The sequence below is a fragment of the Burkholderia sp. BCC0322 genome, assembly GCF_902833045.1.
GTDB lineage: Bacteria > Pseudomonadota > Gammaproteobacteria > Burkholderiales > Burkholderiaceae > Burkholderia.
Genome location: NZ_CADFDU010000010.1, coordinates 1 through 56850 on the forward strand (window position 1 = coordinate 1; position 56850 = coordinate 56850).

Annotated in this window: 50 protein-coding genes, 3 pseudogenes and 1 riboswitch (1 of these 54 only partly in view); of the genes and pseudogenes, 22 read left to right on the forward strand and 31 right to left on the reverse strand. The window is 67.5% G+C overall.

Annotated elements, in window-relative coordinates:
* Positions 1-238 precede the first annotated feature (238 nt).
* Positions 239-1024, forward strand: a complete 786-nt coding sequence (locus tag HWX39_RS24660) for a hypothetical protein (protein ID WP_175970424.1) — start codon at positions 239-241, stop codon at positions 1022-1024.
* Between the two features lie 196 nt (positions 1025-1220).
* Entirely contained in the window at positions 1221-1625 is a 405-nt protein-coding gene (locus HWX39_RS24665; RefSeq protein ID WP_175970425.1) for a hypothetical protein, read from the forward strand.
* Positions 1626-1806: 181 nt separating this feature from the next.
* Here the strand turns inward: HWX39_RS24665 and HWX39_RS24670 are convergent, their stop codons facing one another.
* From HWX39_RS24670 to HWX39_RS24685, 4 genes and pseudogenes are all read right to left on the reverse strand, one after another.
* A complete protein-coding gene (locus HWX39_RS24670; protein ID WP_175970426.1) occupies positions 1807-3735 on the reverse strand; it encodes a TonB-dependent receptor in 1929 nt (642 codons plus the stop codon).
* 83 nt (positions 3736-3818) lie between these two features.
* Positions 3819-3986: a hypothetical protein gene (locus tag HWX39_RS24675; RefSeq protein ID WP_175970427.1), complete on the reverse strand. Its 168-nt coding sequence runs from the start codon at positions 3984-3986 to the stop codon at positions 3819-3821.
* Positions 3987-4074: 88 nt separating this feature from the next.
* Positions 4075-4268, reverse strand: a riboswitch (cobalamin riboswitch).
* Positions 4269-4377: 109 nt separating this feature from the next.
* Positions 4378-4992, reverse strand: a pseudogene (locus tag HWX39_RS24680) (helix-turn-helix domain-containing protein); the annotation flags it as partial.
* Between the two features lie 35 nt (positions 4993-5027).
* Positions 5028-5249, reverse strand: a complete 222-nt coding sequence (locus tag HWX39_RS24685; protein ID WP_175970423.1) for a hypothetical protein — start codon at positions 5247-5249, stop codon at positions 5028-5030.
* Here HWX39_RS24685 and HWX39_RS24690 point away from each other — a divergent pair.
* Together HWX39_RS24690 and HWX39_RS24695 are read left to right on the forward strand one after the other, a co-directional pair.
* A pseudogene (locus tag HWX39_RS24690) lies at positions 5215-5352 on the forward strand (SDR family NAD(P)-dependent oxidoreductase); the annotation flags it as partial. The gene HWX39_RS24685 and the pseudogene HWX39_RS24690 sit on opposite strands and share 35 nt — an antisense overlap.
* Before the next feature lie 94 nt (positions 5353-5446).
* Positions 5447-6271 carry an SDR family NAD(P)-dependent oxidoreductase gene (locus tag HWX39_RS24695; protein WP_175970428.1) on the forward strand — a complete coding sequence of 275 codons (825 nt, stop codon included), beginning with the start codon at positions 5447-5449 and terminating at the stop codon, positions 6269-6271.
* Positions 6272-6305: 34 nt separating this feature from the next.
* On the opposite strand, the gene HWX39_RS24700 is transcribed toward HWX39_RS24695, so the two are convergent.
* From HWX39_RS24700 to HWX39_RS24715, 4 genes are all read right to left on the reverse strand, one after another.
* Positions 6306-6554, reverse strand: a complete 249-nt coding sequence (locus tag HWX39_RS24700; protein ID WP_175970429.1) for a hypothetical protein — start codon at positions 6552-6554, stop codon at positions 6306-6308.
* A gap of 117 nt (positions 6555-6671) precedes the next feature.
* Positions 6672-7646 carry a threo-3-hydroxy-L-aspartate ammonia-lyase gene (locus HWX39_RS24705; RefSeq protein WP_175970430.1) on the reverse strand — a complete coding sequence of 325 codons (975 nt, stop codon included), beginning with the start codon at positions 7644-7646 and terminating at the stop codon, positions 6672-6674.
* Positions 7647-7707: 61 nt separating this feature from the next.
* On the reverse strand, positions 7708-8346 hold the full coding sequence (locus HWX39_RS24710) for a helix-turn-helix transcriptional regulator (protein WP_175970431.1): 639 nt from the start codon (positions 8344-8346) through the stop codon (positions 7708-7710).
* Between the two features lie 63 nt (positions 8347-8409).
* Positions 8410-8913, reverse strand: coding sequence for a YbaK/prolyl-tRNA synthetase associated domain-containing protein (locus tag HWX39_RS24715; RefSeq protein WP_175970432.1), 504 nt, complete (start codon positions 8911-8913; stop codon positions 8410-8412).
* A gap of 254 nt (positions 8914-9167) precedes the next feature.
* On the opposite strand from HWX39_RS24715, the gene HWX39_RS24720 reads away from it, so the two are divergent.
* The 3 genes from HWX39_RS24720 (at position 9168) to HWX39_RS24730 (ending at position 11556) form a co-directional block, all read left to right on the forward strand.
* Positions 9168-10034, forward strand: a complete 867-nt coding sequence (locus HWX39_RS24720) for a hypothetical protein (RefSeq protein WP_175970433.1) — start codon at positions 9168-9170, stop codon at positions 10032-10034.
* A gap of 88 nt (positions 10035-10122) precedes the next feature.
* The gene (locus tag HWX39_RS24725) at positions 10123-11070 is read left to right on the forward strand and encodes an alpha/beta fold hydrolase (RefSeq protein WP_175970434.1); all 948 of its coding nucleotides are present in this window, start codon (positions 10123-10125) and stop codon (positions 11068-11070) included.
* 120 nt (positions 11071-11190) lie between these two features.
* Entirely contained in the window at positions 11191-11556 is a 366-nt protein-coding gene (locus tag HWX39_RS24730) for a hypothetical protein (RefSeq protein WP_175970435.1), read from the forward strand.
* On the opposite strand, the gene HWX39_RS24735 is transcribed toward HWX39_RS24730, so the two are convergent.
* Together HWX39_RS24735 and HWX39_RS24740 are read right to left on the reverse strand one after the other, a co-directional pair.
* Complete coding sequence (locus tag HWX39_RS24735; RefSeq protein ID WP_244135093.1) at positions 11522-12301, reverse strand: EthD domain-containing protein; 780 nt, start codon at positions 12299-12301, stop codon at positions 11522-11524. The two genes, HWX39_RS24730 and HWX39_RS24735, sit on opposite strands and share 35 nt — an antisense overlap.
* 50 nt (positions 12302-12351) lie before the next feature.
* Positions 12352-12864 (reverse strand): nuclear transport factor 2 family protein, encoded by a 513-nt coding sequence (locus tag HWX39_RS24740; RefSeq protein ID WP_175970436.1) that lies wholly within the window; start codon positions 12862-12864, stop codon positions 12352-12354.
* A gap of 211 nt (positions 12865-13075) precedes the next feature.
* Between HWX39_RS24740 and HWX39_RS24745 the strand changes: the two genes are divergently transcribed.
* The 5 genes from HWX39_RS24745 to HWX39_RS24765 all read left to right on the forward strand — a co-directional run bounded on the left by HWX39_RS24745 (position 13076) and on the right by HWX39_RS24765 (position 18535).
* Positions 13076-13576: a nuclear transport factor 2 family protein gene (locus HWX39_RS24745; protein WP_175970437.1), complete on the forward strand. Its 501-nt coding sequence runs from the start codon at positions 13076-13078 to the stop codon at positions 13574-13576.
* A 50-nt stretch (positions 13577-13626) separates the two neighbouring features.
* On the forward strand, positions 13627-14493 hold the full coding sequence (locus HWX39_RS24750) for an SDR family NAD(P)-dependent oxidoreductase (protein ID WP_175970438.1): 867 nt from the start codon (positions 13627-13629) through the stop codon (positions 14491-14493).
* A 9-nt stretch (positions 14494-14502) separates the two neighbouring features.
* Entirely contained in the window at positions 14503-15258 is a 756-nt protein-coding gene (locus HWX39_RS24755; protein ID WP_175970439.1) for an SDR family oxidoreductase, read from the forward strand.
* A 109-nt stretch (positions 15259-15367) separates the two neighbouring features.
* A complete protein-coding gene (locus HWX39_RS24760) occupies positions 15368-16144 on the forward strand; it encodes a glucose 1-dehydrogenase (protein WP_175970440.1) in 777 nt (258 codons plus the stop codon).
* Positions 16145-16669: 525 nt separating this feature from the next.
* On the forward strand, positions 16670-18535 hold the full coding sequence (locus HWX39_RS24765; protein ID WP_175970441.1) for a phosphoenolpyruvate carboxykinase (GTP): 1866 nt from the start codon (positions 16670-16672) through the stop codon (positions 18533-18535).
* A gap of 96 nt (positions 18536-18631) precedes the next feature.
* On the opposite strand, the gene HWX39_RS24770 is transcribed toward HWX39_RS24765, so the two are convergent.
* The 4 genes from HWX39_RS24770 to HWX39_RS24785 all read right to left on the reverse strand — a co-directional run bounded on the left by HWX39_RS24770 (position 18632) and on the right by HWX39_RS24785 (position 21727).
* Complete coding sequence (locus tag HWX39_RS24770) at positions 18632-19540, reverse strand: NAD-dependent epimerase/dehydratase family protein (protein ID WP_175970442.1); 909 nt, start codon at positions 19538-19540, stop codon at positions 18632-18634.
* 57 nt (positions 19541-19597) lie between these two features.
* Entirely contained in the window at positions 19598-20434 is an 837-nt protein-coding gene (locus tag HWX39_RS24775; RefSeq protein WP_175970443.1) for an SDR family NAD(P)-dependent oxidoreductase, read from the reverse strand.
* Positions 20435-20471: 37 nt separating this feature from the next.
* Entirely contained in the window at positions 20472-21230 is a 759-nt protein-coding gene (locus tag HWX39_RS24780) for an SDR family oxidoreductase (protein ID WP_175970444.1), read from the reverse strand.
* Between the two features lie 80 nt (positions 21231-21310).
* Entirely contained in the window at positions 21311-21727 is a 417-nt protein-coding gene (locus HWX39_RS24785) for a nuclear transport factor 2 family protein (RefSeq protein WP_175970445.1), read from the reverse strand.
* A 457-nt stretch (positions 21728-22184) separates the two neighbouring features.
* Here HWX39_RS24785 and HWX39_RS24790 point away from each other — a divergent pair, with 457 nt between their 5' ends.
* Together HWX39_RS24790 and HWX39_RS24795 are read left to right on the forward strand one after the other, a co-directional pair.
* The gene (locus HWX39_RS24790; RefSeq protein ID WP_175970446.1) at positions 22185-22394 is read left to right on the forward strand and encodes a hypothetical protein; all 210 of its coding nucleotides are present in this window, start codon (positions 22185-22187) and stop codon (positions 22392-22394) included.
* A 277-nt stretch (positions 22395-22671) separates the two neighbouring features.
* Positions 22672-24183 (forward strand): FAD-dependent oxidoreductase, encoded by a 1512-nt coding sequence (locus HWX39_RS24795; RefSeq protein WP_175970447.1) that lies wholly within the window; start codon positions 22672-22674, stop codon positions 24181-24183.
* A 98-nt stretch (positions 24184-24281) separates the two neighbouring features.
* Here HWX39_RS24795 and HWX39_RS24800 read toward each other — a convergent pair whose 3' ends face one another.
* On the reverse strand, positions 24282-25946 hold the full coding sequence (locus HWX39_RS24800) for an acid phosphatase (protein ID WP_175970448.1): 1665 nt from the start codon (positions 25944-25946) through the stop codon (positions 24282-24284).
* 480 nt (positions 25947-26426) lie between these two features.
* Here HWX39_RS24800 and ftsH point away from each other — a divergent pair, with 480 nt between their 5' ends.
* Complete coding sequence (gene ftsH / locus HWX39_RS24805) at positions 26427-28403, forward strand: ATP-dependent zinc metalloprotease FtsH (RefSeq protein ID WP_175970449.1); 1977 nt, start codon at positions 26427-26429, stop codon at positions 28401-28403.
* A gap of 83 nt (positions 28404-28486) precedes the next feature.
* Positions 28487-28954 (forward strand): OsmC family protein, encoded by a 468-nt coding sequence (locus tag HWX39_RS24810; protein WP_175970450.1) that lies wholly within the window; start codon positions 28487-28489, stop codon positions 28952-28954.
* A 7-nt stretch (positions 28955-28961) separates the two neighbouring features.
* Here HWX39_RS24810 and otsA read toward each other — a convergent pair whose 3' ends face one another.
* The 3 genes from otsA to HWX39_RS24825 form a co-directional block, all read right to left on the reverse strand.
* On the reverse strand, positions 28962-30368 hold the full coding sequence (otsA, locus tag HWX39_RS24815; RefSeq protein ID WP_175970451.1) for an alpha,alpha-trehalose-phosphate synthase (UDP-forming): 1407 nt from the start codon (positions 30366-30368) through the stop codon (positions 28962-28964).
* Between the two features lie 616 nt (positions 30369-30984).
* On the reverse strand, positions 30985-32604 hold the full coding sequence (locus HWX39_RS24820) for a methyl-accepting chemotaxis protein (RefSeq protein ID WP_175970452.1): 1620 nt from the start codon (positions 32602-32604) through the stop codon (positions 30985-30987).
* A 467-nt stretch (positions 32605-33071) separates the two neighbouring features.
* Positions 33072-35099, reverse strand: a complete 2028-nt coding sequence (locus tag HWX39_RS24825; protein WP_175970453.1) for a TonB-dependent receptor — start codon at positions 35097-35099, stop codon at positions 33072-33074.
* 625 nt (positions 35100-35724) lie between these two features.
* On the opposite strand from HWX39_RS24825, the gene adhP reads away from it, so the two are divergent.
* The gene (adhP, locus tag HWX39_RS24830; RefSeq protein ID WP_175970454.1) at positions 35725-36753 is read left to right on the forward strand and encodes an alcohol dehydrogenase AdhP; all 1029 of its coding nucleotides are present in this window, start codon (positions 35725-35727) and stop codon (positions 36751-36753) included.
* 49 nt (positions 36754-36802) lie between these two features.
* Here the strand turns inward: adhP and HWX39_RS24835 are convergent, their stop codons facing one another.
* Both HWX39_RS24835 and HWX39_RS24840 read right to left on the reverse strand, forming a co-directional pair.
* Positions 36803-37234: a MarR family transcriptional regulator gene (locus tag HWX39_RS24835; protein WP_175970455.1), complete on the reverse strand. Its 432-nt coding sequence runs from the start codon at positions 37232-37234 to the stop codon at positions 36803-36805.
* A complete protein-coding gene (locus tag HWX39_RS24840; RefSeq protein WP_175970456.1) occupies positions 37231-38148 on the reverse strand; it encodes an alpha/beta hydrolase in 918 nt (305 codons plus the stop codon). The genes HWX39_RS24835 and HWX39_RS24840 overlap by 4 nt, the downstream gene beginning before the upstream one ends.
* 300 nt (positions 38149-38448) lie before the next feature.
* Between HWX39_RS24840 and HWX39_RS24845 the strand changes: the two genes are divergently transcribed.
* Together HWX39_RS24845 and HWX39_RS24850 are read left to right on the forward strand one after the other, a co-directional pair.
* The gene (locus HWX39_RS24845) at positions 38449-39414 is read left to right on the forward strand and encodes an ABC transporter substrate-binding protein (RefSeq protein ID WP_175970457.1); all 966 of its coding nucleotides are present in this window, start codon (positions 38449-38451) and stop codon (positions 39412-39414) included.
* A gap of 49 nt (positions 39415-39463) precedes the next feature.
* Complete coding sequence (locus HWX39_RS24850) at positions 39464-40558, forward strand: LLM class flavin-dependent oxidoreductase (RefSeq protein WP_175970458.1); 1095 nt, start codon at positions 39464-39466, stop codon at positions 40556-40558.
* Positions 40559-40657: 99 nt separating this feature from the next.
* Here HWX39_RS24850 and HWX39_RS24855 read toward each other — a convergent pair whose 3' ends face one another.
* The 10 genes and pseudogenes from HWX39_RS24855 to HWX39_RS24900 form a co-directional block, all read right to left on the reverse strand.
* Positions 40658-41590 (reverse strand): ABC transporter substrate-binding protein, encoded by a 933-nt coding sequence (locus HWX39_RS24855; protein ID WP_175970459.1) that lies wholly within the window; start codon positions 41588-41590, stop codon positions 40658-40660.
* A 34-nt stretch (positions 41591-41624) separates the two neighbouring features.
* Entirely contained in the window at positions 41625-43415 is a 1791-nt protein-coding gene (locus HWX39_RS24860) for an amino acid ABC transporter permease/ATP-binding protein (protein WP_175970460.1), read from the reverse strand.
* A 64-nt stretch (positions 43416-43479) separates the two neighbouring features.
* Complete coding sequence (locus HWX39_RS24865; protein WP_175970461.1) at positions 43480-44832, reverse strand: LLM class flavin-dependent oxidoreductase; 1353 nt, start codon at positions 44830-44832, stop codon at positions 43480-43482.
* A 7-nt stretch (positions 44833-44839) separates the two neighbouring features.
* A complete protein-coding gene (locus HWX39_RS24870; RefSeq protein WP_175970462.1) occupies positions 44840-45889 on the reverse strand; it encodes an LLM class flavin-dependent oxidoreductase in 1050 nt (349 codons plus the stop codon).
* A 63-nt stretch (positions 45890-45952) separates the two neighbouring features.
* Positions 45953-46900, reverse strand: coding sequence for an ABC transporter substrate-binding protein (locus HWX39_RS24875; protein WP_175970463.1), 948 nt, complete (start codon positions 46898-46900; stop codon positions 45953-45955).
* Positions 46901-46955: 55 nt separating this feature from the next.
* Positions 46956-47516, reverse strand: a complete 561-nt coding sequence (locus HWX39_RS24880; RefSeq protein WP_175970464.1) for a GNAT family N-acetyltransferase — start codon at positions 47514-47516, stop codon at positions 46956-46958.
* A gap of 308 nt (positions 47517-47824) precedes the next feature.
* Positions 47825-48082: pseudogene (locus HWX39_RS24885) on the reverse strand (type II TA system antitoxin MqsA family protein); the annotation flags it as partial.
* A 25-nt stretch (positions 48083-48107) separates the two neighbouring features.
* On the reverse strand, positions 48108-49142 hold the full coding sequence (locus HWX39_RS24890; protein ID WP_175970465.1) for a succinylglutamate desuccinylase/aspartoacylase family protein: 1035 nt from the start codon (positions 49140-49142) through the stop codon (positions 48108-48110).
* A gap of 252 nt (positions 49143-49394) precedes the next feature.
* Entirely contained in the window at positions 49395-49670 is a 276-nt protein-coding gene (locus HWX39_RS24895; RefSeq protein WP_175953733.1) for a hypothetical protein, read from the reverse strand.
* A gap of 257 nt (positions 49671-49927) precedes the next feature.
* Positions 49928-51478, reverse strand: coding sequence for a sensor domain-containing diguanylate cyclase (locus tag HWX39_RS24900; RefSeq protein WP_175970466.1), 1551 nt, complete (start codon positions 51476-51478; stop codon positions 49928-49930).
* 473 nt (positions 51479-51951) lie between these two features.
* Between HWX39_RS24900 and HWX39_RS24905 the strand changes: the two genes are divergently transcribed.
* From HWX39_RS24905 to HWX39_RS24915, 3 genes are read left to right on the forward strand one after another with little or no spacing between them, the layout of a single operon-like run.
* Positions 51952-54828 carry a molybdopterin cofactor-binding domain-containing protein gene (locus HWX39_RS24905; protein WP_175970467.1) on the forward strand — a complete coding sequence of 959 codons (2877 nt, stop codon included), beginning with the start codon at positions 51952-51954 and terminating at the stop codon, positions 54826-54828.
* Entirely contained in the window at positions 54825-55466 is a 642-nt protein-coding gene (locus tag HWX39_RS24910) for a (2Fe-2S)-binding protein (RefSeq protein WP_175970468.1), read from the forward strand. The genes HWX39_RS24905 and HWX39_RS24910 overlap by 4 nt, the downstream gene beginning before the upstream one ends.
* Positions 55463-56722: a cytochrome c gene (locus tag HWX39_RS24915; protein ID WP_175970469.1), complete on the forward strand. Its 1260-nt coding sequence runs from the start codon at positions 55463-55465 to the stop codon at positions 56720-56722. Before HWX39_RS24910 ends, HWX39_RS24915 begins: the two co-directional genes overlap by 4 nt.
* 84 nt (positions 56723-56806) lie before the next feature.
* Here the strand turns inward: HWX39_RS24915 and HWX39_RS24920 are convergent, their stop codons facing one another.
* Positions 56807-56850, reverse strand: partial view of a hypothetical protein gene (locus tag HWX39_RS24920; protein ID WP_175970470.1) — the 3' end only. The gene runs 118 nt beyond the window's last position; the window shows 44 of its 162 coding nt (coding positions 119-162); its start codon lies off the right edge, out of view; its stop codon occupies positions 56807-56809.

A 56850-nucleotide genomic window follows, 5' to 3' on the forward strand; every position in this document is an offset into this window, starting at 1 on the left:
GGCGTCTCAACGAGCGTCCGCGTAAGACGCTAAACTTTGACACACCCGCCCAGCGGTTCCATCAATCTGTTGCATCGACCGGTTGAATCCGCAGCCAGTAGCGGTCAGTCGGCGGTACCGCTCAAATCGTCGATAATTGCGTCCTCAGGATTGAAACTAGCCGTTGATATGCCTAAATCCGTTTCGAAAAAAAACGGTATTTCTACCACGCCGGACGCTACACGAAGGGGGGGGAAGAATGCATCGTGCCAAGTTTTCGCTTACTTTTGTCTGTCTGTATTTCGGTTTTATTGCCAGCGTCCTCGCGGATCAGTTTGATGGCTACATTCAGGCAAGCCAGCAGTTCGACGAGTGGGTCGAGAAAAACGGCACCTTGCCCCGCCTAACAGATGAACGAGCCGCTGCGATGCTCGCGACGCTATCTGATAATCGGCGCTTTCTCGACGGCATTACGTTCGACGACGCACAGCTACCAGCTTTGATGGACGTATGTGACAAAGCGAACCGAAAAGTCATGAGTTATATACTCTTCGATCTACGTAGCCATGTTGACAAGAGCATGCCCGCTGAAACTGTTCAGCAGGCAGTGCTCCGACTTGAGCAGCGGAACGTGCTGACTTACCAAGACGAATTGTCTGAACTGCAACCGTTTGAGATTCGCTGCATGGCGCGGCAAACACCACTGCTTGCGCGGTTTATCGAACGTCTGAAGCCAGATGAAATTACGCCTGTGCGGCTAAGGGGTCTCGAGCAGGGTCGGAAGGGAATCGATGGTTTTTTTCTTGGAACTTTAATCTCGGCGAATGACATTTCACTGAGCGAGCACTATCGGGTTAGCATGCTTAAAGCACTTGCTGAGACCGCTTCGCAATTCGCTCCGATCATGAAACAAGACGAGCGAAAGAAGCTAGAGCTGACGGCAAGAACTGCAAGCAATAGTGCACCAGAAGGTCTGAAGGGCTACATCGAGGCAATTGCGAAAAATCTAGCGCAATCAACCTGTGAAGGATTGTGTAGGTTCTGATTCGATTCGAAGGTCCGCTGTCGGGTAGCATCATATGATCGCTCCGGGTCGATCTGCGCCGGTCGCGCGTTGCACGGAAGCGGCCGGCCGCGTTCGGCCAGAAGCAGTCATTCGACGCCGTCGTCGAAATCGTCGACAATCGACCGCGCTCTTGTCACGATAGCGACAGATACCCAACACACAGGTCCGCGGCACAATGGCAAAACCTATCTTGGTCGTATTGCTAAAAAATCCATTTCCGGAAGCTTTTCGTTACGTCGAGACTTTGCTCAAACCGCTCGGATTTCTGCTTGCCAATCCTGGTAGCGAACAGATCACTCACTGGACCGATGATGGCCTGCAGATGGTGGTATCCCGAGCCGAGATTTTCGATGAAGGATCGACAGGTGGAATAAAGAACGTTCAGTTTTGGCTGTCCGACAGCGATGATCTATTGGTGTCCTGGATCGGTGCGGTGCCGGGATGGGAGTTTTCTTTTCATCTCAATGGTGTCACGCCAGAACTAAAGATCGCGCTGGCGACTGCTCTGTCTAGTGCGGTCCTTGTGGATTTGAAGCTGCAATACGTAGACGAGACTGCCTTGAGGATCGCTTTCGACTAACATTCCAGTCGAGAGTCCGATCCAGATCCTCTGGCTGGATCTAGCGACCGCTTCGAGAACATTCGAGTGGCTGTTCCGGGTCGAAATCACCCGTTCCACCAACCCGATAACCCAGGCCCCGAATGCCGCATTGCCCCCCAGGCCTTGCCGCACACCGCGCCAAGGCCTCCCGATCAACGTGTCAGAACGTGTAGCTGATCTTCCCGAACGCCGTCCGCCCAAGCGTGTTGTACCCGTACGCGGTCATATACTGCCGATCGAACAGATTCGACACCGTCGCCGACACGGTCAGGTGCGAATTGATCCGGTACGACGCGCGCAGCCCCACCGTCAGATACGAAGGCAGATAGGTCGAGTTCGCCGGATCGTCGAACGTCGTGCCGCCGTAAAGCAGCGACGCTCCGGTGCTCAACGCATGGAGGTGCAGTTCGTCCCACGTGTGATCGATGTTGAGGCTGACCGTCTGGCGCGGCCGGCGGTTGAGCCACGAGTCGTTGGTCTCGTCCTGCGGATTCAGGATCCCGACCGCGAGGCTTACCGGCGTCGAGCGGCCGATCGTCCCCTTGTACGACAGGTCGATCCCGCGGATATGCGCGCGGCCGATGTTGATCGGCGAGAACGTCGCAGGGTTGTACGCGATCAGGTTGCTGACGCGCGTGTCGTAGATCGCGGCCGTGAACGTGCCGTACGACGTGTTCGCATCGACCGCGGCCTCGACCGACGTGTTGCGTTCCGGGCTGAGATTCGGATTGCCGTAGCCGGGGTAGTACAGGTCGTTGAACGTCGGCAGCCGGAACGCATTGCCGTACGACACGCGCGCCGTGTACACCGGCGTGATCGCCCACGACAGCGCCGCATTGCCCGTATTCACCGATTGCCCGGCGATGATTTCATGACGTCCCGCTAGGAACATCGTCACGCTGCCGAGCGTCGCCGACTGATGCAGCGAGAACGCCGAATCGTTGCGCGTCGGCACGCCGTTCGGAATGTCGGTCGGCAGGAATGCCTGCTCACGCGTGAAGTCGTACGCGAGCTTGGTTTCGCCCGACAGCGGCAGCCCGAACAGATGGAACCCGCGCTCCTGATGCGTCAGCGACGTCGACGTGCTGATGCGCTGCGAATTGATCTGGTCGGTCGGGATGGTCGGATCGTTTGCGTAGATGAACCCGCGATCGTTCGAATACCCGAACGACTGGTCGAACTGCGTGTCCGGCGTGATGTCGAGATGGAACGCGATACCGGTCGTCAACTGATGATCGAGCTGGCGGTTGCCACCGCCGAGATTATCGAACGACAGATCGGACCGGTGATACAGCGCGAACGTCGAGATCGACCAGTTGTCGCGCGCGTAGCCGAGGCGCGCATCGAGATCCTGCGCGTGGTACGGGTTGCGGCCGTCCTCATGCCCGTACGCGAAAGGCCGCGTCGAGTCGATGCCGGCCGTGTTGTACGAGTGCAGGCCGAGCGAGTACGTGAGCCCGCCGAGCGCGGCGAGCGGCCCGGTCGACGGCACCGTGCCCGACGTGCGCAGCTGCGTGTCGAACGTCTTGTTCGACCCGCCGCCGAACGACACGGTGGTCTGGTTCGGCTGGTTGGCCGCGCGGCGGGTGAAGAGCTGCACGACGCCGCCCATGGCATTGGCGCCGAACGAAGCGGCGGCCGGCCCCGAGATCACTTCCACGCGTTCGAACGCTTCGGTCGGCAGATCCGCCCACGGCGCGATGCCGGTGGTCGACGAGCCGATCCGGATGCCGTCGATGAACACGGCGACCTGGCTGGCCGACGAGCCGCGGATGCTGACCGACGCGGATGAACCGGGCCCGCCGTTCTGCGAGACCGTCACGCCGGGCAGCGTTGCGAGCGCCTGCGTGATGCCCGGATCGCTCGGCGACAGCCGGTCGAGATCGGTGCGCGTGAGCACCTGGGTCGTCGCATAGCGCTGGTCGAACGACTCGGGCAGCCGACGCGTGTCGGTCACGTTGATCGTCGGCAGGTCGGCGCCTTCGGCGGCCGGGGGCGGTTGCGAGACCGCGGCGTCGCCGGCTGCGTGGGCGAGGGGCGAGAGGAGCGCGGTCGCGGCGGACGTGGCTAGGAGGTGTCGAATCTTCATCAGGCTGTGGCTGTTGTCGGGCTGCGCACGCGTCGATCGTGGGCGGACGGCGGGCAGCACCGGTTTTGTTATCGGTGATCGGGTTATCGCGCGACCGGGCCGGGCAGGCCGTTGTCGCGGGCATCGGCGCGGCACATGCCGGCGGACGCGATCGAGCGGGAACGGCGCGCGCGAGCAGGCGGGCCGTGCATGCCGGCGGCGTGCCGGTGCGACGCTTCCGGAGCGGAAGCGGATGCGGTAACGGTGGACATCGGGCGGATCCTGAGGTCGGGCCGTCCATGCAACGGGCACCGCCAAAGGCGGTGCTGGCGCATCGGGACACCCCGCCCGGTGCGGCTGCTTGGACCTCGGGTCGATGGCAGGTCTCCTGGCTCGCGGGTCCTGATTCGTGCCAGCCTTCCCGGTTTCCCAGTGGCATGCGGTGGCACGGATTCGCCGCTCACAGTTGCGGGGGCAGCCGCAGATTCGAGGCACGGCCTCTCCTGCGTTCCCTTTTGATCCCGTCTCCGGGAACCATCAGCGCGCAAGGGTAATGGCGTGCGCTCCGGTGCGTCAATTGCCCGGCCGCGCGGGGATGCGAAAAAACGTCACGACCGCGCAAAAATTTTCGAAATCCTTTCTTTTATGCGTCGGCGCCGTGATTCATGTCTGACGAAATGGGGGCGCTGCCATGCTGTCGCGCCTGAACCGGCTAGGCGCGACACCCGTCCACCTGACGAACGCGCGGCGAAACGCCTTCTCGCCGCCGAACCCGAGATGCGCGGCGATCCGCGCGACCGGCCAGTCCGACTCGCGCAGAAACCGTTGGGCGGCCTCGGCGAGGCATCGCTCCCGCAACGCGTGATAACCGGTGTGCTCGGCCACCAGCCGCCGCCGCAACGTTGCCTCGCTCACACCCAGCCACGCGGCCAGTTCGGCGAGTGCCGGCAACGCCTGCTCGTGTGCAAGCGCCGCATCGATCAGACGAAACGGAAAATCGACCAGAAACGCGTCGAGCTCGGCCGGCTGCCGGATCACGCGGCATTCGAGCCGCGCCGCGTCGAATGCGAAGCCGTAGGTCTTGCGGCCGACCTCGACCGGCGCATTGAACAGCCCGAGCAGCGGCATCGCGTCGGCCAGCGTAGCGCCGCTCAGCAGGCAGCGGCACATCAGGTCGACTTCGCACTTGCGCATCGGCGGGTGCCCGTTGCCGCGCGCGACCTGCGCCTCGAGGCGTTCGGTCGCGTCGCGGTACAGCGCGACGAAATCGCCCGGCGTCGTCGCCGGTTGCGGCGGCTGCGCACCGCGATGACCTATAGCCGGATGCCGAGCGACTCGGAAAGCGCGCGCTGTAGGTGCCGCGTTTCGAGCGTTTTCCGCTCGAACAGGCGGCCCGCGCGCTCGATCTCGTTCAAACGGGCGAGGCAAAAACCACGCGGGTCCTTCATGTTGCGGATATCGCCGGCTGAGCGGCCCGCGCGCCCATCACGGGAGACAACGATGACCGAAACCCGAGCCGGCGTACTGGCCGGCAAGTGCGCGCTCGTGACGGGCGCAAGCCGCGGCGTTGGCCGTGCGATTGCGCAGCGACTCGCATCCGAGGGCGCGACGGTCGTCGTGACGGCGCGCAGCAACGCGCGGTGCGTTCGCTCGACGGCCGCACGGTGCCGCCGCCGCCGGTAATTCCCGCGTATGCGCATCCCCACCTCGACCCGACAGGACTTTGATTGACATGACAAACTCGATTCGCTTCGACGGCGGCACGGCCGTGATCACCGGCGCGGCCAGCGGCATCGGCAGCGGGCTCGCACGCCACGCCGCCGGGCTCGGCATGCGCGTCGTGCTGGCCGATCTCGACCCGGCGAAGCTCGACGCATTCGCCGCGACGCTCGACACCGACGTCTTGTGCGTGCCGACCGACGTCAGCCGGCCGGAAGCCGTCGACGCGTTGGCGCAGGCCGCCTGGCAGCGCTTCGGCGGTGTCGACCTGCTGTTCAACAACGCTGGCGTGATGGCGACCGGTTTCACCTGGGAAATCACGCCGGAACGCTTCGAGCGCAGCTTCGCGATCAACGTTCACGGCGTGCTGAACGGGATCCGCAGCTTCGTGCCGCGGATGCTCGAGCGCAACGTGCCGGCGTGGGTCGTGAATACCGCGTCGGTCGGCGGGTTCCTGCCGAGCCCGCTGATGTCGCCTTACTCGGCGACGAAATTCGCGGTGGTCGCACTGACGGAATCGCTGTATGGAGAACTGAAGATGTTGGGCGCACCGGTCGGCGTGTCGTTGCTCGCGCCGGGCCCCGTGCAGTCGGGCATCTTCAACGACCCGTTCGGCGCGGCGCACGACCGGCCCGAAGTGCGCGGCTTCGTCGATACGATGCGCTCGATGCTGAACGCGCACGGGCTCACGCCCGACGCGTTCGCCGAGCGGGTGTTCGACGGTATTCGTGAAGGGCGCTACTGGCTGATTCCGCAACCGGAGACGATCGACGGCGCGCTGCAGCGGCGCACCGACGACATTCTCGCTTCACGCGATCCGTCGCTGCCGTCGTTCTGAGGGCCGGGCGCGGCAGCCGCGCCCGGCGCCCGCCTCACATGTGCGTGCCGGAATGCGTGCGGCCGCTCGGGTCGCCGCCGCGATCGGGCGGCGTATTGTTCTGATCGATTTTCGTGAGCACGAAGCCGGCGTGCGGCAACGCGGCGGGCGAGCGGTGCGTCGCCTGCGCAACGGCGTCGTGCGGCGACGCGGCGGGGAAACCGGATGACGTCACGCCCGGTTGAGCGAACGCCGAAAGGGAGGCAGCCGCGAGGGCGGCGGCGACGATCGCATGCGATTTCATGGTGGCTCCTTCACGACTGACTACGGGACAACCTAATCAGTCTAGGGCGCGAAACTTAACGCGGCGTGAAGGCGTGATGCGGCGCGCATGACGGGATGTTCATGCGCGCCGCGACGCTCATGCCGGCGCCGACACCAATGCGCAGAAGTTCTCGAGATCGACGTTGCCGCCGCTGATCACCACGCCCACGCGCTTGCCCTGCAGCGCGTCCTTCATCCGTCGCACCGCGGCGAACGACAGGCAGCCGGTCGGCTCGACCACAATCTTCATACGAGTGGCGAAGAAGCGCATGCAGTCGACCAGTTCCGCATCCGTCGCGGTCAGGATGTCGTCGACGTCGCGTCGGATGATCGGGAACGTCAGGTTGCCGAGGTGCTGCGTCTGCGCGCCGTCGGCAATCGTGTGCGGCGTGTCGATATGCACGATCGCGCCGGACCGGAACGATTGCTGGCCGTCGTTGCCGGCTTCCGGCTCGACGCCGTACAGCGCCGCGTGCGGCGACAGCGCGCGTGTGGCGAGCGCGGTGCCCGACAGCAGCCCGCCGCCGCCGAGCGGCACGAATACCGCATCGAGCGGGCCGACTTCGTCGAACAGTTCCTTGGCCGCCGTGCCCTGGCCGGCGATCACGTCCGGGTGGTCGTAGGGCGGGATCAGCGTGAGTCCGTGCTGCGCGGCGAGATCGCGCCCGATCTGTTCGCGATCCTCGGTATAGCGGTCGTAGGTCACGACCTTGCCGCCGTAGCCGCGCGTCGCGGCCATCTTCGCGGCCGGCGCATCCTGCGGCATCACGATCGTCGCGGGAATGCCGAGCATGCGCGCCGACAGCGCGATCGCCTGCGCATGGTTGCCGGACGAGAAGGCGACGACGCCGTTGCGGCGCTGCTCCGCGTCGAAACGCGACAGCGCGTTGAACGCGCCGCGGAACTTGAATGCGCCCATGCGCTGCAGGTTCTCGCACTTGAAGAACACCTGCGCGCCGAGCGCCTCGTCGATCGTCCGCGACGTCATCACCGGCGTGCGGTGCGCATGGCCTTCGAGCCGGGCCGCGGCGGCGGCAACGTCGTCGTAGGTGGGGAGAGTCGGAGAGTTCATGGAGTGCCCGGTGGTCGTAGGAATCGGTCAGCAGGAAAGCCGCGCGGGTATCGCGCGTGGGTCATTTCGCATCGTTGTAGACGGTCGCGCGCGAGACGCCGAGATGCTGCGACACGATCTCCATCGCGCGGCGTACCTCGAGGAAACCGTCGGCCTTCAGTGTCTGCATCAGCTCGCGGCGCTGGTCGGTCTTCAGTTCGCGCGGCGTCGTCGCGAGACGCATCGCGAATGCGTCGATGCGTTGCCGGATCGCATCCGCACCGGCGGGGTCCAGCGTTTCCGCAACCGCTTCGCCGTCGGTGCTGCAGAACTGGTTCAGCATGCCCTGGAAACCGCGGAACAGCGTGACGTCGGCATTCAGGCACAGCGCGGCCACGTAGCGGCCGGTCGAATCCTTGATGCCGATCGACGTGCTTTTCGCGGTGCGGCCGTCGGCGAAGCGGTTCGGGTAGTTCGCGAGCACCGGCGGGAAATCTTCGTCCGCGATGCGGGCGAGGCCGAGCTCGGTCGCGGGATCGCCGATTGCGCGCCCCGACAGGTTGTTGTGGATCGCGAGGATCGCGTGCTTCGGCGTGCGCAGGTCGTGAACCACGACCTCGGTGAACGGCGCGAACATCGCGCCGAGCCCTTCGGCAATGCGCTGCACCTGTTCGATCAGCGATGCCTGCTCGGACGGCACGCGTTTCCGGGTGGAGGTCATGATGGTTTCGCGGTCAAGGTTTCGGATCGATGCGACGGCTTCGGGAAAGGCACAACCGGCGTGCTATTCGCCTTCCGTGGCTTCCGGCCGCGTGATGTCGGCGAGCAGCGGCTGCGCGATCCGCACATAGTCGGCCGCGTCGAGCACGACGGAGCGGTCGAGGCGGCCGGCGTTGAAAGCGATCTCGGTGTTGCGTTCGACCAGTGCGGGATCGACGACGAGCGTCACGCCGGGGGCGAACACGAACGGCGGCACGGCGCCCATCACGCAGCGCGTGACGGCGGCCGCGAGGTCAGGCGACGCGAGTGTTGCCTTGCGGCGGCCGACCGCATCGGCGACCTTGCGGAAATCGATCTTCAGGTGGCCGGGAATGACCGCGAGCGCGGTGGCGTCGCCGCCATCCTTGAATGCGCACAGCATCGCCTTCGCGCCCTGTTCGGGGCGTGTGCCGCGCAGCGCGGCGATCGCGTCGGATTTCCCTTCGGCCGGATGCTCCAGCACACGGAACCGCGCGCCGGACGTGTTCAGCAGATCGCAAAGCGTGTCGAAAACGGAGTAGTCGCTCATGTCGTTCCAGGCAGGTGGGGCCGGGGGATCGCGGCGCGCCGGGGCGGGGGCTTCGGCGAGTCGGTCGATGGAATGTCCAAGTATAGACGTTTTGTCATGACGCGGTAAAGAGAGGCGCGGAGAGAGACGGTCATCAACGGTCAGTCGACGTCGCCGCACAGGTCGTCGACAATGGCGATCGGCCAGATCCGCGGCCCGGACGAGGCTGGCTTGAAACCGGTTGGAAAGATGGATCGACGAGGAATACGCGAACAATGTTGACCAACATGCAGGAAAAATGCCGAGACGATTCATTCTCGGGGCAGCGATATCCAGGCGTCAGAAGCAGGAAGAAACGTCACTTTTACGGACAGGCGATGCTGGCGCTCATACTGGCATTTTTTGCCAATTGCACATTCGCCGCGGGCGATGTGAGCGACCTGGACCAGCAAGCTGCGTTGCGTACGCTGATGGGCAACGATCCCGCGCCGGCCGACAGCATCAAGGGTGTCGCGCTGTCGCCATGGGCGCATGGGCCGGCGGCTGCAGGGCCGCTGTGGGTCGTGGCCGCCTTGGTCCAGCGCTCGACCGACGACGTCGACGCGGCGCTGTGGACAGGTGTCCTGACTCGCGACGGGCAAGGTTTCCACCTGCTCGCGAGCGATCGAAGCGAGCGCGTCGATACGTCACCGATGTTGTGGAGCGCGTTCCTGACGATGGACGTGATTCCCTACCGAATCAGCGCGCAGGAAACCGCGTTTGGCGTTCGTTTCAACAACAACTACACATCGACCTCGCATAGCGACACGAACGAGATACTGAGCCTGTATCGCTATGCCGATGCTCGCGTGACGCCCATCTTCACTGCGTTGACCGACTGGTGGACCTATGACAAGGACGGGGCGGCGGAGTGCGTCGCGGCGAAGGCCGGGAAAGGCAAGGATCAGGGCGACGCAGCGCAGGAGGCGTGTGATGCGGAAAACACGCAGCAGGTTCATTACGTGCTGTCGTTCAGCCCTCACATGACCAACGGGCATTACGACCTCGTCGTGCGTCCGAAGGGCAAGGCCGCGTCGGGCAAGTCCGCGCGGTTTACCTGGAACGAGAAGACGTATCGGCCGCGTCGATTCGCCGGCGACTGACACTGAAGGTCGGCTGCGCGTGGGCCCGGTATCGACGGTCTCATGCACTTTGGCAATGGTTTTTCATCAGCGAGATCCCCTACAAACCATGCAGACGGAAATCGAAGCGCCGGGCCCCGCTGGCCCGCTGAAAGGCACGCTGTTGTCCCCGGATACCGGCGACGCCCCGGTGGTGCTGATCGTGCCGGGCTCGGGCCCGACCGACAGGAACGGCAACGCGCCGAACTGGGTCCAGGCGTCGACCTACCGGTTGCTCGCGGAAGGATTGCTCGAGGCAGGCATCGCGTCGGTTCGAATCGACAAGCGCGGCATGTACGGCAGCGCGTCGGCGGTACCGGATGCCGATGACGTCACGATCGACGACTACGCGGCCGACGTCCGTGCGTGGGTAGCGGCCATCCGGGCGCGGACGGGGGCGCCCGGCGTATGGGTGTTGGGGCATAGCGAGGGCGGGTTGGCGGCATTGCTGGCTGCTCGGCAATCGGCCGACATCACCGGCCTGATCCTGGTTTCCACGGCGGGGCGGCCGCTCGTGCACGTACTGCGGCAACAACTGCAATCGAACCCGGCCAATGCGCCGATCCTGGAAAATGCACGATCGATCCTCGCATCCCTGGAAGCCGGGAAACGCGTGGACGCGACCCGCATCGATCCAGCACTCATGCCGTTGTTCAGGCCGCAAGTCCAGCGTTTCCTGATGAGTGAATTGACCGTCGATCCGGCGGCCGTGCTGGCGGATTACACGAAGCCGGTGCTCATCGTGCAGGGCGCGCGGGATATCCAGGTTGCCGTGCAGGACGCGGAACGTCTGAAGCAGGCCAATCCACGAGCCGAAATGGCGCTGATCGCCGACGCCAATCACGCCCTCAAGACGGTCCGCACCGCGGATCTGCACGAAAACCTCGCTGCGTACTCGAACCCGGATCTGCCACTCGCGGATGGCGTGGTGGCTGCGGTTTCAACGTTTGTGACCGGATCGACCGTGACTCGGCGCCGGGATTCGTGCGAAACCGGTTTGTCCGGCGAGGCGGCCTGACAGTGCCGGATGACGTCGAACGTCCATCGTCCGTAACGGTGGGTGGATGCATGAGTCAACTCCGGGCGGCGGCGGGCCATGGGCGCTCGCTCGGCCGTGGATGAAAGCGGGAGAACGAGCATGACAAACCTGATTCGATTCCGTATCCGGCCAGTCTTCCACGGCAGCGATCTTCTGGTCGAGATCCTGGACGACCATCGCGCTGCCGATTTTCCGAATGTCGCGGCGATTCTGCGGGATGCCCTGCAAGCCGTCAGGGTTGCGCATCCGGACGGCCTCGACGAACCCGCAGTCACCTTGTCCCAGGACCGCTTTTTCAGCTATTGGACCTATGCACGGGGCGCGTACGAAATAGACGACGATCTCTGGGGGCTGTTCGTGACCGCGACGCTCGACAATGTGTTGATCGTCGCGGACATCGAAAACGCACTTCTGTCGACGGGAAAGTTCGTCAAGGAAGACGTGGATTTCGGCAAGTTCGCGTGAACCGACCGCGCCACGCGATTGCCCGAACCCACCCTCGAACAGCCTTCACCACATACTGACTCGTCGGTACGACGTCGATCTTGTCGAAATCGATGAAGCGCCCGCAACTGTCCATCATCTCCGCCACATTCCGCTGGAATTTCTCGTCATCGCCGACCGCGTCGAAGAACGTGTGCGGATCGGTCATCGCCGCAGCGGGAAAGCATTCCTCGACGATCGCGTCGTAGCCGGGTGCCGCATGCGTGAGCGCGCGCACGACCACGTTCTGCACGTACAAGAAATTGTCCTGCGTATCGATCGCGACGCGCGTGTGATGCCCGTGCCACACGTCGAGCCACGCTTCGTGCGTCAGCCGCGGCGGCCGCTTCAGGAACGCGAGCTGCGAAAAGCCCGTCGTGCGCTCGCCGGGCCGCGCCGGAAAGCGTGTATTCGGAATCGGCTGCGACTCGGTGACGAGATACGCGGCCATGTGCGGGACCACCGCGCGCACCGCATCGTCGAACCGCTGGCGGAACATCGCGTTCGCGCTATCGATCCACACCGCGACGATCCCGTCGATGCCCGGGTGCGTGTTGGTCTGTTTCAGGCCGGCAGCCGGCGCCACATCGGCATCGGCGACGTTCACCTGCACGCCTTGCGCGCCGAGCGACAACAGCGTGTCGGCGAGTTGCGCACGCACCGTGCGGCTCCACTGATCGGGCGCGGCCTGCGCGTCGCGCCACAACACGTAAATGACTTTCTCCATTGCTTCGGCTCCAGGGGGAATGACGGGATCGGCGGCGGTGCCGCCGGGGTTCAGGAAGCGGTGGCGATCGCGCCAGGCGCACCATGTGAATCCGGCGCAAACCGGTTCGCGGTCAGTGTGAACGACGGCGGGATCGGCGACGTGACGGTTTCGAACAGGCGCTCGTGGCGCGTCGCGTGAATGCGCCATCCGTCAGCGCGTTTCACGTACTGGTCGTCGTAAAACGCGGTGCCGTGCAGCAAGTAGTCATCCTCGAGATTGATCGCATGATCCTCGAGAAACCACACGCCGCACGCGTGATCGGCCGAGACCAGCGTGAGCTCCGGATGGTGGCCGTGATGCATCGTCAGGAAGGTCGGCTTGCCGATCAGCGCGCGCAGGCTCGACACGAACGCGTCGCGGCCGTCGTACGCATAGCGGCCACCGTACAGCCGCGCCTCGCAGTCTTCGGTCAGGCAATCGGCGAGCAGCGCCCAGTCGTGCGTGTCGACCGCGCGGAAATACCGGTACTTCAACTGTCGGATCTGCTCGTACTCATGGAGCGTGCGGGTCGTGTCGTCCATCGCCGGGTCTCGTGGTGGTGTCGTTCGATGGTAGGAACGAAGCCGCTTGCATCACATCGTCTGTTCGGACGAACGCCGTTGCCGCACCTGAACGGCGCTGCCGAAACGAATCACGGATTTCGTCCGAACGGGTGATGGCCGGTGCATCGCACGGCGGTAACGTGGCATCGACGCGGCGTTCGAACCGCGCGGCACCGAACAAGGAGACAGGATGACCCTCATCGAATCGCTGGAAGCGCGTGTGCGCCGGCTCGAGGACGCCGACGCGATCCGCCGGCTGAAGGCGCGCTACTTCACGTGCTGCGATCGCAAGGATCCGCAAGGGATGCGCGATTGCTTCGCGCCGGGCCCCGTGCATATCGACTACGGCCGGATCGGCACGTTCGACACACGCGACGCGCTCGTCGACGTGTTCGTGCAACTCGGCTGCCATCCGCACATCGTCGAGATGCATCACGGCGTCAATCCCGAGATCGACGTGCTCGACGCGACACATGCACGCGGCACGTGGGGCCTGCACTACCAGATGATCGACACGAACGCGCGCACGCTCACGCAGCTCGGCGCGTACTACGACGATGCATACAGGAAGGTCGACGGCGAATGGCGGATCGCGGGCACGCGCTGCGTCGTCACGTCGACGCTGTCGGCCCGTTACGAAGGCGATGCGCCCGGCGTGCTGTTCGCCGGCGCGCAGCCGCCGGCCGCCTGACGCACGTCAGCGCCACGCAGGTGGCGCACATTCCACAGGAGACATCGAACATGACACAGAACCACGATGCGCCGGTTGCCGTCGTGACGGGCGCATCGCGCGGCGCGGGCAAGGGCATCGCGCGTGCGCTTGGCGCGGCCGGCATGACCGTCTATGTAACGGGCCGCTCGCAGAACGAAGGCGACGCGCCGCTGCCCGGCACGATTCACGAGACCGCACGCGAGATCGATGCGCTCGGCGGTCGCGGGATCGCGGTGGCCTGCGACCACGCGGACGACGCGCAGGTGAAGGCGCTGTTCGAGCGTGTCGAACGCGACAGCGGGCGGCTCGACATTCTCGTCAACAACGCGACTTGCCTGCACGATCAGCTGATCCTGCCGGGCCCGTTCTGGGAAAAGTCGCTCGACCTCGTCAACATCCTCGATGTCGGGCTGCGCTCGGCCTATGTCGCGAGCTGGCACGCGGCGCGGCTGATGGCGCAACGCCGCAGCGGGCTGATCGCGTTCACGTCGTCGTTCGGTGCGAGCTGCTACATGCACGGCGCGGCTTACGGCGCCCAGAAGTCCGGCGTCGACAAGTTCGCGAAGGACATGGCCGTCGACCTGAAGCCGTTCGACGTCGCGGCCGTGTCGATCTGGATGGGTCCGCTGCGCACCGAGCGCACGACGCGCGTGTGGGAGGCACACCCGGATCTGTACAAGGAATTCTCGCTCGTCGCGGAAAGCCCCGAGTTCACGGGCCGCGTGATTCACGCGATTCACGGCGATCCGCAGCGCATGGCGCTGTCGGGGCAGGTGCTCGTCGGCGCGGAAGCCGCGCTGCGGTACGGCATCGCCGATCTCGACGGCAAGCAGCCGCCGTCGTACCGCGAACTGCTCGGCGGGCCCGTGCAGGCGCATCCGGCGATCGTCGCCTGAGGCGCGCGCATGGACATCCTGAAAGGCAAGGTCGCGCTCGTGACGGGCGCGGGGCAGGGCGTCGGCCAGGGCGTCGCGCAGGCGCTCGCAGCGGAAGGCGCGCAGGTCGCGGTGGTCGGTCGTACCCGCGACAAGCTGCTCGCGACCTGCGAGACGATCCGCGCGCGCGGCGGCGTGGCCGAGCCGTTCGTGTGCGACGTGATGGACGCGACGCAGATCGAGCAGTGCGTCGACAGCGTCGTCGCGCGGTTGGGTGGCGTGCAGATCCTGATCAACAACGCGCAGGTCGTGCCGCTCGGCCGCCTGCTCGACGTGACCGACGCGGATTTCCTGGCGGGGCTCGAATCGGGGCCGATCGCGACGCTGCGAATGATGCGCGCGTGCCATCCGTATCTGAAGGGCGACGGCGTGATCGTCAATTTCGCTTCGTCGGCCGCGGTGCGCTGGGATGCGTCCGGCTACGGCGCGTACGCGGCGACCAAGGAGGCGATTCGTGCGCTGACGCGCGCGGCGGCGTGCGAATGGGGCGTGGACGGCATCCGCGTGAACGCGGTCGCGCCGCATGCGTTGTCGCCGGGCCTGAAAGGCTGGATCGACGCCAATCCGCAGGAAGCCGCCGCGTTCTTCCGCACGATTCCGCTCGGCCGCGTCGGCGACTGCGAGCAGGACATCGGGCGCGCGATCGTGTTCCTGGCGAGCCGCGACGCCGCATACCTGACGGGCGCGACGCTGCCGCTCGACGGCGGGCAGGCTTACTGGGGCTGACGGCGGGGGCTGACGGCATGCGGCGTTCGCCGCATGCCAATCATGAACCGGCGAGCACGCGCCCGTATGCGCGCGGCAGCCGGCAAACCTGATTCGAACGGAGGACGACATGGGTCGACTGGAAGGAAAGGTAGCGATCGTCACGGGCGGTGCGCGTGGCATGGGCGCGGCGACGTGCAGGCTGTTCGTCGCGGAGGGCGCGCGCGTCGTGATCGGCGATGTGCTCGACGCGGAAGGCGAAGCGCTCGCGCGCGAGCTTGGCGACGCGGCGCGCTTCATGCGGCTCGACGTCGCCGACGAAGCGAGCTGGGTGCGCGTGACCGAAGCGACGATGGAGCAGTTCGGCCGTATCGACGTACTGGTCAACAATGCAGCCGTGCTGACGTTCGGCGGCATCACCGAACTGTCGAAGCGCGATTTCGAGCGCGCGGTGTCGATCAACCTCGTCGGGACGTTCGTCGGAATCCGAACCATCGCGCCGCGCATGATCGCGCAGAGGAGCGGGTCGATCGTCAACATCTCGTCGGTGGACGGGTTGCGCGGGGTGAACGCACTGGCCGCGTACGTGTCGAGCAAGTGGGGCGTGCGCGGGCTGACGAAGGTCGCGGCGCTCGAACTCGGCCATCAGGGCGTGCGCGTGAATTCGATTCATCCGGGCGGCGTGAACACCGCGATGTCGAACCCGACCGGCGCGCCGCTCGAGGACATCAACAAGCACTATGCGAACGTGCCGCTGCAGCGCGTCGGCCTGCCCGACGAAATCGCGCGTGCGACGCTGTTCCTCGCGAGCGACGAAGCGTCGTACTGCAACGGTGCCGAGCTGGCCGTCGACGGCGGGATGGCGGCAGGCGCGTATTACCCCGGATTGCCTGGCGCGCCGTTTTGAGCAGGGGTGCCTGCCGAGCCTTCACGTCAGATGTTTGTGTACGCAACCTAATTCAGGGTTTGCCTGAGTAGCGAAAACGTGAATTCGCACGGCCCGTGTCCGCGTTGGCTTCACGCGGGAGCGGCGCGCCAGATTTGCCGCTCCCGCGAAACCGTTGGCGGACGGCCGTCCTGGCCGTTTCGTCCCCAAAGCGCGCGCAAAGACGCTGTAAAAAGAACGCACAGGCAACCGGCGTGCCCGCTCGCCGGCAGCGTTGTTTCTTGTTGCAACGCAACGTCTGCCGAATAACGGCGATGGTATGCTGGCCGTCATGACGTTGTACGGCAGGTTGCTTGTATGGCGAAACTCGCGTTCGCAATTACTAAAGAGACATCACCTTCTCTCGCATGCATCGCGGTATCGACGCGCGCTCCGCTCGCGCGTCCCGTCCTGCGCGCCGCCGCACCCTGCGCCCCAATCGCATACCCCATCTCGCGGGCTCGCCCCGCAACCCCCATCCCCGCCCAATAATCTGGAGACATCCTCATGTCGCAAAACACTTTGGCCGAAGCAACACACGGCCCGCTCATCGCTCCGCCGGCTTTCGTCAAACATCGCAAGCTGATCGACTGGGTGTCGCGCATCGCGGCGCTGACCGAGCCCGAGCGCGTCGTGTGGTGTGACGGTTCGCAGGAAGAAAACGATGCGCTGTGCCAGGCGATGGTCGACCAGGGCACGCTCACGCGCCTGAACCCGGCGAAGCGCCCGAACTCGTATCTCGCGCAATCCGATCCGTCCGACGTCGCGCGCGTCGAGGATCGCACGTTCATCTGCGCGGCATCGCGCGACGACGTCGGCCCGACCAACAACTGGATCGAACCCGCCGAAATGCGCGAGACGCTCAACGGCCTGTTCCGCGGCTCGATGCGTGGCCGCACGCTGTACGTCGTGCCGTTTTCGATGGGCCCGCTCGGCTCGCCGATCGCCCACGTCGGCGTCGAACTGTCCGACAGCCCGTACGTCGTCGTGAACATGCGGATCATGACGCGCATGGGCCGTGAGGTGTACGACGTGCTTGGCGAGGACGGCGAGTTCGTGCCGTGCGTGCACAGCGTCGGCCATCCGCTCGAAGCCGGCCAGCAGGACGTGCCGTGGCCGTGCAACCCGGTCAAGTACATCGTGCATTTCCCCGAAACGCGCGAGATCTGGAGCTTCGGCTCGGGCTACGGCGGCAACGCGCTGCTCGGCAAGAAGTGTTTCGCGCTGCGTATCGCGTCGACGATGGGCCGCGACCAGGGCTGGCTCGCCGAGCACATGCTGATCCTCGGCGTGACGTCGCCGGCGGGCAAGAAGTATCACGTCGCGGCTGCGTTCCCGTCCGCGTGCGGCAAGACCAACTTCGCGATGCTGATTCCGCCGCAGGGCTTCAACGGCTGGAAGGTCACGACGATCGGCGACGACATCGCGTGGCTGAAGCCGGGCCGCGACGGCCGGCTGTATGCGATCAACCCGGAAGCCGGCTTCTTCGGCGTCGCACCGGGCACCGGCGTGAAGACCAACCCGAACGCGATTTCGACACTCACCGAAAACGTGATCTTCACGAACGTCGCGCTGACGGAAGACGGCGACGTGTGGTGGGAAGGGCTGACCGACACGCCACCCGCAAAACTGACCGACTGGCAGGGCAACCCGTGGACGCCGGAAATCGGCAAGGAAACAGGCCGCAAGGCGGCGCATCCGAATTCGCGCTTCACGGCGCCGGCCGCGCAGTGCCCGTCGATCGACGCTGACTGGGAGAACCCGGCCGGCGTGCCGATCGACGCGTTCATCTTCGGCGGCCGCCGTTCGACGACCGTGCCGCTGGTGACCGAGGCGCGCGACTGGGTCGAAGGCGTGTACATGGCCGCGACGATGGGCTCGGAGACGACCGCCGCGGCGGTCGGTCAGCAGGGCATCGTGCGTCGCGATCCGTTCGCGATGCTGCCGTTCTGCGGCTACAACGTCAGCGATTATTTCGCGCACTGGCTCAAACTCGGCAAGCAACTCGAAGGCGCGGGCGCGAAACTGCCGAAGATCTATTGCGTGAACTGGTTCCGCAAGGATGCGAACGGCAAGTTCGTGTGGCCGGGCTTCGGCGAGAACATGCGCGTGCTGAAGTGGATGCTCGATCGTCTCGAAGGCACGGGTGGCGGCGGCGAGCATGCGTTCGGCGTGTCGCCGGCGTATGAGGACCTGCACTGGGACGGCCTCGATTTCACGCGCGAGCAGTTCGAGGCGGTGACGTCGATGAACGCCGACGAATGGCGCGAGGAACTGAAGCTTCATGCGGCGCTGTTCGAGATGCTGAAGCTGCGCCTGCCAGCCGAAATGACCGACACGATGAAGAAGATCGAGCAGCGCATCGGCGCCTGACGGTTCGCATCGACGTCGTACCCTGACGTCCCGCCGCCGGCATTCATGACCGGCGGCGGGACGTTTTTGCATCCGCTGCGCGCGTGCGACGTTCGCTCATTGCGCGCGGCAATGCGCGACGACTTCGTCCACCGCGCGCTGCACGTCGCCGCGCCGGTAGCGCAGCAGCGCGCTGTCGGCCGGATCGGGCTCGTACGACACGACGTTGCCGCGCCCCGTGTAGATCGCGATGTCGGGCAGCAGCGGATGCTCCTGGTCGAGCGACGGCACGTGCTGCGGATTGCCGGCCGCGCGGAAGAACGCCGCGAAATAGTCGGCGAAGCTGAGGTTCTCGTCGCCGACGAGGTAGGCCTTGCCCGCTTCGGCGCGCTGCAGCGCCCCCCAGATTGCTTCCGACAGCGATTGCGTCGAGATGAAGTTGCTGCCGCCGGCCGGCCCGAACACGGGCAGCCCCGCGAACTGGCCCTGCGCATAGCCGGTGTAGGCGGCGAACATCGCGTTGCGCAGCCCCGGTACCGATCCGACCACGAACGGCGCATTGACGCTGCAGACGGCGAACGACGGCGCCGCGAGCGCGCGTACGCGTTCGTCGGCGAGATGGCGCGAGCGGACGTACGGCACCGTATCGACGAGCGCAGGCGCGACCTGCGGATAGAAACTGCCGACCAGCACCGCACGCTTCACGCCCGCGTCGCGTGCGAGCGCGAAGAAGCGCGGCACCGCGTCGACGTTCGCGCGTTCCCAGTGCGCGGCTTCGTCGGTGCCGGGCGGCAGGTGGCGGATGTCGTTGCCCGCCGCGAACACCACCGCGTCGAACGGCGCAAGGTCGTCGCGCGTGAAATTGCCGGCCACGTAGTCGCGCAGCAGCACGTCGAACTGCGCGAGTGCGCTGTCGGGCGCGGGCGGCTTGCGCGCGGCGAGCGTGACGTGGTTGCCCTGCGCGTGCAGGTGCAGCGCGGCATGGCCGCCGATGAGGCCGGTGCCGCCGACGATCAGGATCTTCATGGAGTCTCCGTGGCGGCGCCACTGCGCCGCGTGAAATGAACAGGCGAGCGGTGCCGCTCAGAAGTTGAAGCCGTTGCCCGTGACGACGGGCAGGTTGGTCCAGAAGCCGTTTGGGTCGCGATACCAGCCGGCCGCCGCGAGCGCGCCGCCGTCGACATGCAGCGTCGTGCCGGTGACCCATGCGGCGAGCGGGCTCGCGAGGAACAGCGCGGCGCCCGCGATATCGCCGGCCGCGCCGAAGCGCCCGAGCGGGATCCAGCGCGGGATGTGCTCGCGATGCTCGGCCGCGACCATTGCGCTGACGGGCACCTGCGGCGTCTCGGTGGTTTCGGGAGCGATCTGGTTCACGCGAATGCCGGCCGGCCCGAGCTCGAGGGCGAGGCTCTTCGTGAAGCCGGTCAGCGCGGCCTTGAACGACGCGTACACGGTGCAGTTCGGAATCGCGCGGAAACCTTCGATCGACGACACGCCGACGATGCTGCTGCCCGCACCGCGCTTGCGCAGCAACGGCAGCATCGCGCGCGTGACGATGAACGCCTGGCGCAGGTTCACGTCGAACAGCCGCGCGATGTCGTCGTCGGTGCAGTCGTCGAACGGTTTCGCGATCTGCAGGAAATCGCCCACGTTGTTGACGAGCACGTCGAGGCCGTCGAAACGTGCATCGACGGTTCGCGCGAACGCATCGACCTCGTCGCGGCGCGTGACGTCCACGGTGCCGACGAGCGCATCGACGCCCGCCGCTTCGAGCGCGCGACGCACGTCCTGCGCGCGGGCCGGATCGATCTCGGCCACCGCGACGCGCGCGCCGGCCGCGCCGAACGCTTCCGCGCACGCGCGGCCGATGCCCGCGCCGCCGCCGGTGATCAACACGGTCTTGCCGGTGAATGAAATCATCGATGGACTCCTTTGAACGGGAAGGGGGTGCGTCGCGTCACAGCGACGACACCAGTTGCGCGTTGTCGATCCGCAGCTCCGCGCCGTTCACGAAGCGCGATTCGTCGGACGCGAGGAACAGCACGAGATTCGCGACGTCCTGCGGGTCGCACATGCGCGCCATCGGGTCGCTGCCGATGCCGAGCGCGGCCGGGTCGAGATCGGGCATCAGCGCCTGCGTCATCGGTGTCCAGATCCCGTCCGGATGGATCGAGTTGCAGCGGATCCGGTAGCCGCTGCGCTTGCAGTGCACGGCGACGCTGCGCGCGAGCGCCGTCACCGCGCCTTTCGACCCGGTGTACGCGCACATCATCGGCAACCCGCCGAGTGCGGCGACCGACGACATCATCACGATCGAGCCCGGCGTGTCGTTGCCCTTCATCGCGCCGATCGCATGCTTGCAGCCGAGGAAATAGCCATCGGCGTTGGTGCGCATCACGCGCCGCCACGTGTCGAGGCTCGTGTCCTCGATCGACCCGACCGGGCAGATCGCCGCGTTGTTGACGAGCACGTCGAGACGGCCGAAGCGGTCGAGCGCCGACGCGATCGCATGCTGCCAATCTTCTTCAGCGGCAATGTCGTGGCGGACGAACAGTGCCGCGTCGCCGATCTCGCGCGCGAGCGCGCGGCCTGCGTCCTCGTCGATGTCGGTCAGCACGACACGCGCGCCTTCGGCGGCGAGCAGCAGCGCATCCGCGCGGCCGACGCCGCTTGCCGCGCCGGTGACCAGTGCAACCTTGTTTGCGACTCGATTCATGGGCAGTCGAATTCCTTTGACGTTGAAAGCAGGGAGGTGCTCATGCGGCGCCCGTCGACGGGTGCAGGGTTGCGCATCGTTCAGCCCTCCAGCGGCAGGTCTTGTGCCCAGTCGACGTGCAGCGTGCGCGCGGTGAAGCGCCACGCGACGCCGTCGAACACGCAGCGGTCGCGATAGCGCAGCCCCCAGTCGAGCTTGCGTTTCACGCCGTCGCGCACGTAGACGTGGCATGCGACGCCATAGGTCTCGACGTCGGCCTCGCCGCCGTCGAATGTGATGAGCTGGTTGTGCATGTGATGCTGGGTCGCTTCGTAGCGCTCGATCACGCGCATGCCCGCGACGATCGCGTCGCGGTCGTCGAAGCGAAAGCCGGGGCCGGCCAGGGTTGCATCGGAGGTGAAGAGCGTGGTGAGTCGTGGCCAGTCGCGCCGGTCGACGGCTTGCGCGTAGCGGCACGCAAGTTCGTACAGCGCGTGGCGGGGATTGGAATCGGTCATGCGTTGGTTCCCGTGGAAGGACGGAGCGCGCCGGCCGCGCGAGGTGGGCCGACGCGGCGGCATTGCGACGTCGACGGCAGGTTCGCACCGGGCAGGCCGGGATTCATCATCCATACGGAGCAGGGCGAGGGTCGGGGAAAACACCGGGGCCGGCCGCGCGGGTCACATGAGGGGGTATGGATGGTGCGGCGCAGCGCCCGTGCACGGCATGCGTCTGACGATTCGTGCGGCCGGCTGCGACAGGCGCGCGACGGGTCGCGTTCATCCACGTGGGCGAAGCCGAAGCGTGCGATGTTGCGATGCGTCAGGCCGCGCATCGCCTGCTCGGCGTTTGCCCCTAGTCGAAACGGACGATGGCCGGCGGCCGGGCGCTGGCTACCGTGCAGTCATCCGGCGCCGCATGCGATGCGCGCCGGACACGAACCGCATCAGCGGACCACCGGAGGGGACGACGATCATGAGACTGACGACTCGCAAGCTATGCGTATTGGCGATGGGCACGTTCGCTGTCATGGCGATGGCGCGATACGGCGCCGATCAGGTCCCGTCGCCGCCGTATGCAGCCGGCATCCTGCAATGCCGCTCGGTCGACGCGAACGGCCTGCCGACCGGTTGCGTGCCGATCGATCCGTCGCATTTCGGTTTCGCCGCGATGCGCGGCATGTGACGCCGGTGCCGCCGCGCGCCGTGCAGCGCGGAAGCCGTGGCGGCGCGATGGCGTACGGACGCCTTTCGCGATGACCACGGTGGATTCGCCGCGCGCCGATCCCGCTTCACGCGGTCCGACTTCATCCGGGCACGAGACGGTGGGCGTCTTGCACGCGCGCCGTCTCATGCACGCCTCGACAACGGGGCATCACGGCGAGATCCACGCCGCACCTCGTGTCAGGCTCTCGCCACCCCCATCGCTTTCCGCGGATTGACCCAACGCCGCCCCATTCTTCATGACATCCGACTATTCCCTGACCCGCCCCCTGAATACCCGCGACGTGCATCGCTGGGATGCCGAGCACGATGTCGTGATCGTCGGTTTCGGCGCGGCCGGCGCCTGCGCGGCGATCGAAGCCGCGCGCGCCGGCGCCGACACGTTGATCGTCGAGCGCGCGTCGAGTTACGGCGGCACGAGCGCGCTGTCGGGCGGCGAGATCTACCTCGGCGGCAGCGGCGGCACGCCCGCGCAGCGGCAGGCCGGCTTTACCGACGACACCGAGGATCTGTACCGCTACCTGATGCTGGCCGGCGGCCGCGACGCCGACCACGCGAAGGTGCGCCTCTACGCGAACGAAAGCCTGGCGCACCACGACTGGCTCGTTGCCCAGGGCCTGACGTACAAGAACACGTTCATCGCCGAGCGGATCGTCGAACCGGAAACCGACGATTGCCTGATCTGGTCGGGCAGCGAGGAAGCCTGGCCGTTCAGCGACGCCGCGAAGCCGTGCCCGCGCGGGCATACGCCGCAATGGCCGGGCTGGGGCGGCGGGCAGATGCTGATGCGCGTGCTGGCCGAGCGCGTGGCGGCGCTCGGTGTCGCGACGCGCTACGACACGCGCGCGCTCGCGTTGATCGTCGACGACGGCGGCGCGGTGCGCGGTGTCGTGCTGCGCGCCTATGGCGAGACGGCGTTCGTGCGGGCGCGTCGCGCGGTGATCCTGTGCGCAGGCGGCTTCGCGATGAACCGCGAGATGGTGCGCCGGCATGCGCCGCAGTTTCTGCGCTCGGACGAACCGATCGGCAGCCCCGGCGACGACGGCTCGGGCATCCTGCTCGGCCAGAGCGCGGGCGGCGCGGCGATTCATATGGATCAAGGCTTCGTCAGCCTGCCGTTCTACGCGCCCGAATCGCTGATCAGGGGGATCTTCGTGAACGCGCGCGGCCAGCGCTTCATCAACGAGGACGGCTATCACGGCCGCACGGGCCATCACGCATTCCACCAGGCCGACGACCGGATCTACCTGCTCGTCGATCAGGCGACGTATCGGGAGCCGCCTGCGATCGCGCGGATCGGCATCGCGGCGGCCGGCGAAACGTGGGAGGAGGTCGAACGCGACCTGCGGATGCCGGCGGGCACGCTGACGGCAACCGTCGACGTCTACAACCGCCATGCGGCCGAAGGTGCCGACCCGCTGTTCCACAAGGCGAAGAAGTGGCTGCAGCCGCTGATCGAGCCGCCGTTCGTCGCGCTCGATTGCCGGATCGACTACGCGTTCTATCCGCATTTCACGCTCGGCGGGCTCGACACGCTGCCGACCGGGCAGGTGGTCGATGCGGCGCGGGCGCCGGTGCCCGGGCTCTATGCCGCGGGCCGCACGACCTGCGGGCTGCCGCGCTGGGGCGCGGGGTACAGCTCGGGGCTGTCGCTGGCCGACGCGACGTTCTTCGGCCGACAGGCCGGGCGTCACGCCGCGCAAGCGGGGTGCGACGCAGTGCGCCGCGCCGCGTCGCATTTGCCGGCCTGAAATGAACGACGCCCCGGGCAATCGTATTGCCCGGGGCGTCGTCGTATCGCCGGCCTGATCGGTCAACCAGCCGGCCGAGCAATCAGGCCGGCCTGCCGTCAGCCGAGATCGAGCGCATTCGTCAGATCACCCGGCGGCGTCGCGCCGCGCGCGGCGAACGCCTGGTTGCGCGCGACCACCCCGTCGAGCGGCGCGAGCCCGTGCACGCGGCTGATGAAGCGCAGGATCGAGTTCGTGTCGTACAGCGTGTGATCGACGAAACCCTTCTTCGCGAACGGCGAGATCACGAGCGCCGGAATCCGCGAGCCCGGCCCCCAGCGGTCGCCGACCGGCGGCGCGACGTGATCCCACCAGCCGCCGTTCTCGTCGTGCGTCATCACGATCACGGTGTTGTCCCATTGCGGCCCGCGCCGGATATGGTCGATCACGGTCGCGATGTGACGGTCGCCCGATTCGATGTCCGCGTAGCCTGCATGCATGTTCAGGTTGCCCTGCGGCTTGTAGAACGTGACGGCCGGCAGGCGGCCTGCGTCGATGTCGGCGATGAAGTGGTTGGTCGACGGCTCGTCGCCGAGCCCGGCGTCGCGCAGGTGCTTGCTGCGCGCGTCGGTGCCGGGCGCGTAGTTCGCGAAATAGTTGAACGGCTGGTGGTGGTACTGGAAATCGGGCACGTTGCCCGTGTCGCGATGCTCGAGCGCGTACTGCCACGCGCCGCTGTACCACGCCCAGTCGACGTTCTTTTCCGACAGTCGGTCGCCGATCGTCGCATGGCCCTGCGGCGGCATCACGCGATGATCGGCCGGATCCGCATATGCGGCATTGCCCGGGTCGGCCGGCGGCACGTAGCTCGGCTGGTACGGCGGCGCCATCGTGTTGACGCCATAGCCGTCGGGCGTCAGCGGGCCGTCGCCCGCGAATTTGGGCGGGCCGTCGAGCGCGGACGCCGGCGAATCGTCGGCGAGCTTCAGGCGCGTGCCGGCCGGATCGTCGCCCTCGACTTTCGACAGCAGCTTGGCCGCGTGCGGATGCTTGTGCGCGTCCGGATACAGCGGCGGCTGCGCGGAAATCAGGTACATGTGGTTCAGCCACGACCCGCCGAAAGCGGCCATGAAGAAGTTGTCGCACAGCGTGTATTGCCGTGCGAGATTCCACAGCCGCAGCGTGTCGGCCGAATTGCGGTAGTGGCCCATCACCAGGCCGCCCGAATCGGCCCACGCGGCGAACTGGTTGTTGCGCCCGCCCGCGATCTGCATCTGGTTCTGGTAGAAGCGGTGCCACAGGTCGCGCGTGATCACGCCGTTCGGCAGCGCCTTGCCCTGTGCGTCCGTAATCAGGAACGGCGCGTTCGGCAGCTTGTCGATGTCGCGCTCGGCGATCGCGTAGCGCTTGCCGTCCACTTCCTGCGCCTGCGGCACGAGCCCGCCCCAGATCTTCGGCAGCACGGGCAGCGGCGTCTTGCCGTCGCGATCGAGCTGCTGCGCGTGCTCGGGGCGCACCTCGCTCAGCGGATGGCGCACGCCCGGGAAATCGCCGTACAGGTTCGCGAAGCTGCGATTTTCCGCATAGATCACGACGATGTGGCGCACGCGCTGGCGCAACGCTTCGTCGATGCGCAGGTCGGCGGCGGCGCGCGGCGCGCTGCCTGCCGTGGTTTCGCAGCCGCTGAGCGCGACACCCGCACCGAGCGCGGCGAGGCCGCCGAGCAGGCGGCGGCGGTCGGGATCGGCGGGAAGGTCGTCGGGGCGATCGGGGGTGTCGTTCACGTCGTGGGTTCCTCGAATGGGCGGGTGGACGGGGGCGTGATGCGCGGCGGCGTCGCACAGGCTGCCGCGCCGCAGGATGGAAGGCAACAGCCCGTGTTGCGCATGGGCAGGCGCGATGCGTCTGTCACAAAAATGTCATGAGCGCGACTATAACGCGGCAACGGGGGCAGATGAAAGGTGTTGGTCGGACGATTCGAGTCGCGCCGCGGGCGATGCGCGACGCCTGCGCGCGAACTAGACTTGATTCAGGGGCGGCGCGTCGCAGCGTGCCGCCCGGGCGAGGATTGCCCGGCGGCGCCGGCCCGCGGCGTCGTCGCGGCGCCATTGATGCGACGAACGAGGCGATGAAGCGAGGCGACGATGGCCCGCATGAATGCCGCTTCCGCATGGCCGCCGACGCCGCGCGCCGGCTGCGCGCGTGGCCGCACACATCCGCCGTGCCGCGCCGCCTAGCGTAGCGCGCACGTCCGGCCCGATGCCATGGACAGGAAATTCGACTACCCGGGATTGCTGATCGCGGCGGGCTTCTTCGTGCTGTTCGCCGCGCAGTTGCTGATGCTGCATTCGTCGCCGGCGTCGATCGCGTACAGCGATTTCCACCGGCTCGTCGCCGCCCGGCTCGTCGACGATCTCGAAGTCGGCCCGGCATCGATCTCGGGCATGCTGAAGATGCCGCAGGCCGGCACGATGCTGCCGGCGTCCGAAGTCGCGGCCGTGCAGCAGGCCGGCGCGCCGTGGCGCTTCACGACCAACCGCGTGACCGACGAGCACCTGACCGACACGCTGACCGCCGCCGGCATCCGCTATCACGGCGCACCGGACACGAGCTGGATCGCATCGCTTGCGTCGTGGCTGCTGCCGCTCGTGCTGTTCGTGTTCATCTGGAACATGATGCTGCGCAAGCGCGGCGGGCTGCAGGATTTCACCGGGATGGGCAAGAGCCGCGCGCGGGTGTACGTGCAGCAGGAAACCGGCATCACGTTCGACGATATCGCGGGCATCGACGAAGCGAAGGCCGAGCTGCAGCAACTCGTCGCGTTCCTGCGCAACCCCGACCGTTACCAGCGGCTCGGCGGCAAGATCCCGAAGGGGGTGCTGGTGGTCGGCGCGCCGGGCACCGGCAAGACGCTGCTCGCGCGTGCGGTGGCCGGCGAGGCGGCCGTGCCGTTTTTCTCGATCAGCGGCTCGGCGTTCGTCGAGATGTTTGTCGGGGTCGGCGCGGCGCGCGTGCGCGACCTGTTCGAGCAGGCGCAGCAGAAGGCGCCGTGCATCGTGTTCGTCGACGAGCTCGATGCGCTCGGCAAGGTGCGCGGCGTGGGGCCGATGTCGGGCAACGACGAACGCGAGCAGACGCTCAATCAGTTGCTCGTCGAGATGGACGGCTTCCAGGCCGGCTCCGGCGTGATCATCATGGCCGCGACGAACCGGCCCGAGATCCTCGATCCCGCGCTGCTGCGGCCGGGCCGCTTCGATCGCCACATCGCGATCGACCGGCCCGACGTGAATGGCCGGCGGCAGATCCTCGGCGTGCACGTGAAGCGCGTGAAGCTCGCGGCCGACGTCGATCTCGGCGAACTCGCGTCGCGCACGCCGGGCTTCGTCGGCGCGGATCTCGCGAACGTCGTCAACGAGGCCGCGCTGCATGCGGCCGAACTCGGCAAGCCGGCGATCGGCATGGCCGACTTCGACGAGGCGATCGACCGCGCGCTGACGGGCCTCGAGCGCAAGAGCCGCGTGATGAACGCACAGGAGAAGCTGACCATCGCGTATCACGAGGCCGGTCACGCGCTCGTCGCGGAAAGCCGCACGCACTGCGATCCGGTGAAGAAGGTGTCGATCATTCCGCGCGGCGTCGCGGCGCTCGGCTACACGCAGCAGGTGCCGACCGAGGATCGCTACGTGCTGCGCCGAAGCGAGCTGCTCGACCGGATCGATGCGCTGCTCGGCGGCCGCGTTGCCGAAGAACTCGTGTTCGGCGACGTGTCGACGGGCGCGCAGAACGATCTGGAACGCGCGACCGCGATGGCGCGCCACATGGTCATGCAGTACGGGATGAGCGAGAAGATCGGGCTCGCGACGTTCGACGATGGCGAAGCGCGCCAGGGCATACCTGGCGCATGGCATGCGGGCGACATGCGCTGCAGCGAGCACACCGCGCGGATGATCGACGACGAGGTGCGCACGTTGCTGACCAATGCGCATGCGCGGGTTGCGATGACGCTCGGCGAACGCCGCGACGCACTCGAACGCATCGCACGCCGGCTATTGCAATGCGAGGTGCTCGAACGCGACGCGCTGCAGGCACTGATCGACGGGCGCGTCGATCCGTCGTCCGCAACGACGGCGGCGCCGGACGACGAAGCCGGCGCTCGCGGCGGCGCGATCGAAACGGAGCACGCGTCCGCGGTCGAGCGCGTTTTCGTCGCGTACGGGCCGCCACGCGAACCCGATCGCTGAAGATGCCGCGAACCTGCGAGCGGCGCGCGTCGACGCGACTGCGCGCCGGCGTTTCTTTCCCCGTTGATCTCCACGGAGTCGCCATGAGCGAGGCGCACGTATCGGTCGATGTCGCGCAGCAGGCGCGTTTCTGTTTCGAAGTGGCTTTTGCCGGCACGACGCTGGCGCCGGTGCTGACCGACGAGCCGCCGCCGCTCGGCGACGGACGCGGGCCGAACCCGATCCGGTTGTTGGCCGCGGCCGTCGCGACCTGCCTCGCGGCGAGCCTGCTGTTCGCGCTGGAAAAGCAGCGTGTCGATCCGCACCCGGTTGCCGCGCATATCGACGTCGACATGGTGCAGAACGAAGCAGGCAGGGTGCGGGTGGGCGCGATGTCGGTACGGCTGTCGATCGGCAAGACGTGGGCCGATCTCGCGGCAGCGACGCGCGTGCTCGATCAGTTCGATGCGTACTGCGTACTGACGGCGAGCCTGCGCGAAGGCATCCCGGTTTCGGTCGACCTGTGCGACGTGAACGGCGCGGCGCTCGAATACGTGGCGACGGACGCGTGAAAGCGCGTCAGGATTCGGTCGCGGCCGCGACCTCGGCTGCTTCGGCGAGCGCGTCGAGAAAGCGCGTGCGCCACCAGTGCACGTCGGTCTTGCGCACGATCGCCATCAACGCCGCGTGACGCTCGCGGCGCTCTTCGAGCGGCATCGCGAGCGCGCGCTGGATCGCCTGCGCGGTGCCTTGCGTGTCGTACGGATTGACGAGCAGCGCCGGCTTCAACTGCTCGGCCGCACCGGCGAAACGCGACAGCACGAGCACGCCCGGGTCGGCTGCGTCCTGCGCGGCGAGGAATTCCTTCGCGACGAGGTTCATCCCGTCGCGCAGCGGCGTGACGAGTGCGACGCGGCTTGCGCGATAGAGGCCGGGCAAGCGCTTGCGCGCGACGGTGCGGTGAATGTAGCGCATCGGCATCCACTCGAGTTCGCCGTAGTCGCCGTTGATCGCGCCGCACAGGCTGTCCATCTCGCGCCGCAGGTCGTCGTACGCGCCGAGATCCTCGCGGCTCGGCGCGGCGATCTGGATCAGCGTCGCGCGGTTGCGGTTCTCCGGATACTGCTCGAGCAACTGGCGGAACGCATGCACGCGCTGCGGCAGCCCCTTCGTGTAGTCGAGCCGGTCGACGCCGACCAGCAACTGGCGGCGCGAATACTCGTCGCGCATCCGCTCGAACATGTCGAGGCCGTCGCGATCGCGCGCGAGCGATTCGAACTCGTCGACATTGATGCCGATCGGGAACGCGCCGGCCGACAGCGTGCGGCCGAACGCGCGCAGGCGGCCGTCCGGCAGCCGCGCGGCGCCGGCTTCCGCTTCGACGTAATGCTCGAAGTGGAGGAGATCCGACTCGGTCTGGAAGCCGACGAGATCGTACGCGAACAGCGAGCGCATCAGCCATTCGTGTTCCGGGATCGCGGCCATGATCGGCGGCGGCGGCATCGGGATGTGCAGGAAGAAACCGATCGGATTCGTGCAGCCCATCGCGCGCAATTCGGCGGCGAGCGGAATCAGCTGGTAGTCGTGGACCCAGATGGTGTCGTCGGGCCGCAGCAGCGTGCGCAGCTTGCGCGCGAACAGCTGGTTGACGCGCCGGTAGCCGTCGGCGAAGCGGCGGTCGAACTGCGCGAGATCGAGCCGGTAGTGAAACACCGGCCACAGCACGTTGTTCGAATAACCGAGGTAATACGCGTCGTAATCCTGCGGGTCGAGATCGATCGTCGCGAGCTGGATGCCGCCGACGTTCTGGATCTGCACCTCTTCGCCATGCGTAGGCTGATCGTCGCCGCCGCGTAGCCTTCCGCTCCAGCCGAACCAGACGCCGCCGGATTCCTGCAGGCTGTCTTTCACGGCGACGGCGAGCCCGCCGGCCGCGGCTTTACGAGGATCTGCGATGCGATTGGATACGACGACGAGTCGGCTCACCAGCTCTCCTGACGATTGTTGGGGGAAAGGTTCGTGCGGCCGTGGCGCGAGAAACAGACGCCGCCATCGACGCGCGGTGCGCGCGGCGATGAGGCCGCAATGCGATCGGACGGGAGTCAGGGCACGCGATTCGCCGTCCGACCGGGGAGTGCTTTTTTTAGCATACTCGTCATTCGTGCGTTTTAAAAGTCTGCGTCGGCGGGCGATGCGCGGGCGAATGCTGCGCGATCTCCCTGTCGCCGATGTGGCAACGCACGATGCACGGGCGGGATCGAAACTTGCGCAACGCCGCAAGCGCAGCGTGCGCGATGCGATGCGCAACAGCGCGCATCACGGGCGATCGTGCGTGGCGATGCGCAGGTCAGGATGTGAAGGTCAGGACGCACGCACGAGGCCGCGCCGGTCGACAGAGACGACCGTCGAGGCTGCGGCTCTACGCACGGCGCTACCCGTATGCGTGACGCGGATCGGCGAAGCGCGACGTCGTGGATAAGAACCCGCTGCGCCGGACGGAGACGATGCGCAGCAGCACCGCGCGCATCGCGCGGTGCGCACACGCGTGACGCAGGCAGTGCGGCGGCACGGCGTGCGCATCGTCGCCTCGTTGCGGTATCGATTACGCGGTGGCCGGCTGCCAGTGATGCGCGGCGGGCGCTTGCGCGTACGCGCCCGGCGACGTCACGTGCGTGCCGGACGGCATCCGGAACGCGGCAACCGTTTCGGACAGCTCGCGGCCTTGCGCCTCGAGCGACTTCGATGCGGCCGCGGCCTGCTCGACGAGCGCCGCGTTCTGCTGCGTCGTCTCGTCCATCTGCGTGATCGTCAGGTTCACCTGGTCGATGCCGCGGCTTTGCTCCGCCGACGCGGCCGCGATCTCGCCCATGATGTCCGTCACGCGCGCCACGGCCTGCGTGACGTCGGACATCGTCTTGCCGGCTTCGCCCGCGAGTTCGGAGCCGTCGCGGATCGTCTGCACCGACGCGGAGATCAGTTCCTTGATCTCCTTCGCAGCCGTGGACGAACGTTGCGCGAGGTTGCGCACCTCGCTTGCGACGACCGCGAAACCGCGCCCCTGTTCGCCTGCGCGAGCGGCTTCGACGGCCGCGTTCAGCGCGAGGATGTTGGTCTGGAACGCGATGCCTTCGATGATGCCGGTGATGTCGGCGATCTTCGACGAGCTGTGGCCGATTTCCGTCATCGTCTCGACCACGCGGCCGACCACCGAGCTGCCGCGCTGCGCGACGTCCGATGCGTTCGCGGCGAGCGAGCTGGCCTGTTGCGCGTTCTCCGCGTTCAATCGCACCGTCGACGTGAATTCCTCCATCGTCGCGGCGGTTTCCTGCAGCGACGCGGCCTGTTCCTCGGTGCGCTGGCTCAGATCGAGGTTGCCCGACGCGATCTCGCCGACCGCATGCGCGATGCTGTTCGACGAATCGCGCACGCGGCCGACGATGCCGATCAATCGCTCGTTCATCGTTCGCAATGCTTCGAGCAGATCGCGCGTCTCGTCGTTGCCGCTCACCTCGATGCGGCTGCCGAGATCGCCGTTCGCGACCGTGCGTGCGACGTCCACGGCCGAGCCGATCGGCGTCGTGATCTTGCGCGTCAGCCACAGGCCGCCGCATGCCGCGACCGCGACGGCGATCAGGCAGATCCCGGCCAGCAGGTTGCGCTCCATCACATAGCGATCCGCGAATTGCTGCGCGATCGCGAGTTCGCGTTCATGCGTATAGGTCGCGTAGGCATCGGTTGCGCGCACCAGTTGCGCGAGCAGTGGCCGGCAGTTGTCGTCGATGTCGGCGATCGCCTCGTCTTTCTTGCCGGCCTGCGCGAGCCCGACGATGCGCAGCGCGACGGGCCCGTAGCTGCCTTCGATGCGCACGATGTCGGCCACCAGTTCGCGCGCACGATCGGAGGTGTCGGTCGCGTTCGCCATCATGTCCTTGAGCTTCGCGAGATGGTCTTGCACGTCCTTGTGCGCCCGGTTCACCTCGGCCAGTTCGAGCTCGAGGTCGGACGGCTTGGTCACGAGTACGAGGTTGCGCGCGGCAATCGCGCGCCGGTCGACCGCGGTGCGGATTTGCGCGGAAAGGGTCGCCCGCGCATTGATGCCGTTCATGTAGCGGGAAAACTCGGCGTTCGTATCGGATAGCGCCTTGAGTGCCATGCCCGAGACGATCACGACGACCGCTGCGAGCAGGCCGAAGCCGCCAAGGAGTTTTGTTTTGATGCTCATTCTGGCGATTTTCACAGTGTGCCTCTGTGCGTGTGGTTAACGAATTGAAATTATTGTTCGACCAGATGCGGGCTCGTGCCGGCATTAACGGGTATACCGGATGATTCTTTACCCTTCGAAAACCCTGATATTAGTTTTTTTAGCGCTGGAATCGTTGTCGGGTGGGCGTCTTTGATTTTGATCAAGAATCGCTGGAGTGCCCGTGATTAAAAGGTTTATACGTGGAATTTGAAACCGGTTTTCTTTGGTGAAACAAAAGCTGTCGTTTTGCTAATAATCGTATGATGAATTTGTTTCGATTTATGGATGAATGCCGGAATTTGGCTTTGGCTGAATCGGGTAGGGAACCGGTTCGCGTCGTCGGCGAGTGCCGCGCGATTGCCGGTAATGGCGGATGAACGGAATGTCGCGGCGGACTGGGGGCGCCGGAAAAAGGCCCGCGGCGGGCGCCGCGAGCCGTGCGAGGGTCAGAACGTGGTGCGCAACCCGGCCATCACGCTGCGGCCGCCTTGCGGTGCGAAGCCGCGTACGACCGAGGTCGAATAGCGGATCTCCTGGTTCGTCAGGTTGTCGCCACGCAGGTAAGCGAGCCAGTGCGTCGGGCCGACGCGGAACTTGTAGGAGAGCATCACGCCGAGCGACGTGTAGCCGTCCGTCGAAAAGTCGTTGTCGGGCACGCGATGCTGCGACCACGCATGCGTGACTTGCGCGCGTGCGCCGAACGGGCCGTAGCCGTAGTCGGCCGCGAGCGTCGCGCGCAGCGGCGCGATGCGCGGCAGCGGCTGGCCCGTGTCGACGTTGCGTGCATGCGTGTATTCGGCCGTCAGTTCCAGGTCGACCGTATGGCCGCGCCGCGCGAAGGCGCGCCACTTGCCGTCCAGCTCGATGCCGTAGAACTCGGCACGCACGCCGCGGTAGATCGCCTCGTTGAGCGAGCCGTCGGTACCGGGCGCGACCGGTTCGCCGTCGTCGTTCACCACGCGGCCCGTGTTGTACTCGGTCAGGTAGTTCGAGAAGCGGTTGTAGAACACGCCGACGCTGCCGCGATTCGGGCCGCTCGCGTAGCGCAGCGACAGGTCGGTCGACACGGCCTTTTCCTTCGACGCGCTCGGGTTGCCGATCAGGAACTGGCCGGTCGCATCGTGCGGGCCGTTCGAATACAGCTCGTAGAAGGTCGGCGCGCGCTCGGTGTACGCGACGTTGGCCGCCACCGACCATACGGGCGTCAGCGAGAACAGCGCGCCGGCCGACAGGCTGCCCGCGTTGAATTCGCGCGGCTGCGCCCCCGCGAATTTCTCGACGCCGGCCGGATCGGGATCGACCTTCACGTGCTCGAAGCGGCCGCCGAGGCTCAGCTTGAGCGCCGGGACGACCTGCCATTCCTCGAGGCCGAACAGCGCGACGCTGTTCGTGCGCGTGGACGGCACCAGCATCTCGTCGCCCAGCGCGGAGAACGTGTTCTGGCCGAACTGCACGCCGATCGCGCCTTCGAACGGGCCGATCTTGCGATGCGTTGCCTCGATGCGCGCCTCGTAGCCGCGATTGCGGAAGGTGGTCGCGGTCTCGCCGTTGTCCACTTCCTTGTGGCGATAGTCGGTGTACGCGAAGTCGAATTTCAGCTTCGTGAACGGCCCGCTCAGGTTGCGCACCTCGGACGCGAGCGCAAGGCGCTCCTGGCGCATCCGCAGCCGCACGTCGCTTTCCGCGACGGAGCCGTAATTCGATTCGTAGCCGCTGTAGGACAGGCCCGCGAAGCCGTCCGCCCACGTGTACGACGCGCCCACCGAGCCGCCGTGCACGCGGCCGTCGCTGTTCGGTACGTTGCCTTCCGGCTGCGGCGTGTCGGGGCCGTCGATCGCGCGTTGCGCGCTGCTGCGTGCGTAGCCGGGAATCCGCAGCTTGCTCATTTCGCGGTCGAACGCATCGACGTGGAATGCGAAGCGGCCATTGCCGCCTTCGACTTGCGCGGCGCCCGCGCGCACCGAGTTCGCGCCGCCGTAGCGCGCGTCGAGCGCCCCCGTCACGCCCTCGATCGCTTCGCGCGGAATCCGGTTGTCGATCGTGTTGACGACCCCGCCCACCGCGTTGCCGCCGTACAGCAGCGCGGCCGGGCCGCGCACGATCTCGACGCGTTCGATCGACAGCGGATCCTGCGGCACCGCATGGTCGTACGACAGCGACGACGCGTCGTAGGCCGCGACGCCATTCTGAAGCAGCCGGATCCGGTCGCCGTCCATCCCGCGGATGATCGGGCGGCCGACCATCGGCCCGTAGGTGGTGGTCGATACGCCGGGCAGCCCGTTGAGCGTCTCGCCGAGCGAATCGGCCTGGCGGCGTGTCAGCGCATCGCCGGAAAGCTGGACGGTCGGCGCGATCAGCTCATGGTCGCCAAGCGGGTTCGCGGTCACGAAGATCGGGGCGAGCGTGGTGGTCGGTGGCGTGCCGGACACGGCGGGCGTATCGGTCTGCGCGTGCGCGACGGCGGCGAACAACATCAGCGAAAGGGACGAGAGCGGGCGAAGCGGTAGACGAGGGAGGTCGCGCATGGTCGGTGAATCGGTTGGAATCGGATCGGATAACGAGCGATGCGGGTCACGGCTGGATACGATATATTGTTGCGTCTGCGACGCGCAGTGACCCTTTGGAACAGGGCTCGACGAGGCTCGGCCACCCGGAGTGGAACGGAGCCAGGCGGACGAGCACGCGAAATGATATGTTATATCATTTCAAAATCCAAGCCGGATGACAGGATCCTGTCGGGTTTCTGTCGGATGGGTGAAATGGCAGCGGGAGCGGCGGGGTGCGCCCGCGCGGGGCTCTGTCCGGACATCCAGGTCGTGAAAACCTGGCCGGAACGCTTATCCGTTGACCACGTCGAGGCCGCCGCCCGCTGCTGTGCGACGGCGACGGTCCGCTGTTCCAGTGGCGCGACGGGTACCGGCAGTTCTTCCAGGACGAATCGCGCGGCCCCTGACGACGCGCGATCCGGCGTCGCGCCCCGGTGCGACGCCTTGAAGCGGCGGCCATCGCCGTGCATCGTCCCGTGCGTTGATACGTATCAACGTCGTTCGATTCCGAATCCGGATACTGGATCGCCTACCGACCAGGCAGGAGCGACCCATGACTCAAACCATGAAAGCGGCCGTCGTGCACGCATTCGGCGAACCGCTACGCATCGAGGAGGTGCCCGTGCCGACGCCGGGGCCCGGCCAGATCCTCGTCAACATCCAGGCATCGGGCGTGTGCCATACCGATCTGCACGCGGCCGACGGCGACTGGCCGGTCAAGCCGTCGCTGCCGTTCATTCCGGGCCATGAAGGCGTGGGCATCGTCGCGGCGGTCGGCGCGGGCGTCACGCATGTGCGCGAAGGGGATCGCGTGGGCGTGCCCTGGCTCTATACGGCCTGCGGCCATTGCGAGTACTGCCATACGGGCTGGGAAACGCTGTGCCACGGCCAGCAGAACACCGGCTATTCGGTGAACGGCAGCTACGCGGAATACGTGCTGGCCGATCCCGACTACGTCGGCCATTTGCCCGCGCAGGTTGCGTTCGACGAAATCGCGCCGATCCTGTGCGCGGGCGTCACCGTCTACAAGGGCATTCGCGTCACCGATACGCGGCCGGGCCAGTGGCTCGCGATCTCCGGTATCGGCGGCCTCGGGCACGTGGCCGTGCAGTATGCGCGCGCGATGGGCCTGCACGTCGCGGCCATCGACATTTCACCCGACAAGCTCGCGCTGGCGCGGCAGCTCGGCGCACAACTGACGATCGACGCGTCGCTCGACGATCCGGCCAAGGTCATCCAGAAGGAGATCGGCGGCGCGCACGGCGTGCTCGTCACGGCCGTGTCCCGCAGCGCATTCGCGCAGGCGCTCGGGATGGTGCGGCGCGGCGGCACGGTGGCGCTGAACGGCTTGCCGCCCGGCGATTTCCCGTTGCCGATCTTCTCGACCGTGCTGAACGGCATCACCGTGCGCGGGTCGATCGTCGGTACGCGGCGCGACCTGCAGGAATCGCTCGATTTCGCGGCCGACGGCCTGGTGCGCGCGCACATCCATCGCGACCGGCTCGGCAACATCAACGACGTGTTCGCGAAACTGCGCGCAGGCAAGGTCGACGGGCGCGTCGTGCTGACCGACATGCATTGATGCGATGCACGCGGCGCGCGCCGTCGATGGAGCGACGGCGCCGCGCGGCCTATCGCTCCGCCGGAAACCGCTCCTGCAGCGCATGCAGCCAGCGCGCGACGACATCGAGTTCGTCGTCGGAAAACCCGTCGCACAGCTTGCCGTTGAGTTCGCGCAGCAGCACGCGCGCACGCTTGAGTGCCGCGTGGCCCTCGTCGGTCAGGTACAGGCGCGTCGCACGGCCGTCGTCCGAATCGGCATGACGCGTGATCAGGCCGGCTTTCGCCATCCGGTCGGCGAGCCCCGTCATCGCCGACGGCGCAAGCTGCAGCGCGGCGCCGACTTCGCCGATCAGCGCGCCATCCTGTTTCGCGAGGCAGAACAGCGCGCCGGCCTGCGCGGCGCTCGCGCGCGTCTCGGTCTCCGCCTTGCGGTCGATCCAGCGCTGCACGCGCCGCTGGCCGATGTTCAACAGGAAAAACAGTCGTCGGTCTTCGCTCAAGCTGGGTTCCCGGCTGCAATGAAAAGGGAGGGACGGCCCGCGGCGCGCGGCGTGTCCAGTGCCTGCGCGAGCCAGTCGGCCACGCCGGGCCACAGCACGGTGCCGGGGCGGCTGCGGAAGAAGCCCATGTGCCCGACCGGGCCGCTGCCCGCCACGTGCGGATCGATCTGGCGGCGTTCGACCGCCGCGCGGGTCAGATAGCTTACCAGCAGCCCGATCGCAGCCGGGTTCGCCCACGGGTCGTCGTCGAAGCCGAGCACGAGGATCGGCAACTGCTGTTTCGCGTAACGCTCGGCCGCGCCGAGTGTCGGATCGTCGAAGAAATAGTGCGGCAGCGTCGTCCAGCGGCTCCATTCGCGGAACACGCCGGCCGGCATGTCCTCGCCGAGCCCGAGCCGCTTGCCGGGCACGTAGCCGAGCAGCGCGGACATCAGCGGGCCGAGCACGCGCAGGATCAGCCGCACTTTCAGGCGTTCGGCGGCCCGCGCGATCAGCCGCGTGCTGCCCGCATGCGCGGCGACCAGCACGGCCGCGCGCAGGTGCGGTGTGGCGGCGGACAGCCCGATCGCATGCCCGCCGACGCTATGCCCGACCGCCAGCAGCGGCAAACCTGCGTACGCCTGTCGCGCCCACGCGGTCGCGGCGCCCACGTCGAGTTCCATCCAGTCGCGCATGCGGGCCTTCAGCGCGCCCAGGCGCGCGGGCCGCGACGCGCCGATGCCGCGATAGTTGTAGGTGAGCGCCGCAAAGCCGCGTTCGGTCAGGAAGCGGGCGAAGCCCGCATACAGCCGCTCGGGCACGGCCGTCGCCGGATGGATCAGCACCAGCGCGCGCGGCTCGGCGTCCGGCGACCACAGCGTGCCGCGCAGCGCGTAGCCGTCGGCGGCGGAAAACTCGATGGGTTGGGCGGTCACGGCGGTCCTCGTTCGGGGAGTTATTTCGTATGCGAAATATAGTCCGTGATTTATTTCGCGCACGAAATATCTGTCGAGGATTCATTCGAACCGGGTTCCCGCGAGCGCGACGGGCGGGATCCGGCGACGCCGCTCGCGTCATAAAACATTTGCATCTTTACATAGAAGAATATTGCGTTTGTTTCATGATGAAGATCGACGTATCGTCACCGGTTCCATCCGTTCCGCCGGCCGCCGCGCACGGCGGATCGCGAGGCGCCGCCGTCGCGCGGCCGTTTGCCAACCCTCCGGGAGATCACGTTGTTGAGCCGAATCGTCACGGCGCTCTTGCTGGCGCTTGCCGCGCAGCCGGGCATTGCCAAAGACACCGTCACGCTGCGCGTCGGTGAACAGAACTACTTCAACATCCAGGCGTCGATGGAGGCGTCCGGCGTGCTGAAGGACCTGCCTTACACGATCGAGTGGAAGCATTTCCAGGCCGCCGCGCCCGTTGCCGAATCGCTGAACGGCAATGCGATCGACGTCGGCTTTCTCGGCGATTCCGCGCTGCTGACGCTGGCCGCGCGCGGCGCGCCGGTGAAGGTCGTCGCCGTGTCGAGGCAGAGCCTCGACGGCGTCGCGATTCTCGTACCGAAGAACTCGCCGGTGCGCACCGTGGCCGACCTGCAAGGCAAGACCGTCGCCGTGTGGCGCGGTGCGTGGAGCCAGCAACTCGTGCTGCGTGCGCTCGAACACGCGGGCTTGCGCGCGGATTCGGTCAAGTATGCGTACCTGATGCCGATCGATGCGACCAACGCATTCGCGAACGGCTCGGTCGACGCCGTGTCGCTGTGGGAGCCGTTCGTCAGCACGCTCGCGTTGCGCCAGGGCGCGCGGCCCGTGACGACCGCGCAGGGGCTGATGCCGGCGCTGAGCTTCGTTGCCGCGAACGAGCAGGCCGCGTCCGGCAAGCGCGCCGAGATCACCGATTTTTTGCGACGCGTCGTGGCCGCGCGCCAGTGGGTCGACAGCCACCCGCGCGAGTATGCGGACCTGTGGGCCAAGCGCGCGAAGCTCGAACCCGACGTTGCGTACCGCTGGCTCGACAACGCGAAGCAGCGCGTCGGCCCGGTCGACGAGACAGCCGCGAAGGACGCGCAGAACACGGCCGACTTCCTGCACAAGGCCGGCGTGATTCCGGCCGCGTACGACACGTCGAAGCTGCTCGACCGCTCGTATGCGGGCGCGTTCGTGGCGCCCGCGCAGAAAGCGGCCGCCGCGCAGTAAGCGGGCCATCCCGGCCACGATTTCCGATCGAGAACGAGGACACCCCGACATGCCAGTCGACATCATCGGCATGATCACCGCGACGCCCGGCGCGGAGGTCGACGTACCGGGCGGCGCGGCCGTCCAGCCCGACTACGTGCGCCGTTTCGCGCAGGCGCACGAGGCCGCCGGCTTCGACCAGATCCTGGTCGGCCATTTCAGCAACGCGGCGGACGGTTTCATCGTCGCGTCGTTCGCGGCTGCCGCGACCGAGCGCATCCGCATCCTGCTCGCGCACCGGCCGGGCGTGATCGTGCCGTCGGCCGCCGCGCGGCAGGTCGCGACGCTCGACGTATTCAGCGGCGGTCGGCTCGCGCTGAACATCGTGTCGGGCGGCGACGATACGGATCTGCAGCGCGACGGCGATTTCGTGCCGCACGATGCGCGCTACCGCCGCACCGGCGAATATCTCGACGTGCTGAAGCGGATCTGGCAGGCCGACGCTCCGGTCGACCACGACGGCGCGTTCTACCGGCTGCGCGGCGCGTCGCCGCTCGTGAAGGGCGCGCAGCGGCCGCACGTGCCGATCTATTTCGGCGGGTCGTCGCCGGCCGCGCTGGCGGTCGCGGGCGAGCATGCCGATGTCTACATGACGTGGGGCGAGCCGCTCGCGTCGGTGCGCGAGCAGATCGCACGCGTGTGTGAGGCCGCCGCACCATTCGGGCGTGCGCCGCGCATCAGCGTGTCGTTCCGGCCGATTGTCGCCGACACCGAGGCTGCCGCATGGGAGAAGGCCGAGGCGATCCGCGCGCGCGTGCGCGCGGCACGGCTCGCGAACGGCCAGCCGATCGCCGGCCATGCGCCGCAGAATGCGGGTTCGCAACGGCTGATGGCGGCCGCCGCGCAGGGCGACGTGCTCGACGAGCGGCTGTGGATGGGCGTCGCGAACCTGACCGGCGCGCGTTGGAATTCGACCGCGCTGGTCGGCACGCCGGAGCAGGTTGCGCGGGCGCTCGGCGCGTATTACCGGTTGGGCGTGTCGACGTTCCTGATTCGCGGGTTCGATCCGCTCGACGATGCGCTCGATTACGGGCGTGACCTGATTCCGGCGATTCATGCGCAGGTCGCGGAGCTTGACCGGTCTCGCGCGGCGGTGACGGCGTAGGCTCGGCGCTCCACCCAACGGTGTTGTGTCGCGCACCCCGGCATGGCCGTCATGGAATGCCGGGGCGATGTCATGTCGGGCATCGTCCCGTCAACGCGTTCAGAACGACGGCAACCCCGGCGGATTGGTTTCGGCGCGGGCGATCGCCTCGCTCTGCAAGCCCCAGCGCGCGAGCGTCTGCCCATAGCGGCCACTGCCGATCAGCGCGTTCGTCGCCAGCGTCAGCGCGGGCGCGAGCCCGCTGCCGCGCCGCGTCGCGATCGCCACGTCGGCATGGGCCGGCCAGCCCGCATTGACGACGCCCACGCGGCGGATCTTGCCCGTGCGCGCGGCCTCGTACGCGAGCGACGCATTCGGGTTCAGCTCCGCATCGGCGCGGCCCGACAGCAGCGCGACGCGCGCGGTCGCATCGTCGTCGAAATAGAGCAGCTCGGCCGGCTTCAACCCCTGCGCCACGTTGCGCTTGTTCCATTCGAGCAGGATGCGCTCCTGGCTCGTCCCCGCGCCGGTGATGATGCGCAGGCCGGCGATATCCTTCGGCTCGGCGAGCTTCGCGATCGGGCTGCCGGTGCGCACGTAGAAGCCGTGCAGCCCGAGCCGGTAGGTCGTGAAATCGTATTTCTCCTTGCGCTTCTCGGTCACGCCGACGTTCGAAATCACCGCGTCGTACTTGCCGGACGTCAGCCCGAGCGGCCAGTCGGCCCACGCGATCGGCAGCAGCACGAGCGTGCGGCCGAGCGTGTCCGCGACGAGTTGCGCATAGTCGGGATCGGCGCCGACCACGGTGCGCGCGTCGGTCGCGTAGGTCGACACGGGCGGCGCGTGCGGTGAAATCGCGACCGTGAACGCGCCGTCGCGTACCCAGCGGTAGCCGGCGGCCGCGCGGATCGCCGCCTCGTCGGTTGGCGCGCGCAGGCGGCCGGCCTGGCGCGGGTCGAGGTCGGCCGTGGCGGCGGCCGCGTCCGCCGCGTGCCACGGCAAGCCTGCCGCCGCGACCAGAGCGGCAGTCATGAACTGGCGTCGGTCGGTCATCGTGCGGCACCTCGTGGATCGGGAGCGGCGCGCATCACAGCACCCTCGACAGAAACGCACGCGTACGCGGATGCGACGGCGCGTCGAGCACGACGGCCGGCGGCCCGGCTTCGACGATGCGCCCGCGCTCCATGAACAGCACGTTGTCCGCGACTTCGCGCGCGAAGCCGATCTCGTGCGTGACGATCACGAGCGTCGTGCCCGAACGCGCGAGTTCCTTGATCACGTCGAGCACCTCGTTGACGAGCTCGGGATCGAGCGCCGACGTCGGCTCGTCGAACAGCAGCACCTTCGGGCGCAACGCGAGCGCCCGCGCGATCGCGACGCGCTGCTGCTGGCCGCCTGACAACTGGCGCGGGTACGCATCGGCTTTATCCGCGAGGCCGACACGCGCGAGCAGCGTGCGGGCGATGCGCTCGGCGGCGTCGCGCGAGATGCCGCCCACGACGACCGGCGCCTCGACCAGGTTTTCGAGCACCGTCAGGTGCGCGAACAGGTTGAAGTTCTGGAACACCATCCCGACGGCCGTGCGCCGTATCAGCACGTCGCGTTCCTTCAGCTCGTAGAGCACGTCGCCGTCGCGGCGATAGCCGATCAGCTCGCCGTCGATGTCGATGAAGCCGTCGTCGACGCGTTCGAGATGGTTGATCGTGCGCAGCAGCGTCGACTTGCCCGAGCCCGACGGCCCGACGATCACGGTCACGCTGCCTCGCGGGGCGACGAACGACACGTTGTCGAGCACGCGCTGCATGCCGAACTGCTTCGAGACGCCATGCACGGCCACTTCGCCGCCGGCACGCGGCGCGACGGCGGTCGCGGCGTCGTGATCGCCCGGGGCCTGCGCGACCGATGCCGCGTGACGGGACGTGACACGCCGCCACAGCACGCCGAGGCGCGCGAGCGCGAACGTGAGGACGGACGGCGGCGGGTTGCGCAGCGCGCCGCGCGCATAGTGCCGCTCGACCTGCACCTGGATGGCCGACAGCACGGTCAGGATGATCAGGTACCAGACGGTGGCGACCATCAGCAGCGGAATCACTTCGAGATTGCGGCGATAGATCACCTGCACCGTATAGAACAGCTCCGGCATCGCGAGCACGTAGACCATCGACGTGCCTTTCGCGAGCATGATCAGGTCGTTGAACGCGGTCGGCAGGATCGCGCGCATCGCCTGCGGCAGCACGATCCGCGTGGTCTGGCGGCCGCGCGGCAGCCCGAGCGCGGCGGCGGCTTCGAGCTGCCCCTGGTCGACCGCGAGAATGCCGCCACGGATCACCTCCGCGGAAAACGCCGCGTGGTGCAGCGTGAGGCCGAGCACGGCGGCGAGGAACGGGCTGATCAGGTCGGTCGTCGGCGTGTCGAACCACACGATGTCGGTGAACGGCACGCCGAGCCGCACATGCTCGTACAGGTAGCCGAGGTTGTTCAGGATCAGCAGCAGCACGATCAGCGGAATCGAGCGGAACAGCCACACGAAGGTCCATGCGCTCGCCGACAGCAGCCGCGAACGCGACAGCCGGGCCAGTGCGACGAACGCGCCGAGCACGAGGCCGAATACCGCGCCGAGCAGCGTCAGCACCAGCGTGCGCGCGAGCCCCGACAGCACCGGCGGCGACAGGAACCATTCGGCGAACACCGGCCAGCCCCATTGAGGGTTGCCGACGATCGAATGCAGGACGAGCGCGATCAGCGCGACGGCGAGCACGGAGCCGGCCGCGCGCGACCGGTGGCGCGCGGGCACGATCCGGAAACGCGTGCCGGCGTCGCGCGCGCCGGGGGAAGAGAGCGGCGGCAGCGCGCCGCCGAGGTGGGTCGTGTCGCTCATGTCGGTGGAAATCCTCGAATCGGTCGGGCGGGCGCGCCGCGCACGGGCGGCGCGGCAGCGGGCATCAGGCGTGCGCTTCGGCCGCCGTTTCGCGCGACGCATCAGGCGCCGCGTGGCGACTGGCCTTGCGCGGCAGCCCGAGGTGGTCGCGCAGCGTTGCACCGGGCAGGTCGCGGCTGTAGCGGCCGCGCGCCTCGAGTGCCGGAATCACGAGTTCGACGAAATCCTCGACGCCCTGCGCCTGCACCGCGAAGCCGAGGATGAAGCCGTCGCCAGCCCCCGCGTCGTGCCAGCGGATCAGCTCGTCGGCGACATGCTCGGCCGTGCCGATGAAGTTCGGGCGCGGCGTCGCGACCGCGAGCGCCGTCTCGCGCAGCGACAGGCCTTTGCGCTTCGCGTCCGCCTTGATCCGGTCGGTGGTCGAGCGGAAGCTGTTGCGGCCGAGCTCGCCGAGTTCCGGGAAGGGCGCATCGAGCGCGTACTGCGTGAAATCGTGGTGATCGAAATAGCGGCCCAGGTACGCGAGCGCCTCGTCGATCGTCAGCAGGTTGCGGATCGCCTGGTATTTGTCCTCGGCCTCGGCCGCCGTGCGGCCGACGATGGGCCCGATGCCGGGGAAGATCTTCACGTCGCTGCCTTGCCGGCCGTGCTCGATCGCGCTCTGCTTCACGCGCCGCGTGAACGCGGCCGTTTCGTCGAGCGACGGCGAATGCGTGAACACGGCATCCGCATACTTGCCCGCGAGCCCGATGCCGGTGTCGGACGAACCGGCCTGGAAGATCACCGGCTGCCCCTGCGGCGAGCGCTGGATGTTGAGCGGGCCCGCAACCTGGAAGAAGCGGCCGTGGTGATCGAGCGTGTGGAGCTTGTCGCGGTCGAAGAAGCGGCCGGTCGCGCGGTCGCGCACGAATGCGTCGTCGTCCCAGCTGTCCCACAGGCCCTGCACGACGGCGAGGTATTCGTCGGCGATCTCGTAGCGCAGCTCGTGATCGGGATGTGCCTTGCCGAAATTCTTCGCGGTGCCTTCGAGCGGCGTCGTCACGACGTTCCAGCCCGCGCGCCCGCCGCTGATCGCATCGAGCGACGCGAGCTGGCGCGCGACCGTGAACGGTTCGCTGTACGACGTCGAGATCGTGCCCGCGAGCCCGATCTTCTTCGTCGCGACCGCGAGCGCCGACAGCACGGTCAGCGGCTCGAAGCGGTTCAGGAAGTGCGGGATCGACTTTTCGTTGATGTAAAGGCCGTCCGCGACGAACGCGAATGCGATGCCGGCGGCTTCCGCCTGGCGCGCGATGCCGATCGCGAAATCGAGGTTGATGCTCGCGTCCGGCGGGTTGCTCGGGTGCCGCCATGCGTTCATGTGGCTGCCTGCGCCTTGCAGCATCAGGCCGAAGGGGATCGATCGTCGGGTCGTCATGGGAGCGTCACGCGTCCTGGTCAGGGGAAAGGGAGCGGCCGGCCGCGAGGGCCGCCTGCAACGGCGTGGCCGACAGCGCGCCGCCGAGCCATTCGGCCGATGCGAGCCGCGCCGCGTAGTCGGTCACCGGCGAATCGATCACGAACGCATCGACGTCGAGCCGCCGGCTCAGCGCATCGAGCGCGCGGTGGATGCGCTCGGGCGTATCGGCCAGCACCGTCGGGCGCAGCTCGTCGATCCGGTAGTCGGACGCGCCGCTCTGCCGCGCGAATTCGGCGGCCGCCTGCGCGCTGGCGAGATTGAAGCTCTGGCCGCCCGCGAACTGCAGCTTGAAGATCTTCAGTGGCCCGATCAACTGCTCGGCTTCGTCGCGCGTCGGCGCGGCCACCGCGTATAACGCCACGAGCGGCCGTGTGCCGCCCGCGCTGCGGTACGCGTCCAGCGAGCGTTCGAGGTTTGCGTCGTCGCCGTTGAAATGCCCCGCGTAGCAGAAGCGCCAGCCGTTGCGCGCGGCGAGCGCGCCGCTGTCCGGCGAGCCGCCGAGCAGGATGCGTTCGGGCGGTTGCGGCGGCACCGGCATCGCGACCGCGCCGGCGAGCGGGTGATCCTCGGCGACGCCCCAGCCGAGAAACGCGTCGAGCTCCGCCAACTGGCCCGCGAAGTCCGGCTTGCGCGCCTTGTCGTGGAACCACTGCAGCGCGCGCGTGGTCAGCGGCAAGCCGCCGGGCGCCTTGCCGACGCCGAGATCGACGCGGCCCGGCGCGAGCGCGGCCAGCACCTTGAAGGTTTCGGCGACCTTGAACGGGCTGTAGTGCTGCAGCATCACGCCGCCCGAGCCGACGCGGATGCGCGACGTGTGCGCGAGCAGGTGCGCGACGACGATCTCCGGCGCCGAGCTTGCGAAAGCCGGCGTGCCGTGATGCTCGGCGACCCAGAAGCGCGCGTAGCCGAGCTGCTCGGCGCGTTGCGCGAGCGTCGTGGTGAAGCGCAGCGCGTCGGCGGCGTTCGCGCCGTCGGCGATCGGACTCTTGTCCAGCAGCGAAAGCGAATAAGACATGGTGGGCGACGTTCCTGCGTGAGCGTGGAGTGAACGTGAATCGACGGTAGGCGCGCGCGGCGCTCAGCTCTTCGGCAGCCCCGGCGGATTCGTGCGCGACTGGTCGATCGCTTCGGACGCGAGGTTCCAGCGGTCGAGCACCTGCTGGTAGCGGCCGTTCTTGATCAGCCCGTTCAGTGCGATGGTGAGCGGATCGGCGAGACCGCTGCCGCGGCGCGTCGCGATCGCGATGTCGGCCGTGCGCGGCCAGCCCCCGCTGATCGCGCCGACGAGGCGCGTCTTGCCTTGCTGCGCGCTCTGGTACGCGAGCACCGAGTTCACGCTGAACACGGCATCGGCGCGGCCCGACTGCACGGCGACGATGCGCATCGCCTGGTCGTCGTAATACTGGATCTGCACGGGTTTCAGCCCGTGCGCGACGTTCTCGCGATCCCATGCAAGCAGGATCTTTTCCTGGTTGGTGCCGGCGTCGGTCACGACACGCAGCCCCGCGACGTCCTTCGGCTCGCGGATCGCCTGGATCTTGCTGTCGTTGCGCACGTAGAAGCCGACCAGGTCGTGGCGGTACGACGAGAAATCGAATTTCTGCTTGCGCTCCTCGGTGACGGTGACGTTCGAGATCACCGCGTCGACCTTCCCCGATTCGAGCGCGAGCGGCCAGTCGGCCCACGCGAGCGCGACGATCTTCAGCTTGCGGCCGAGGCTGTCGGACACGAGCTGGCCGACGTCGGCGTCGAAGCCGACCACCGTGCGCGCGTCGGTCGCATACGAGCTGATCGGCGGCAGGCTCGGCGCGATGCCGATCGTCAGCGTGCCGGGCTCGGCGAACTTGAACGACGCGGGCACTGCGCGCTCGACGGTCGCATCGGCCACGCCGCGCGGGCGGCCGCGCTGCTCGGGGCTCAGGTCGAACGTTGCGGCGGCCGCGGCTGCGGCGAACACGGTCAGGCCGATCAGCGCGGTGGCGAGCGTGCGCGCGGCACGGGAAGAAAGCGGTACGGCTCGTTGCATGAAAGCGTCCTGTGGTGGCAAGCGGAGATCGGAGTGAGGCAGGGGGCGGCCGCGCTCAGCGCGACAGCACCGGTTCGGGCACGGGCGCCCACAGGTCGGCCAGCGTCGACGTGCGCGACGGATCGGCGAGATCCTTGCCGAACCGCAAGTGCTCATACGCCTCGGGCGCGATCGACGAATCGAACAGCCGCGTATAGCCGGTGCGGTCGTACAGCGCCCATGCTTCGGGCTGGCGAAAACCGGTGGTCAGGTAGACGCGGCGATAGCCTTGCTGCGCGGCGCGTAGCTCGAGCGCGTCGACGATGAGGCGGGCGAGGCCCTGGCGGCGCAGGTCCGAGCGGGTCCAGATGCGTTTGAGCTCGGCGGTCTGCGCGTCGTAACGCTTGAACGCGCCGCCGCCGATCGTTTCGCCGTCGCGCAGCAGCAGCACGAATGCGCCTTCGGGCGGGGCGAACCGTTCGGCCGGGTAGCGGGCGAGCTCGTCGCGTGCGGACGCGCGGCTGTCGGGGCGATACGCGTGGTACCGGGTCGAATACTCGTCGATCAGCGCGTCGATCAGCGGCTGCGCGCGGGGGTCGAGCGGCGTCGTGTCGATGAGGCGGTCGGTCGTGGCCATGGGCATCGCGAAGGGCGCGCGATGCGGACGTTCCTGGCGGGGTGCGGGCACGCGGCCCGTCCGGTCTGTTCCGTTATCGCGGCGCGGTTGTCGTGATGACGGCGGCCGGTATGCATCCTGCGATGCATGTGGCGGGCCGCCGCCGTTTTGAACACGTTAGCGGCGCGGCAGGCAAAGGCGAACGAAGCAATTTCGATAAGGATTTCGCGGCAGGCGTCAGAAGGCTTGCAGTGGGAGCGGGGTGCGGGCGGAAAGCGCGTACGTCGAAGGGCGTGCTTCACGCATGCGCCACGCCGAATGACGCGAGCCTACGCGGCCCGCACTTCGGCGAGCAGATCCGGATGACGATCCAGTATCCTGAGCAGCTTCACGAGGGCGAGCGGCGGGTTCGTCTTGCCGGCTTCGTAGCGGGAGAACGCGTTGACCCCGCCACCGAATATCTCGGCCGCCTCGCGCTGATCCAGCATCAGCTTCTTGCGGACCTTCGCAATGTACTTCGGGTCGACGATGGTCGCGTTCACCTGCTTGTTGAATTCGGTTATCGCGTCGCCGAGACGGCTCGCCTCGGAACGAGATGAATCCGGAATTGGCCTATTGGCCGATGGTCGGCGCCGCGGACGGCTCCGCGAGCTGAAACAGGCAATCGCCGCGCCGCACTTGCGCGGGCACGCGCTTGCACACCACTTCGCCGTCGCCCTTGAACCGGTGCAGCACCGGCTCGCGCAGCGGCGTATCGGGGAAATGCACCCACGCGGCCGGCTGTCCGGCCTGCACCTGGTCGCCGAGTTCGACCAGCGGCTCGTACAGCCCGCGCTCGTACGCGTAGACGAAGTGGCGGTCGCCATCGACGCGCATGAAGCGCGTGACGGTCGGCGGTGCGTCGGGCACGAGCGCGCCGCGCAGCAGCCCGATATAGCCGAGGTAGTGCAGCAGCCCGTGGCGGCCCATCCGGATCAGCGACGGATCGGCCATGCCCGCGCCGCCGAGCTCGGTCACGATCGAGATCGCGCCCTGCCGGCGCGCGGCCGATGCCGAATGGACAGGATTCGGCGCGTGCAGCAGCGCGTTCTGCAACCCGAACGCGACCAGCAGCCCGTTGAGCTTCGCGGCTTCGTCGGCGTCGAGCGGATCGATCGCGAGCATGTTGCCGCCCTGGTACAGCAGCGAACTGCCGCCCGAATGCAGGTCGACCAGATACTGCGCGCGTGACAGCAGCGCATGCTCGATGTAGTGGGCGATCATCTGCGTCGGCGTGCCGGTCGGGTCGCCGGGGAAACTGCGGTTCAGGTTGCCTTCGTCGAGCGGCGACACGCGCAGGCCAGCATCCGCCGCCGGAAAATTCGCCATCGGCAGCAGGATCAACTGCCCGCTGACCATCTCGGGCTCGATCTCGCGCATCAGTTGCGACACGATGATCTGGCCTTCGTACTCGTCGCCGTGATTACCGGCCATCACGAGCGCGACCGGGCCGTCGCCGTTGCGGATCGACGCGATCGGGATCGGCAGCCAGCCGTACGCCGAGCGGTGCACGGAATGCGGCAGCCGCAGGTAGCCTGCGTGCTTGCCTTGTGCGTCGAGATCGATTTCGCAGTGGATGGGATTGCGGTGTGAGGAAGAGGCGGTCATGGCGGCATCGTTCGAGGAACGGAATCTGCCATCTTATCGGGAAACGACCGCTGCGCGCCGCGCCGGGTGGCCCGACGCCGAACGCCGTCAATCGGCAAGCGCATGGATGCGTACCGGCGAGTTGCATGGCCGATGCGCGAAACCCCGTGCGATGTTGCAGCAATGAACGCGTGCCGGTCGGCCGGCCGGCCGCATGTGGGCCCGATGTTTCGCCGGCCCTTTGCTGCGACAGGGCCGGCGCGTGCGGCCGGCTTAGCGGCCCGATGTTTCAGCTTCGAGACGTCCTTCTTCCCACAGTGCCCAGAGACGGCTGCCGGCGCGATACGGATTCGCGCGGCGCGCGCCGTGATCGGCGATGCCCTGGCGAAATGCGCCGTACAGCGTCAGCGGCGGATTGTCGACGCATCGGGCTTCGCGCACGGCCGGCATGCGGCGTTCGGAGACGAGCCGGCGGATCAGCGATGCGCCGTCGATCACGTCCAGTTCGTCGATGGTTTCGCTGCGGCTGAGGACTTCGACGGTATTCATGTTGGGTCTCCCTGACGACCTGTTTTCCTGACAGGGAGCAATAAGAGTGCCAGGTTCGAAAAACCCTGGACTGCTTCGATCGTGCCGGCTTCTGCGGCCAATGTGATGAATGGTGAGCGGCGATGTTACGGAACACGTCACGTGACACGCGAGCGTGCGATGCCACGTGCGGCGACGCAAAGCGTTTCGGAATTGAATCGCCGCGAGGATTCGGAGGCGGGTGAAAGCGGGAGAGGCAGCCGGCGCGCGCCGGCAAGTCAGCTCGCGGTGACGGGCGTGACCCGGCTGCTGCCGCTCGAGTAGAAGCGGTAGATGCCCTTGCCGGCCGACTTCGCGTCGTACAGCGCGCTGTCGGCCTGCCGGATCAGCTCGTCGGGGGAGCCGTGCCCGTCGTCGAGCGCGATGCCGATGCTGATCCCGAGGCTCACCGTCGCGCCGATCGACAGCGTGTACGGCGCCGAGATCTGCCGGATGATGCGGGCGGCGAGGAGCGAGCAAGCGTGCATCGTCGTGTCGTCGATCGCGACGACGAATTCGTCGCCGCCGATGCGTGCCGCAAGCTCGCCGGGCGGTAGCGTCTTGCCGAGCCGCTCGGCGACCTGCGTCAACACGTCGTCGCCGGCCTGGTGGCCGAAACGGTCGTTGATTGCCTTGAAGCCGTCGAGGTCGAGATACATGACGGCGAGCGAGGGGCCCGGCACGCGCGGCCGGTGCGCGAGCATCCGCTTGAGCCGGGTATGCAGTTCGTGGCGGTTCGGCAAACCCGTCAGCGCGTCGTGCCGAGCGAGATGCCGGATGTGCTGCTCGGTCTGGCGGCGCGTGGTGACGTCCTCGACGATGATCACCGCGTTGCCGTCCGGCACGCGGTGGCGCGTCAGTTCGAGCTGGCGGCCGTCGGCGAGCACGATATCGAACGGCTCCGGTTCGTCGCGGGTCAGCCAGACATCGCACTGCGCGGCGAGACCGGCGCCGCCGGGATCGCACATGGCGTTCGTGCCGAGCGCGGCGACGACGTCGGCCAGCGGCGTATCGAGCATGATCTCGCGCGGCGAGCCGAACAGCTGCGCGGTGCGGCGGTTCGCGACGATCACGCGGGTCTCGCTGTCGATCATGCACAGGCCGTGCGGCATGTAGGTGAGGGCGGCGTCGAAGTGTGCGACGAGTTCGGCGTTGCGCTGGCGCGCGGCGATCAGCGCGACGAGCACGCGGTAATGGCGCTGGACGACCGTACGCATGGCCGCGAGATAGATCGCGAGCGGCGGCAGCAGCAGCCACGCGCCCGGCCGGTCCGCCAGCAAGGCACCGAGGCCGATCGGCAGCACGCCGAGCGTGACCTGCGTCATCGCGAGCCGCGGCAGCGCCGAATTGCGCGATGCGATCCCGCCGAATACGCCGCCCGCGACCATCACCGACAGCGTGCCGAGCTCGACGTCGACGGCGTCCACGCAGCCCATCACGCCGAGGCCGAGCACGTAGCACGCGGCGAGCGACACGGGCGCATAGCGCCTCGCCCAGTATTCGGCACGATCGTCGCCGGCGTCGCGGCGCACGGTGTAGGCGCGCGCGATCGCGAGCCGGGCGGCGAGCAGGCCGACGTCGACGATCAGCCAGACGAGACACCAGAGTTGCTGCAGCCGGATCAGCGCGACGGCCGCGACGAAGCCGCTCGCGAGCCCGGACATCGCCATCGGGCGGATATCCTCGAACAGCGTGACCAGCATCGACGGGCGCAACGCCGCCATGACACGGTGGTTGCCGGAGGAAGGAGTGGCGAGAACGGAGTGCAGGAGAGATGTCCTGACTGCCATGGTTTTTGACCTCGACACGATGTCGCGTGATGCCGCGATGGCTGGCGGCATCCGCACGGCACATGGCGGAGGCCCGGCCAGGCCGGATGCGCACGACATTACCATGAAACACGCGCGGCGCGGGGTGCCCGGGCAGGCCGGCGGCACCGGCAACCCGCCGCCCGACAGTCGTCGACCACGCCCGCGAACGTCTTGCGCATTCGCCGGCGCAGGGGCAGCATCGTTGCGAACGGCAGGAGACACAGAGCGCGGTCAATGCGATCGAACCCGCCGCAAACGGGTGCGCGACGCAGACGAATCGCATCCCGCGACCGGTTGCCGCAGCCCGGCTGAATACCGTTATAAGAAATTCAATAAGTATTTCATGTGGGAAATACTATAGGCGATATATCTAAAACAATGCCAGAATGCGCGCCGCTCCGAACGTCGCGACACCCGATCGCCGTCCGAGCCGCCTCAGGAGGTTCCCCCCAATGAAAAACCACGGCCTGTCACGGCGGGGTTTTCTGAAAGCCAGCGTGCTGGCGGGCGTCGCAGTGTATGTCGCGCCCCTTGGCAGCCGCGCGTTCGCGGCGCTCTTCGAAGAAAAACTCCTCACCCCCGTCAAATGGGATAGCGTCACCGGCATCCCCCAGTTCCGCATCGACGGTATCGCGAAGGTCACGGGCTCGAAAGTGTTCGCCCGTGACGTGCGCGCTGCCGACATGCCGCACTGGCCGCAGCAGCAGTCGCATGCGCTGATCCTGCGCGTCACGCAGGCCGACCGCACGTACGAAGGCTTCGACCTTTCGCTGCTCGGCGACGACCTGAAGCCGGACCGCGTGGTCACGGCCGACGATCTCGTGCGCGACGGCGTCGCGTTCCCGGCGTTCTACGGCGACGACATGTTGCTGCCGGCCGGCAAGACGCCCGCGTATCTCGGCCATGCGGTCGCGATCCTCATCTACCACGACTTCGCGCGCTTCCGCTTCGCGAAGAACGCGCTCAAGTTCCGCGACGACGTGATCCGCTACGGCGCGGTCACGGGCCCGCTCGAGCGCGATCCGTGGGGTACCTTCCGCTACGTGCGGGTGGGCGGCAAGACGGCCTATGACGACGACGTCTATTCGAGCCTGAAGGACGCGCCGATCTTCCCGAGCATGATGCGCAAGCACCTGCCGGTGTGGCCGGACGGCAAGGAGCACGGCAAGCTCGACGAGCAGGGCATGTTCCTGGCCGGGCAGATCGCCGGCGAGCTCGACCATCCGCCGGCCGACTGGCTGGTGTTCGACCGCGAGTACAACACGCAGTCGGTCGACACGGCCGCGCTCGAGCCGGACAACGCGAACTGCTGGTACGACACCGCGACGCAGTCGCTGCACCTCGTCGTGCCGACCCAGTCGCCGCTCGAAGTGGCGCAGAGCGCGGCCGAGATGGTCGCGAAGTGCCGCTTCCCGGTGAAGAAGCTGTTCGTGCATCCGTGCTACACGGTCGGCTACGGCTCCAAGGATCACTTCAACGTGCCGTTCTACGGCCTCGTCTGCGCGCTGTACGCGGACGGCCGCCCGGTGCGTTTCGCGAACGACCGCTACGAGCAGTTCCAGACGTCGCTGAAGCGTCACGCGTTCAAGATGCATTACCGGATCGCGGTCGACCGCAACACGGGCCTGTTGCAGTCGTTCAAGGGCGACTTCGAGGCGAACGGCGGCGGCCGCTCGAACTTCTCGCCGTCGGTCGCGATGGTGGGGGCGACGGCAGCGCAATCGATCTATTACTTCCCGAAAAGCGACCTCGCCGCGGTCGCGATCGCGTCGCGCGCGATCGATGCCGGCTCCGCACGCGGCTACGGCACGCTGCAGAGCATGGCGGCGACCGAGATGGCGGTCGACGAGATCGCCGCGCAACTGAACATCGACCCGATCGATTTCCGCCTGCGCAACGCGCTGCGTTCGGGGATGAAGAACACGCAGGGTGCGATTCCCGCCGGCGCGCTGCGCGTCGACGAGGTGCTCGAGCGCGCGAAGCAGCATCCGCTGTGGACGCACCGCGCCGCACGCAAGGCCGAATACGAGGCCGCGAATCCGGGCAAGCGCTACGGCGTCGGCTTCGCCTGCGTGCAGAAGGATTTCGGCACGGGCGCGGAAGCGTCGTTCGCGAAGGTCGAATTCGACGAGAACGGCAAGGTGTCGCTGCAGCACACGGCGGCCGAGATCGGCACCGGGATGTCGACGTCGCAGGCCGTCGCGGTCGCGAAATGGCTGGGCCGCCCGGCAACCGACGTGCGCGTGGCCGTGGCCGAGTGGCCGGACCTGCCGGTCGAGACCAGCGGCGATCCGTACCTCATGTCGCAGGCCGACCAGGATCGCCTGAGCGCGAACCCGCGCTGGTCGCCGAACTATGCGTCGCCGTCGAGCGCGACGAACTCCGCGTATTACTTCACGCACAGCACGCGCGAAGCCGCGCGCGCGGTGTTCCGCTACGGCCTGTGGCCGGCCGCGATGTCGATCTGGACGCGCGGCCTCGGCGGCGGCCAGGCGGCGCCGTACACGATCCGCATCGAGGACGCGCGCTGGGTCGACGGCAAGCTGACCGCCGACGGCCTCGAGCCGCTGTCGTTCGAGCAACTCGCGAAGCAGGCGCATGCGCTCGGCTTGCCGACCGGCGCCGTCGTGCACGTGTTCAACCGCTGGCAGTGGACCGACGCCGAGTTCGAAGTGGGCGGCGCGGTCGAACGTCTGCCGATCGACGGGCTGTCGCTGCGCGTCGGCGCGCCGAAGACGGGCGACGACGGCCCGGTGCCCGGCACCGCCGCACCGGCCGGCGCGACCGCGATGCACGGCACGCTGGCGCCGACCGCGAACGGCTACCGCGTGCTGGACCGCAAGCGCGTGTTCATCCCGCCGACGAGCCGCAACAACGCGGCCGTCACGTACTACACGGCGGTCGGCACGCTGGTCGAACTGACCGTGCACGAAGCGACCGGCAAGGTCGAGCTGCTCACGCACCACTCGATCATGGAATGCGGCAACCAGATTTCGCCGCAGCTCGTGTCGGGCCAGTTGCAGGGCGGTCTCGCGATGGGTATCGGCCACGCGCTGCACGAGTACCTGCCGCTGTATGAAGACGGCCCCGGCAACGGCACGTGGAACTTCAACCGTTACCAGCTGCCGCGCGCGTCGGACGTCGCCGTCTGGACGCAGACGGGCGACGTGTTGCCGCCGCTGTCCGAGACCGATCCGCCGAAGGGCGTCGCCGAAGTGGTGATGATTCCCGTCGTCGGCGCGATCGTGAACGGCATCGCGCACGCGATCGGCCATCGTTTCACCGACTTGCCGGTGACCCCGCAAAAGATTCAGGAGGTGCTCGCATGACGACCGCCCAACCCGCGGCTTCGGCCGCATCGGCCCCGGCGCCGGCAGTGCCGGCATCGGCTCCGGCCGCCGTCGAGCGTCCGCTCGTCCGGTTCCAGTCGAAGCCGCTGTCGATCAATATCAACGGCAAGTCCGTCGGCCCGATGCAGGTGCCGGAAGGGCTGATGATGATCGAGTTCCTGCACGAATACGCGGGCCTCACCGGTTCGCGGCTCGGCTGCGGGCAGGGCATCTGCCACGCCTGTGTCGTGATCGTCGACAAGCCGGACGGCACGAGCGAGGAAATGCGCACCTGCATCACCGGCGCGCACTTCTTCCACGGCCGCTCGATCCGCACGATCGAAGGCCACGCGAAGCGCAACGAAGCGGGCGAAGTGGTCGAGCTGTCGCCGATCCAGCAGAAGTTCCTCGAGCACTTCAGCTTCCAGTGCGGCTACTGCACGCCGGGCTTCGTCAATGCGGCAACCGTGCTGATCGAACGCCTGAAGCGCGAGCCGATTGCGAAGGCCGACGTCGAGCGCACGATCACCGAAGCGCTCGACGCGCACCTCTGCCGCTGCACGGGCTATGTCCGCTACTACGAAGCCGTCAAGGACGTGGTGCTGACGACGCCGGGACTCGTGAAGGACGCCGCATGAAACGCACATTCGCTCATCGTGTCGCGCGGGCAGCGGGCTTCCCCGTGCTCGCCGCGGCTTGCGCGCTGCTGCTCGCTGCGTGCGGCGGCCATGACGCACCGGCCTCGAACGCGGCGTCCGGCGCGCCTGGCGCCGACCCGATCGCGCGCGGCCGCTATCTCGTCAAGGCCGCCGATTGCGCGGCGTGCCACACCGCAAAGGACGGCGCGCCGTTCGCCGGCGGCGCGCCCCTCGAATCGCCGTTCGGCACGTTCTACGGCTCGAACATCACGCCCGACAAGGATCACGGGATCGGCAGCTGGAGCGCGGACGATTTCTACGCCGCGCTGCATGACGGCAAGGCTCGGTCCAAGCGCCTGTATCCGTCGATGCCGTACACGTCGTACCGTCAGCTCACGCGCGCCGATTCCGACGCGATGTACGCATACCTGAAGACCGTCAGGCCGGTCGCGCAGGAAAACCGCGAGCACGAGCTGAAGTTCCCGTACAACCTGCGTTTCGGAATGGTCTTCTGGGACATGGTGTTCCTGAAGGACAGCCTGCCCGATGCCTCGGCCGGCCAGTCCGCCGACTGGCAGCGCGGCCGCTATCTGGCGGGGGCGCTCGGCCACTGCGCGGAATGCCATACGCCGCGCGCGTTCACGGGCCAGCTCGACAGCGCGAAGCCGTTCGCCGGCGCCGCGCTCGGCCGCGTGGCCGCGCCCGACATCACGCCGGCCGGCCTGGCCGCGCGCGGCTGGACGGGCGCCGACCTGCAGACGTTCTTCGGCGTCGGCATCGCCCCGCAAGGCTCGGCATTCGGCGAAATGTACCCGGTCGTGCACCTGAGCACGCAGTACATGACGAAGGACGACCTGCGCGCGCTGTCCGTGTACCTGCTGGGCGATACGCCGCCCGCGCCGCAGCCGGTGAAACCGGTGTCGGCCGACGCCGCGCAACTCGCGGCCGGCCGCTCGGTGTATCTCGCGGTCTGCGCGGGCTGCCACGGCTTCAACGGCGAGGGCAAGCCGCACGTGGCGGTGCCGATGAACGGCAATTCGACGGTGCGCCAGGGCGACCCGCGCAACCTGCTGGTCGCGATGCTCGACGGCATCGGCGAGCAGAAGTTTGCCGGGTTCGAGAACCTGCAGCCGATGCCCGGTTTCGCGCCTACGCTGAGCGACGACGAACTCGCGCAGCTCGCGAACTACCTGCGTGCGACGTGGGGCGGCCAGAGCGCGAGCGTCACGCCGGCCGACGTGAAGGCCATGCGTTAAGTCGTGCCGCGGGGCGTCGCGTGCGATTCAGCCGGTTTCCGGTGCTCGCGCGCGACGCGTCGCCCGACTTCTTGCGGCGCTTCTTCAGTAGCCGCTGCCACCTCCGCCTCCGCTGCCTCCCGAGCCGC

Bases quoted from the DNA above. Each gene is read 5' to 3' on its own strand.
- HWX39_RS24875 (WP_175970463.1), bottom strand. From the start codon at position 46,900: ATGCAACGAGCCGTACCGCTTTCTTCCCGTGCCGCGCGCACGCTCGCC.
- HWX39_RS24870 (WP_175970462.1), bottom strand. From the start codon at position 45,889: ATGTCTTATTCGCTTTCGCTGCTGGACAAGAGTCCGATCGCCGACGGC.
- adhP (WP_175970454.1), top strand. From the start codon at position 35,725: ATGACTCAAACCATGAAAGCGGCCGTCGTGCACGCATTCGGCGAACCG.
- HWX39_RS24915 (WP_175970469.1), top strand. From the start codon at position 55,463: ATGAAACGCACATTCGCTCATCGTGTCGCGCGGGCAGCGGGCTTCCCC.
- HWX39_RS24905 (WP_175970467.1), top strand. From the start codon at position 51,952: ATGAAAAACCACGGCCTGTCACGGCGGGGTTTTCTGAAAGCCAGCGTG.
- HWX39_RS24700 (WP_175970429.1), bottom strand. From the start codon at position 6,554: ATGAAATCGCATGCGATCGTCGCCGCCGCCCTCGCGGCTGCCTCCCTT.
- HWX39_RS24660 (WP_175970424.1), top strand. From the start codon at position 239: ATGCATCGTGCCAAGTTTTCGCTTACTTTTGTCTGTCTGTATTTCGGT.
- HWX39_RS24895 (WP_175953733.1), bottom strand. From the start codon at position 49,670: ATGAATACCGTCGAAGTCCTCAGCCGCAGCGAAACCATCGACGAACTG.
- ftsH (WP_175970449.1), top strand. From the start codon at position 26,427: ATGGACAGGAAATTCGACTACCCGGGATTGCTGATCGCGGCGGGCTTC.
- HWX39_RS24750 (WP_175970438.1), top strand. From the start codon at position 13,627: ATGACACAGAACCACGATGCGCCGGTTGCCGTCGTGACGGGCGCATCG.
- HWX39_RS24865 (WP_175970461.1), bottom strand. From the start codon at position 44,832: ATGACGACCCGACGATCGATCCCCTTCGGCCTGATGCTGCAAGGCGCA.
- HWX39_RS24850 (WP_175970458.1), top strand. From the start codon at position 39,464: ATGCCAGTCGACATCATCGGCATGATCACCGCGACGCCCGGCGCGGAG.
- HWX39_RS24675 (WP_175970427.1), bottom strand. From the start codon at position 3,986: ATGTCCACCGTTACCGCATCCGCTTCCGCTCCGGAAGCGTCGCACCGG.
- HWX39_RS24735 (WP_244135093.1), bottom strand. From the start codon at position 12,301: ATGGAGAAAGTCATTTACGTGTTGTGGCGCGACGCGCAGGCCGCGCCC.
- HWX39_RS24860 (WP_175970460.1), bottom strand. From the start codon at position 43,415: ATGAGCGACACGACCCACCTCGGCGGCGCGCTGCCGCCGCTCTCTTCC.
- HWX39_RS24795 (WP_175970447.1), top strand. From the start codon at position 22,672: ATGACATCCGACTATTCCCTGACCCGCCCCCTGAATACCCGCGACGTG.
- HWX39_RS24910 (WP_175970468.1), top strand. From the start codon at position 54,825: ATGACGACCGCCCAACCCGCGGCTTCGGCCGCATCGGCCCCGGCGCCG.
- HWX39_RS24670 (WP_175970426.1), bottom strand. From the start codon at position 3,735: ATGAAGATTCGACACCTCCTAGCCACGTCCGCCGCGACCGCGCTCCTC.
- HWX39_RS24780 (WP_175970444.1), bottom strand. From the start codon at position 21,230: ATGAATCGAGTCGCAAACAAGGTTGCACTGGTCACCGGCGCGGCAAGC.
- HWX39_RS24890 (WP_175970465.1), bottom strand. From the start codon at position 49,142: ATGACCGCCTCTTCCTCACACCGCAATCCCATCCACTGCGAAATCGAT.
- HWX39_RS24790 (WP_175970446.1), top strand. From the start codon at position 22,185: ATGAGACTGACGACTCGCAAGCTATGCGTATTGGCGATGGGCACGTTC.
- HWX39_RS24825 (WP_175970453.1), bottom strand. From the start codon at position 35,099: ATGTTGTTCGCCGCCGTCGCGCACGCGCAGACCGATACGCCCGCCGTG.
- HWX39_RS24715 (WP_175970432.1), bottom strand. From the start codon at position 8,913: ATGAGCGACTACTCCGTTTTCGACACGCTTTGCGATCTGCTGAACACG.
- HWX39_RS24730 (WP_175970435.1), top strand. From the start codon at position 11,191: ATGACAAACCTGATTCGATTCCGTATCCGGCCAGTCTTCCACGGCAGC.
- HWX39_RS24810 (WP_175970450.1), top strand. From the start codon at position 28,487: ATGAGCGAGGCGCACGTATCGGTCGATGTCGCGCAGCAGGCGCGTTTC.
- HWX39_RS24665 (WP_175970425.1), top strand. From the start codon at position 1,221: ATGGCAAAACCTATCTTGGTCGTATTGCTAAAAAATCCATTTCCGGAA.
- HWX39_RS24745 (WP_175970437.1), top strand. From the start codon at position 13,076: ATGACCCTCATCGAATCGCTGGAAGCGCGTGTGCGCCGGCTCGAGGAC.
- HWX39_RS24880 (WP_175970464.1), bottom strand. From the start codon at position 47,516: ATGGCCACGACCGACCGCCTCATCGACACGACGCCGCTCGACCCCCGC.
- HWX39_RS24770 (WP_175970442.1), bottom strand. From the start codon at position 19,540: ATGAAGATCCTGATCGTCGGCGGCACCGGCCTCATCGGCGGCCATGCC.
- HWX39_RS24760 (WP_175970440.1), top strand. From the start codon at position 15,368: ATGGGTCGACTGGAAGGAAAGGTAGCGATCGTCACGGGCGGTGCGCGT.
- HWX39_RS24820 (WP_175970452.1), bottom strand. From the start codon at position 32,604: ATGAGCATCAAAACAAAACTCCTTGGCGGCTTCGGCCTGCTCGCAGCG.
- HWX39_RS24705 (WP_175970430.1), bottom strand. From the start codon at position 7,646: ATGAACTCTCCGACTCTCCCCACCTACGACGACGTTGCCGCCGCCGCG.
- HWX39_RS24725 (WP_175970434.1), top strand. From the start codon at position 10,123: ATGCAGACGGAAATCGAAGCGCCGGGCCCCGCTGGCCCGCTGAAAGGC.
- HWX39_RS24755 (WP_175970439.1), top strand. From the start codon at position 14,503: ATGGACATCCTGAAAGGCAAGGTCGCGCTCGTGACGGGCGCGGGGCAG.
- HWX39_RS24765 (WP_175970441.1), top strand. From the start codon at position 16,670: ATGTCGCAAAACACTTTGGCCGAAGCAACACACGGCCCGCTCATCGCT.
- HWX39_RS24695 (WP_175970428.1), top strand. From the start codon at position 5,447: ATGACAAACTCGATTCGCTTCGACGGCGGCACGGCCGTGATCACCGGC.
- HWX39_RS24785 (WP_175970445.1), bottom strand. From the start codon at position 21,727: ATGACCGATTCCAATCCCCGCCACGCGCTGTACGAACTTGCGTGCCGC.
- HWX39_RS24900 (WP_175970466.1), bottom strand. From the start codon at position 51,478: ATGGCAGTCAGGACATCTCTCCTGCACTCCGTTCTCGCCACTCCTTCC.
- HWX39_RS24720 (WP_175970433.1), top strand. From the start codon at position 9,168: ATGTTGACCAACATGCAGGAAAAATGCCGAGACGATTCATTCTCGGGG.
- HWX39_RS24710 (WP_175970431.1), bottom strand. From the start codon at position 8,346: ATGACCTCCACCCGGAAACGCGTGCCGTCCGAGCAGGCATCGCTGATC.
- HWX39_RS24775 (WP_175970443.1), bottom strand. From the start codon at position 20,434: ATGATTTCATTCACCGGCAAGACCGTGTTGATCACCGGCGGCGGCGCG.
- HWX39_RS24855 (WP_175970459.1), bottom strand. From the start codon at position 41,590: ATGACCGACCGACGCCAGTTCATGACTGCCGCTCTGGTCGCGGCGGCA.
- HWX39_RS24740 (WP_175970436.1), bottom strand. From the start codon at position 12,864: ATGGACGACACGACCCGCACGCTCCATGAGTACGAGCAGATCCGACAG.